Source organism: Caldibacillus debilis DSM 16016 (genome assembly GCF_000383875.1).
Taxonomy (GTDB): Bacteria; Bacillota; Bacilli; order Bacillales; family Caldibacillaceae; genus Caldibacillus; species Caldibacillus debilis.
Map to the genome: position 1 here is coordinate 115,089 of NZ_KB912913.1, position 57,671 is coordinate 172,759.

Annotated in this window: 51 protein-coding genes (2 of these 51 cut by a window edge); 37 read left to right on the forward strand and 14 right to left on the reverse strand. The window is 51.4% G+C overall.

What is annotated here, in order from left to right:
• The 4 genes from A3EQ_RS23245 to A3EQ_RS0115315 form a co-directional block, all read left to right on the forward strand.
• Positions 1-156: the 3' portion of a glycosyl hydrolase family 65 protein gene (locus A3EQ_RS23245; RefSeq protein WP_370741164.1), read on the forward strand. It extends 117 nt beyond the left edge of the window; only the last 156 of its 273 coding nucleotides appear in the window; the start codon falls outside the window, past its left edge; its stop codon occupies positions 154-156.
• Between the two features lie 188 nt (positions 157-344).
• Positions 345-1,310 (forward strand): LacI family DNA-binding transcriptional regulator, encoded by a 966-nt coding sequence (locus A3EQ_RS0115300; RefSeq protein ID WP_020156032.1) that lies wholly within the window; start codon positions 345-347, stop codon positions 1,308-1,310.
• A gap of 117 nt (positions 1,311-1,427) precedes the next feature.
• The gene (gene fosB / locus A3EQ_RS0115305) at positions 1,428-1,880 is read left to right on the forward strand and encodes a metallothiol transferase FosB (protein WP_407637035.1); all 453 of its coding nucleotides are present in this window, start codon (positions 1,428-1,430) and stop codon (positions 1,878-1,880) included.
• A gap of 174 nt (positions 1,881-2,054) precedes the next feature.
• Positions 2,055-2,564 carry a tetratricopeptide repeat protein gene (locus A3EQ_RS0115315; protein WP_020156035.1) on the forward strand — a complete coding sequence of 170 codons (510 nt, stop codon included), beginning with the start codon at positions 2,055-2,057 and terminating at the stop codon, positions 2,562-2,564.
• A 180-nt stretch (positions 2,565-2,744) separates the two neighbouring features.
• On the opposite strand, the gene A3EQ_RS0115325 is transcribed toward A3EQ_RS0115315, so the two are convergent.
• Positions 2,745-4,835: a DNA topoisomerase III gene (locus tag A3EQ_RS0115325; protein ID WP_020156037.1), complete on the reverse strand. Its 2,091-nt coding sequence runs from the start codon at positions 4,833-4,835 to the stop codon at positions 2,745-2,747.
• A 391-nt stretch (positions 4,836-5,226) separates the two neighbouring features.
• On the opposite strand from A3EQ_RS0115325, the gene A3EQ_RS0115330 reads away from it, so the two are divergent.
• A complete protein-coding gene (locus tag A3EQ_RS0115330; RefSeq protein ID WP_040369571.1) occupies positions 5,227-5,841 on the forward strand; it encodes a TlpA disulfide reductase family protein in 615 nt (204 codons plus the stop codon).
• Positions 5,842-6,015: 174 nt separating this feature from the next.
• Here A3EQ_RS0115330 and A3EQ_RS0115335 read toward each other — a convergent pair whose 3' ends face one another.
• A complete protein-coding gene (locus A3EQ_RS0115335; protein ID WP_020156039.1) occupies positions 6,016-6,561 on the reverse strand; it encodes a hypothetical protein in 546 nt (181 codons plus the stop codon).
• Positions 6,562-6,656: 95 nt separating this feature from the next.
• Here A3EQ_RS0115335 and A3EQ_RS0115340 point away from each other — a divergent pair, with 95 nt between their 5' ends.
• The 3 genes from A3EQ_RS0115340 (at position 6,657) to A3EQ_RS0115360 (ending at position 11,608) form a co-directional block, all read left to right on the forward strand.
• Positions 6,657-7,286 (forward strand): TetR/AcrR family transcriptional regulator, encoded by a 630-nt coding sequence (locus A3EQ_RS0115340; protein WP_020156040.1) that lies wholly within the window; start codon positions 6,657-6,659, stop codon positions 7,284-7,286.
• 559 nt (positions 7,287-7,845) lie between these two features.
• Positions 7,846-9,612, forward strand: coding sequence for an ABC transporter ATP-binding protein (locus A3EQ_RS0115355; protein ID WP_020156042.1), 1,767 nt, complete (start codon positions 7,846-7,848; stop codon positions 9,610-9,612).
• Positions 9,602-11,608 carry an ABC transporter ATP-binding protein gene (locus tag A3EQ_RS0115360; protein WP_040369536.1) on the forward strand — a complete coding sequence of 669 codons (2,007 nt, stop codon included), beginning with the start codon at positions 9,602-9,604 and terminating at the stop codon, positions 11,606-11,608. Before A3EQ_RS0115355 ends, A3EQ_RS0115360 begins: the two co-directional genes overlap by 11 nt.
• An 88-nt stretch (positions 11,609-11,696) precedes the next feature.
• Here the strand turns inward: A3EQ_RS0115360 and A3EQ_RS0115370 are convergent, their stop codons facing one another.
• Positions 11,697-12,350, reverse strand: a complete 654-nt coding sequence (locus A3EQ_RS0115370; RefSeq protein WP_020156045.1) for a class I SAM-dependent methyltransferase — start codon at positions 12,348-12,350, stop codon at positions 11,697-11,699.
• A gap of 150 nt (positions 12,351-12,500) precedes the next feature.
• Between A3EQ_RS0115370 and A3EQ_RS0115375 the strand changes: the two genes are divergently transcribed.
• The 3 genes from A3EQ_RS0115375 to A3EQ_RS0115385 are packed head-to-tail and all read left to right on the forward strand — an operon-like array spanning position 12,501 to position 15,040.
• The gene (locus A3EQ_RS0115375; protein WP_020156046.1) at positions 12,501-12,971 is read left to right on the forward strand and encodes an S-ribosylhomocysteine lyase; all 471 of its coding nucleotides are present in this window, start codon (positions 12,501-12,503) and stop codon (positions 12,969-12,971) included.
• Positions 12,972-12,986: 15 nt separating this feature from the next.
• A complete protein-coding gene (locus tag A3EQ_RS0115380) occupies positions 12,987-13,913 on the forward strand; it encodes a PLP-dependent cysteine synthase family protein (RefSeq protein ID WP_020156047.1) in 927 nt (308 codons plus the stop codon).
• Complete coding sequence (locus A3EQ_RS0115385; protein ID WP_020156048.1) at positions 13,910-15,040, forward strand: bifunctional cystathionine gamma-lyase/homocysteine desulfhydrase; 1,131 nt, start codon at positions 13,910-13,912, stop codon at positions 15,038-15,040. Before A3EQ_RS0115380 ends, A3EQ_RS0115385 begins: the two co-directional genes overlap by 4 nt.
• Positions 15,041-15,770: 730 nt before the next feature.
• On the opposite strand, the gene A3EQ_RS21310 is transcribed toward A3EQ_RS0115385, so the two are convergent.
• Positions 15,771-16,187 (reverse strand): GNAT family N-acetyltransferase, encoded by a 417-nt coding sequence (locus A3EQ_RS21310; protein WP_051091430.1) that lies wholly within the window; start codon positions 16,185-16,187, stop codon positions 15,771-15,773.
• A 343-nt stretch (positions 16,188-16,530) separates the two neighbouring features.
• Complete coding sequence (gene msrA / locus A3EQ_RS0115405; protein WP_026500007.1) at positions 16,531-17,061, reverse strand: peptide-methionine (S)-S-oxide reductase MsrA; 531 nt, start codon at positions 17,059-17,061, stop codon at positions 16,531-16,533.
• Between the two features lie 547 nt (positions 17,062-17,608).
• Between msrA and A3EQ_RS0115415 the strand changes: the two genes are divergently transcribed.
• From A3EQ_RS0115415 to A3EQ_RS0115470, 7 genes are all read left to right on the forward strand, one after another.
• Positions 17,609-19,015: a cytochrome ubiquinol oxidase subunit I gene (locus A3EQ_RS0115415; protein WP_020156054.1), complete on the forward strand. Its 1,407-nt coding sequence runs from the start codon at positions 17,609-17,611 to the stop codon at positions 19,013-19,015.
• A gap of 1 nt (position 19,016) precedes the next feature.
• Positions 19,017-20,030: a cytochrome d ubiquinol oxidase subunit II gene (gene cydB / locus A3EQ_RS0115420; RefSeq protein ID WP_020156055.1), complete on the forward strand. Its 1,014-nt coding sequence runs from the start codon at positions 19,017-19,019 to the stop codon at positions 20,028-20,030.
• Positions 20,030-21,745 carry a thiol reductant ABC exporter subunit CydD gene (gene cydD, locus A3EQ_RS0115425; RefSeq protein WP_020156056.1) on the forward strand — a complete coding sequence of 572 codons (1,716 nt, stop codon included), beginning with the start codon at positions 20,030-20,032 and terminating at the stop codon, positions 21,743-21,745. Before cydB ends, cydD begins: the two co-directional genes overlap by 1 nt.
• Positions 21,745-23,487 carry a thiol reductant ABC exporter subunit CydC gene (gene cydC / locus A3EQ_RS0115430; RefSeq protein WP_020156057.1) on the forward strand — a complete coding sequence of 581 codons (1,743 nt, stop codon included), beginning with the start codon at positions 21,745-21,747 and terminating at the stop codon, positions 23,485-23,487. Before cydD ends, cydC begins: the two co-directional genes overlap by 1 nt.
• Before the next feature lie 501 nt (positions 23,488-23,988).
• Positions 23,989-24,594: a lysophospholipid acyltransferase family protein gene (locus A3EQ_RS0115445; protein WP_020156060.1), complete on the forward strand. Its 606-nt coding sequence runs from the start codon at positions 23,989-23,991 to the stop codon at positions 24,592-24,594.
• A 613-nt stretch (positions 24,595-25,207) separates the two neighbouring features.
• A complete protein-coding gene (locus A3EQ_RS0115460; RefSeq protein ID WP_020156063.1) occupies positions 25,208-25,888 on the forward strand; it encodes a hypothetical protein in 681 nt (226 codons plus the stop codon).
• Between the two features lie 199 nt (positions 25,889-26,087).
• Entirely contained in the window at positions 26,088-26,855 is a 768-nt protein-coding gene (locus A3EQ_RS0115470) for a MerR family transcriptional regulator (RefSeq protein WP_020156065.1), read from the forward strand.
• 218 nt (positions 26,856-27,073) lie between these two features.
• Here A3EQ_RS0115470 and A3EQ_RS0115475 read toward each other — a convergent pair whose 3' ends face one another.
• Together A3EQ_RS0115475 and A3EQ_RS23250 are read right to left on the reverse strand one after the other, a co-directional pair.
• On the reverse strand, positions 27,074-28,480 hold the full coding sequence (locus A3EQ_RS0115475) for an alanine/glycine:cation symporter family protein (protein ID WP_020156066.1): 1,407 nt from the start codon (positions 28,478-28,480) through the stop codon (positions 27,074-27,076).
• Between the two features lie 617 nt (positions 28,481-29,097).
• Complete coding sequence (locus A3EQ_RS23250; RefSeq protein WP_020156067.1) at positions 29,098-29,304, reverse strand: nucleoside/nucleotide kinase family protein; 207 nt, start codon at positions 29,302-29,304, stop codon at positions 29,098-29,100.
• A gap of 242 nt (positions 29,305-29,546) precedes the next feature.
• Between A3EQ_RS23250 and A3EQ_RS0115485 the strand changes: the two genes are divergently transcribed.
• From A3EQ_RS0115485 to A3EQ_RS0115565, 11 genes are all read left to right on the forward strand, one after another.
• Complete coding sequence (locus A3EQ_RS0115485) at positions 29,547-30,329, forward strand: MerR family transcriptional regulator (protein WP_020156068.1); 783 nt, start codon at positions 29,547-29,549, stop codon at positions 30,327-30,329.
• Positions 30,330-30,819: 490 nt separating this feature from the next.
• Positions 30,820-31,917 (forward strand): threonine synthase, encoded by a 1,098-nt coding sequence (locus A3EQ_RS0115500; RefSeq protein ID WP_020156071.1) that lies wholly within the window; start codon positions 30,820-30,822, stop codon positions 31,915-31,917.
• 321 nt (positions 31,918-32,238) lie between these two features.
• Positions 32,239-32,793 carry a DJ-1/PfpI family protein gene (locus A3EQ_RS0115510; RefSeq protein ID WP_020156073.1) on the forward strand — a complete coding sequence of 185 codons (555 nt, stop codon included), beginning with the start codon at positions 32,239-32,241 and terminating at the stop codon, positions 32,791-32,793.
• 290 nt (positions 32,794-33,083) lie between these two features.
• On the forward strand, positions 33,084-33,698 hold the full coding sequence (locus A3EQ_RS0115520; RefSeq protein ID WP_020156075.1) for a YitT family protein: 615 nt from the start codon (positions 33,084-33,086) through the stop codon (positions 33,696-33,698).
• 546 nt (positions 33,699-34,244) lie between these two features.
• Positions 34,245-35,039 (forward strand): MurR/RpiR family transcriptional regulator, encoded by a 795-nt coding sequence (locus tag A3EQ_RS0115525; protein ID WP_020156076.1) that lies wholly within the window; start codon positions 34,245-34,247, stop codon positions 35,037-35,039.
• Between the two features lie 536 nt (positions 35,040-35,575).
• Positions 35,576-37,021 (forward strand): APC family permease, encoded by a 1,446-nt coding sequence (locus A3EQ_RS0115530; protein ID WP_020156077.1) that lies wholly within the window; start codon positions 35,576-35,578, stop codon positions 37,019-37,021.
• The gene (aguA, locus tag A3EQ_RS21315; protein WP_051091431.1) at positions 36,969-38,126 is read left to right on the forward strand and encodes an agmatine deiminase; all 1,158 of its coding nucleotides are present in this window, start codon (positions 36,969-36,971) and stop codon (positions 38,124-38,126) included. The genes A3EQ_RS0115530 and aguA overlap by 53 nt, the downstream gene beginning before the upstream one ends.
• A 57-nt stretch (positions 38,127-38,183) precedes the next feature.
• The gene (ptcA, locus tag A3EQ_RS0115540; RefSeq protein ID WP_020156079.1) at positions 38,184-39,194 is read left to right on the forward strand and encodes a putrescine carbamoyltransferase; all 1,011 of its coding nucleotides are present in this window, start codon (positions 38,184-38,186) and stop codon (positions 39,192-39,194) included.
• Between the two features lie 403 nt (positions 39,195-39,597).
• On the forward strand, positions 39,598-40,845 hold the full coding sequence (locus tag A3EQ_RS0115550; protein WP_020156081.1) for an MFS transporter: 1,248 nt from the start codon (positions 39,598-39,600) through the stop codon (positions 40,843-40,845).
• 20 nt (positions 40,846-40,865) lie between these two features.
• Positions 40,866-41,180, forward strand: a complete 315-nt coding sequence (locus A3EQ_RS0115555; RefSeq protein WP_235597179.1) for a hypothetical protein — start codon at positions 40,866-40,868, stop codon at positions 41,178-41,180.
• A 171-nt stretch (positions 41,181-41,351) separates the two neighbouring features.
• Positions 41,352-42,311 carry an alpha/beta hydrolase gene (locus A3EQ_RS0115565; RefSeq protein ID WP_020156084.1) on the forward strand — a complete coding sequence of 320 codons (960 nt, stop codon included), beginning with the start codon at positions 41,352-41,354 and terminating at the stop codon, positions 42,309-42,311.
• A 786-nt stretch (positions 42,312-43,097) separates the two neighbouring features.
• On the opposite strand, the gene A3EQ_RS0115575 is transcribed toward A3EQ_RS0115565, so the two are convergent.
• The 5 genes from A3EQ_RS0115575 to csaA all read right to left on the reverse strand — a co-directional run bounded on the left by A3EQ_RS0115575 (position 43,098) and on the right by csaA (position 46,183).
• Entirely contained in the window at positions 43,098-43,586 is a 489-nt protein-coding gene (locus tag A3EQ_RS0115575; RefSeq protein ID WP_020156086.1) for an SRPBCC family protein, read from the reverse strand.
• A gap of 59 nt (positions 43,587-43,645) precedes the next feature.
• Positions 43,646-44,002, reverse strand: coding sequence for a VOC family protein (locus tag A3EQ_RS21320; RefSeq protein WP_020156087.1), 357 nt, complete (start codon positions 44,000-44,002; stop codon positions 43,646-43,648).
• A gap of 219 nt (positions 44,003-44,221) precedes the next feature.
• On the reverse strand, positions 44,222-44,806 hold the full coding sequence (locus tag A3EQ_RS0115585; protein WP_020156088.1) for an HXXEE domain-containing protein: 585 nt from the start codon (positions 44,804-44,806) through the stop codon (positions 44,222-44,224).
• A gap of 13 nt (positions 44,807-44,819) precedes the next feature.
• Positions 44,820-45,398 carry a TetR/AcrR family transcriptional regulator gene (locus A3EQ_RS0115590; protein WP_020156089.1) on the reverse strand — a complete coding sequence of 193 codons (579 nt, stop codon included), beginning with the start codon at positions 45,396-45,398 and terminating at the stop codon, positions 44,820-44,822.
• Positions 45,399-45,853: 455 nt separating this feature from the next.
• Entirely contained in the window at positions 45,854-46,183 is a 330-nt protein-coding gene (csaA, locus tag A3EQ_RS0115600; RefSeq protein WP_020156091.1) for a chaperone CsaA, read from the reverse strand.
• Positions 46,184-46,413: 230 nt separating this feature from the next.
• Between csaA and A3EQ_RS0115610 the strand changes: the two genes are divergently transcribed.
• The 6 genes from A3EQ_RS0115610 (at position 46,414) to arcC (ending at position 54,010) form a co-directional block, all read left to right on the forward strand.
• Entirely contained in the window at positions 46,414-47,100 is a 687-nt protein-coding gene (locus tag A3EQ_RS0115610) for a Crp/Fnr family transcriptional regulator (RefSeq protein WP_040369541.1), read from the forward strand.
• 59 nt (positions 47,101-47,159) lie between these two features.
• On the forward strand, positions 47,160-48,827 hold the full coding sequence (gene argS, locus A3EQ_RS0115615; protein ID WP_020156094.1) for an arginine--tRNA ligase: 1,668 nt from the start codon (positions 47,160-47,162) through the stop codon (positions 48,825-48,827).
• 409 nt (positions 48,828-49,236) lie between these two features.
• Positions 49,237-50,469 carry an arginine deiminase gene (gene arcA, locus A3EQ_RS0115620; protein WP_020156095.1) on the forward strand — a complete coding sequence of 411 codons (1,233 nt, stop codon included), beginning with the start codon at positions 49,237-49,239 and terminating at the stop codon, positions 50,467-50,469.
• Between the two features lie 46 nt (positions 50,470-50,515).
• Positions 50,516-51,529 carry an ornithine carbamoyltransferase gene (gene argF / locus A3EQ_RS0115625; RefSeq protein WP_020156096.1) on the forward strand — a complete coding sequence of 338 codons (1,014 nt, stop codon included), beginning with the start codon at positions 50,516-50,518 and terminating at the stop codon, positions 51,527-51,529.
• Positions 51,530-51,587: 58 nt separating this feature from the next.
• A complete protein-coding gene (arcD, locus tag A3EQ_RS0115630; RefSeq protein ID WP_026500011.1) occupies positions 51,588-53,012 on the forward strand; it encodes an arginine-ornithine antiporter in 1,425 nt (474 codons plus the stop codon).
• A 53-nt stretch (positions 53,013-53,065) separates the two neighbouring features.
• Positions 53,066-54,010 (forward strand): carbamate kinase, encoded by a 945-nt coding sequence (gene arcC, locus A3EQ_RS0115635; RefSeq protein ID WP_020156098.1) that lies wholly within the window; start codon positions 53,066-53,068, stop codon positions 54,008-54,010.
• Positions 54,011-54,353: 343 nt separating this feature from the next.
• On the opposite strand, the gene A3EQ_RS0115645 is transcribed toward arcC, so the two are convergent.
• Positions 54,354-55,001, reverse strand: coding sequence for a glycoside hydrolase domain-containing protein (locus tag A3EQ_RS0115645; RefSeq protein WP_020156100.1), 648 nt, complete (start codon positions 54,999-55,001; stop codon positions 54,354-54,356).
• Positions 55,002-55,132: 131 nt separating this feature from the next.
• On the opposite strand from A3EQ_RS0115645, the gene A3EQ_RS0115650 reads away from it, so the two are divergent.
• Positions 55,133-57,106, forward strand: coding sequence for a HAMP domain-containing methyl-accepting chemotaxis protein (locus tag A3EQ_RS0115650; RefSeq protein WP_020156101.1), 1,974 nt, complete (start codon positions 55,133-55,135; stop codon positions 57,104-57,106).
• 103 nt (positions 57,107-57,209) lie between these two features.
• On the opposite strand, the gene A3EQ_RS22580 is transcribed toward A3EQ_RS0115650, so the two are convergent.
• Positions 57,210-57,383, reverse strand: a complete 174-nt coding sequence (locus tag A3EQ_RS22580) for a hypothetical protein (RefSeq protein ID WP_154652895.1) — start codon at positions 57,381-57,383, stop codon at positions 57,210-57,212.
• A 214-nt stretch (positions 57,384-57,597) separates the two neighbouring features.
• Here A3EQ_RS22580 and A3EQ_RS0115660 point away from each other — a divergent pair, with 214 nt between their 5' ends.
• A protein-coding gene (locus A3EQ_RS0115660) for a PTS sugar transporter subunit IIB (protein ID WP_026500012.1) crosses the window boundary here: on the forward strand, positions 57,598-57,671 show its 5' portion. 235 nt of this gene lie beyond the right edge of the window; 74 of the gene's 309 nt are visible here — the first part of the coding sequence; its start codon is at positions 57,598-57,600; the stop codon falls past the right edge of the window.

The window sequence follows — 57,671 nt, forward strand, 5'->3', positions numbered from 1 at the left end:
GAGGAAAAAACTTGGAAAAATCTTCGTCAACGGAAGGCAAGTGGAGGGGAAGAGACTGGCGAATCCTTACCGGGAGGCCGGCCTCCGCGTGCCGTTTGCCCAGCTGGAACCCCTTTTGCAGGAAGGGGGCATCACGATCGAGATATGGTTTGCTGAAACCGCCGGTCGTCCTTGCCGCGCCGGGTTTTCTCCGGCGCGCTTCGCTTGCCCTTTCCTGGCCGAAAGGGTTCTTTTTTCCCGGCCTGCCCGGGGGTTCCGCAAGACGGTTCCCGGGAGGTTTGCCGGATGCGGAAAGGGAGGACAGGTGCAGCCGGCAGAGAAATTGAGATGAAGGTGAGAAGGTTATGGTCAGCATTAAAGATATCGCGAAAAAAGCGGGCGTTTCCATTTCCACCGTATCTTACGCCTTGAACGGCAGCTCGAAGGTCACCGAAGAAACGGCGGAAAAAATTTTGGCCATCGCCAAGGAATTGAACTACGTCCCGAATGCGGCCGCCCGTTCGTTGAAAAAGCGGGAAACGAACATCATCGGGGCCTTTTTGACCGACTACAGCGGGGCATTTTACGGCCAGCTGCTGGAAGGCATGCTGCAGGCGCTGGGGGACAACGGCTACGAATTGATCGTCTGCAGCGGAAAACAATCCCACCGGTTTTTGCCCGAACGGATGATTGACGGAGCGATCATTTTGGATCAAACCTTTCCGAGCGAGGAACTGATCCGATATGCGGACCGGGGCCATAAGATCGTCGTCCTTGACCGGGAATTGAATCACCCCAACATCCGCCAGGTTTTGCTGGACAATCAGGCCGGAGCCACGTTGGCCGTCGATTATCTGATCGATAAGGGCCATAACCGGATTTATGTCGTAACCGGCCCCGAAGGATCCTACGATGCCAACCAGCGTTTGGAGGCGGCAAGGCAGACGGTGGGCCGCCATCCCCATCTCATCTACAAGGAAATCCGGGGCGATTTCCGAAAATCCTCCGGGGAGCGGGCGGCGGAACAAATTGTCAAGGAATACCAAGGGCCGGTTGGGGTTTTTTGCCTGAACGACGAAATGGCCATCGGGATGTACAATTATTTGTCGCAAACCGAATACCGGGTCGGGGAGCATGTGCACATCATCGGTTTCGACAATATCGAACTTGCCCGGTATATCCAGCCGCGGCTTGCGACGATCGATTTTTCCGAAAGAAAATGGGGCGCGGTCGCCTCGGAAAAACTGCTGCAGCTTTTGCACAACGAACCGGTCGAGAACGAGCGGATTTCTGTGACGTTGATCGAAGGGAATTCCGTGAGGAAAATCTGAAACCCGAAATTTTCCCTCCCCCTAATTTCCCGCGTTTCCGCCGGATCCCGCGGAATTCGCTCTTGAAAAAAGAGGCGTTGCCCTGTAAAATTTTTGCAGGCGAATCGGAGCATTTGAATGCCCCCCCGGGATCAGGAGGAGAAGCTAGTGAAAATTAACGGCTTGAATCATCTGTTGTTTTCCGTTTCCGATCTGGAACGATCCATTCGGTTTTATCAGAAGGTTTTCGGTGCGAAACTGCTGGTGAAGGGCCGCAAGAAAGCTTATTTCGACCTGAGCGGGATTTGGCTCGCCCTCAATGAGGAAAAGGATATTCCCAGGAACGAAATCCGCCATTCCTATACCCATATCGCTTTTTCCGTCGACGAGAAGGATTTCGACGGGATCGTGGAAAAATTAAAGGAATGGGGCGTGAACATCCTGCCCGGGAGGGAGCGGGACGAACGGGATAAACCCTCGGTCTACTTTACCGACCCGGACGGCCATAAATTCGAATTTCACACGGGGACATTGGCGGACCGGTTGGCCTATTACAGGGAAGAAAAGAAACATATGATTTTTTACGATTAAGGCGTTCCGCGAAAAAGCAGCTTTTCCCGGAGGGCGCGAAATGGAAGGAGCTTTCCCGGCCAAAAAGGACGGAAAGTTTTTCCGCCCGTCCGGCGGCTTTTCGCGGAAAACCTTTCCGCGTGCATTTTGCCGTTTGACGAGCCGGAACATTTTCATGGGGAGGGGGGATCGCCCGTGTCCAATCACGCAGGCACCAATACGGGCGCAAATACGGAAGAAAATGTGAAGGAAATGTTGGACAAAAAGGATTACGACCAGGCGAGAAGGATCCTTCTCGAACTGCTTGAGCGGAAACCGGATGATCCCGAGCTGAATTTTTTTTGCGGTTCCGTCCACGATACCCTCGGATTGGAGAGGGACGCCGTCCGTTTTTATGAGAAGGCCCTGAAAAACCGGATCAAAGGGGTGCTCCGGGAAAAGGCCTTTATCCAATTGGGGAGCAGCTACCGGTCGATCGGCCTTTATGAAATGGCCAAAAGGACGCTGATGCAAGGGTTGAAGGAATTTCCCGAGAACGGGGCCATGAAAGCCTTTTTGGCCATGACCCTCTACAACTTGAATGAAAACAGGGCCGCCGTCTCCCTGCTGCTCGACGCCTTGCTCAGCTCGGCCGGGGACAAGTGGATCAACGAATACCGCCGGGCGTTAAAGTTTTATTCGGAAAATTTGGACGAAACATGGTAAGGAATGGCCCATCGGTCGGCCGGACGGGCCACTTCCCGGATGAAATTTGTAAACGATTTCTATAAATTTAAGAGAATACGCCCTTTTCCGCCTTTGGCGGAAAAGGGCGCGCGCCGGGCGGACCGTGTGGCGTCGGGTTTCCGGGCCGGATCTTGACGCGGGAACGGCCGCCGGATGCCTTCACTCGTTTTTCTTCAAGGCCTCCTTCAACAAATCCCCCAATGAAATGCCGAAGGATTCCTCCTTTTTCGCGTATTTTGCCAATAATCTTCTTTCTTCCCGTTTGTCCAGAACCGGTTTTTGGTCCTCCGCCTTTTCCACGATGTTGCATAGGCGGCATTGGAAGTAGGGGCCCGCTTTGCCCTGATGGATTTCCATTCTTCGATGGCATTGGGGGCAGCGCCGGTTGGAAAGGACCGGATCCTTCCGTTTCCGGAAGGAACATTCCCGGTTGGAGCAGACGAGGATTTTCCCTTCTTTCGTGTTCCGCTCTTTCAGGAAAGACCCGCATTCCGGGCATTTGGAACCGGTCAAGTTATAGGCCCGGTACGTTTTGCTGCTGGTTTTGATTTCCTCCACCAATTTCCGGGTCTCTTTGCGGATGTTTTGCAGGAAGGTTTCCGGATCCGCCTCTCCCCGGGCGATTTTCTCCAGTTCCTTTTCCCATTTGGCCGTAAGGGCCGGTGACTTCAATTCCTCGTTCACCAGGCTGATGAGCTGCTTGCCCTTCGCCGTCGGATGGAACCTTCCGTTTTTCCTCTCCACCGTCTCCGTCTCGAGAAGGCGTTCAATGATTTCCGCCCGCGTCGCCGGCGTTCCGAGCCCGTATTTTTCCATCAGGGCGAGAAGATCCGCTTCCGTATAACGTTCCGGCGGTTCCGTCAGCTTTTCCGCGAGTTCGCTGTTTTTCACCGGGAACTTTGCCCCTTGGGAAATCCCGGAGAATTTCTCCCCGTCCGTTTCGGCATCTTTCCCGGTTATTTTTTTAAATCCCGGATCCAATACCACTTTTTCCGCCGCCGAAAACCGTTCGCCGTTCACGTCGAATTGGACGCGGACCGTTTCGTATCGGTACGGGGGATAGAAGAGGGCAAGAAACCGGCGGACGACGAGATCGTAAATCTTCCGCTCATCCGCGGACAATTCTTCGATGCGGACCCGCTCTTCCGTCGGAATGATTCCGTGATGGTCCGTTACCTTTTCGTTGTTGAAGACCCGCTTGGCCAACACCTTTCCGCGATTGGCGAGGGCGGGTTTCACTTCCTCCCGGTAAGCCGGTTCGACGGCCTGGAGGCGTTCCGCCAACGTCTTTTCCAAATCCGCCGTTAAATACCGGGAATCGGTGCGGGGATAGGTCACCAGTTTATGGACTTCGTACAGCCTTTGCAACACGTTCAGCGTTTTTTTGGCGGTAAAGCCGAAGATTTTGTTCGCGTCCCGCTGCAGTTCGTTCAAATCGTAAGGGAGGGGTTGCTGTTCGGTCTTTGCCTTTCTTTCGACGGACACGGCGGTCGCCGTCGCCCCCTTTGTTTTCGCCAAAATCTCCTTCGCCTTTTCCTCGGAAAAGATCCGACCGTCTCCCTTCCCTTCCCAGTAGGCGGAAAAGGGCCCGATATCCGCGCGGATTTTCCAATAGGGCTCCGGGACGAACCGCTGGATTTGGCTTTCCCTTTCGATGATCATGGCCAAGGTCGGGGTTTGCACCCTTCCCGCCGACAGCGGGTCGTTGTATTTGGTCGTGAGCGCCCGCGACACGTTGAGGCCGATGAGCCAATCGGCCTCGGCGCGGCATACGGCCGAGTGGTACAGATTTTCGAATTCCTTTCCCGGACGCAGGCGGGCAAACCCTTCCCGGATCGCCCGGTCGGTAACGGAGGAGATCCAGAGCCGTTTGACCGTTTTTTTGCAGCGGGCTTTTTCCAAGATCCACCGGGCGACGAGTTCCCCCTCCCTGCCGGCGTCGGTGGCGATGATGACTTCCTTTATGTCGTTCCGTTTGAGGAGGTTTTCGATGGCCTTGAACTGATGGCTCGTTTCCCGGATCACCTTCAATTCCATTTTTCTCGGGATGATCGGCAGATCTTCCAGCCGCCACGTTTTATATTTTGGATCGTAATGTTCCGGCATTTTCAATTCCACCAGATGGCCGAGGGCCCAGGTGACGACGTACCGGTTTCCTTCGATATAGCCTTTCTTTGCGTCCCGAACGTTCAGCACCCGGGCGATCTCCCGGGCCACGCTCGGTTTCTCGGCAAGAACTAGGGATTTCATACAGACTCCTTTCTTTTTGCGAAAAATTTTCCGGTCCGTAAAGTCCGCTCTTTTATCAGTATAACGGAAACGGGCGGTTCTGTAACCCGTCGCGCCTCATATTTTCCCGCCCGCAAGAATAGGATAATACGGGGCAAGCCGTTGGAAAGCCCCGATTCGGTTCGGCCGGATTTTCCGTAAACCGCCGGGCGGATCGGGGAGCCAAGCGGTTTGCTTTTCCCCCGGCGGCGTAGCTGAAGCCTCCATATTGCGGGATAAACGGGGGCGGACCCAGTCCGAAAAGGGAAGGCCGGCACATCCCGGTTCTTCCGAAATCGCCGGCCGAAATTTTTTATCATCGGACGACCGCTCAAAAAAGGCGGGGCCCGTCCGAAATATCCGGGTGATCGCTATGAAGATAAACCGTCCTTTTCCATTCCAGAAGGATTTCGTCCTTTTGCTTATTTTCGTATCCTCATTCCTTGTTGTTTTTTCATTCCACGGCTTTTTTTCGGGGAAAGAACCGGGACAAGACAGGGATGGGGGACAGGGGGAAGAATCCGTCCGGACGGCGGCCGTCGGGGAGGATGCGGAAGAAGGTCCGGAAGTGGGGAAGCGGGCCCCGGATTTCCAATTGCCGGCGCTGTCGGGCGGGCGGATCCGGCTTTCGGATTACCGCGGGAAAAGGGTGGTCTTAAATTTCTGGGCTTCATGGTGCGGCCCGTGCCGGGAGGAAATGCCGGCAATGGCGGAGTTTTACGGGAAAAGGCGGGGCGGCGGCGTGGAAATTTTGGCCGTCAACATGACCTTTTCCGAAAGGAACCGCCTAGCGGTGGAAGAATTTGCCCGGGAAGGGGGCTTCACCTTTCCGATCTTGCTCGATGAGAAGGAAGCGGCTGCCGATTTGTACCGTATCATCACGATCCCGACAACCTATTTTTTGAATGAGGAAGGGATCATCACCGGGATCCGGATCGGCCCGCTGGATAAAAAAATATTGGAAGACTTCGGCGAAGGCGGAAAATAAGCGGACCGGTTTTCCGGCGGATGGGGGACCCGGGCAAGGGGTCCATCCTTCTCGGGGCTGCGGTCCGCAAGGGAAGCCGTGGGGCGGGGAATCCCTCGAAGGGAACGGATCCTCTTTCTGTTTATGATTCGAAAGGCGGCGGAACCCGGCATCTCCGGGGCCGGTTTTTCGGCGTCATATCCGCCCCTTTTCCTTCTTCGGCCAAACGAAATAGGACAGGGTAATGATCAGGTCGATGGCCAACACGATGGTCCACACCCTCATGATCCCGACCAGTTCGGAAGTCCGTTCGAAATCGCCGACGAACAAAACCGTTGCGGCGATGAGGCTTCCCCCGATGCAGTAGGCGAGAAGGTGGCGCAGCCACCCTATCAAATTCGCCTTGGCGAATTCCAGTCCGAATAAATCCTTTTCTTTCTCTCCCGTTTTCAATACGCGGATGCGGAATTGGCGGTCCGCCCAGCGGATCATATTCTTTCCGAAACCTACGGAGACGCCGATATAAACCGCCGCCAATCCGTGTCCGATATTGGATTTGGCGCCATGATACAGGTCGATCGCGGATACGGCCAAAAGTAGCAGATCCACCAACGGGGTCAGCGCGAGCAGCACCAATCCGAGCTTTTTCCTATTCAAAAGATAACGGGCCGCCAGCCCGAGAATGATCAATACCCAGAAGCCGATTTCACAGGCGATGATGATCCAGATAATCCAGTTCATTTCTCTCCCCCTTTTGGTTTTGAAGTTACAAAAAGAATATATCACACGGTTTTATTTAGTACAACCGTATTAAAAAAATAGGTTATAATAAAACTATGCCGAAGATCGTGGATCATGAACAAAGGAAAGAACGGATCGCCGAGGCGTGCTGGCGGGTGATCTTGAAGAGGGGCATGAAGGGGGCGACGGTCCGAAACATCGCCAAGGAAGCCGGCCTTTCTCCGGGTTCGTTGCGCCATTACTTTTCTTCCCAGGGCGACTTGTATCTGTATGCGATGAACCTGGTGAAGGAAAGGGTCCGGAAACGGATGGAAAAAATCGCTTTCAGCCCCTTGCCGGCAAAGGAAAAAATGGTCCGGCTCCTTTCGGAACTGTTGCCGCTGAATACGGAAACCCACGCGGAAATGGAGGTGTGGCTGCATTTTATCTTTCATTTTTACGGCAGGGAGGGAGCCGTGGATGGCGGCGTCCGGTCGGCCATTCAAGCGATCATGGACGGCTTGGAAACCTATCGGCTGCTGAAGGAAGGCATTGATAAAGAGTTGGAGACGGAAAGGCTGTACGCCCTGATCGACGGTTTGGCCCTGCATAAATTGCTGGAGGGCGGGCGCTTATCCGATCAAAAGCTCATTGAAATCTTGAAATCCCACATCGATTCGATCGTAAAGGATGAGCGGGACGCGGGTGGAGCCGGCGGTGAAAGGATTCGGGAAGAGGACCGGTAAAAATCTCCGGTTCCGTCCGTGAACATTCCGCATCCGCCGGCAAGGGCGCACCGGGATCCGAGAATTTTTGCTTTCCATATTGACAACGGAAACGGACGGATGGTAAACTCATAAAAGCTATTGGAAAATTTTAATTAGTGGGAAAAACGTTAAGAAGGGAGGGCTGCACCATGCGAAATCGAATCTTTGCCATTTCAAAAAACGGATTATTTGCAGCTGCAGCCCGCCCTGTGCGCATTTGAAAGACGGGAAAGTTTCCCGTCCGAATAGGGGAACCGGTATCCCCCGACAGGATCCGATCCTGGTTCCGGGCGTGGCTGCAGGATAGTGCCGCGCCCTTTTTAGAGGCATAGTATGTCCTCGAAAAGAGGCGTACTATGCCTTTTTGCGTTTTCAGGGCGGAGTTTCCCGAAAAGGGGGTTTTTCGAATGGAACCATAATGCGGCAGCCGATGGAACGGGCACGGCTTTGCCCGAACGGCGCCGGGGGAGGGACCGTCCCTTGTTCCCGCGCCGGGGCGTCCCGCAAGCATTCGATTCGGTGTAAAGGGGAATCACGTATGTTTCAAGTGTTGAAAAAACTGAAATGGTTTTTTGTGGAAAACCGGAGCCGGTATATCGCCGCCATCTCTCTTTTGCTCATCGTCAATCTTTTGGAGATCGTCGCACCAGCGGTGATCGGAGAGGCGGTGGACGGCATCATCGATCATGCGATGACCTTCCGACTTCTGGCGTTTTATTTGGCATTGTTGATCATTTTAAACATCACGCTCTATATCTTGACCTATTTCTGGCAGTATTTGCTGTTCGGCGGGGCGACGATTTTGGAGAAAACCTTGAGAAGCCGATTGATGAAACATTTCTTGAAAATGTCCCCGGCCTTTTACGCGAGAAACTCGACCGGCGATTTGATGGCCAGGGCGACGAACGATTTGAAGGCCGTTTCGGAAACGGCGGGTTTCGGCATCTTGACGTTGGTCGATTCGACCATGTACATGGGAACGATTCTCCTCGCCATGGGGTTTCTTATCTCTTGGAAATTGACCCTTGCCGCCGTTCTCCCTCTGCCTTTATTGGCCTATTTCCTGAAACGGCTGGGCGACAAGATCCATGCCCATTATATGGCGGCCCAGGACGCCTTCGGGGAAATGAATGATTACGTGCTGGAGACGGTGGCCGGGGTAAGGGTCGTCCGCGCCTTTAACCGGGAGAAAAACGAAATCGGAAAATTCCGGGGAATGACGGAGGCCGTCTTCCGGAAAAACATGCTCGTCGAAAAGATCGACGCCTATTTTTTCCCGATCACGAACATCTTGAACGGCTTAAGCTTTTGCATCGGCCTTTCCTACGGGATCTACCTGGTCATGCGGCAGGAAATTTCCCTGGGCGACCTCGTTTCCTTCCATGTTTATTTGGGGATGCTGAATTGGCCGGTATACGCCGTCGGGGAATTGATCAACGTTATGCAGCGGGGGAACGCCTCCCTCGACCGGGTGCTGGAAACGTTGAATGAAAAAGAGGATGTCCGGGATCCCGACAACGCCAAAAGGCTGGACGGAATCGATTCTGTCCGATTCGATGATTTCTCCTTCCAATACCCGGGCACGGAGCGGAAGGCCTTGGACAATATCAACGTCCTCGTCCGGAAGGGGGCGACGATCGGAATCGTGGGGAAAACGGGCAGCGGAAAAACGACCCTGAACCGGCAGATTTTGCGCGAATATCCCGCCGGAAGGGGCGGGCTGACGATCGGGGAAGATCCGATCGAGGAAATCATGAAAAAAGAGATCCGGGAAAAAATCGGCTATGTTCCCCAGGATCATTTCCTCTTTTCCAAAACCGTCAGGGAAAATATCCTGTTCGGAAACGAAGGGGCGGGCGAAGAGGAGCTGGAGAAAGCCATCCGGCTCGCCGCTTTGGACAAGGACATCGAATTTTTGCCCAACGGCCTCGACACCCTGGTGGGCGAAAGGGGCGTCGCCTTGTCCGGCGGGCAGAAGCAAAGGATTTCCATCGCCCGGGCCTTGATCAAAAATCCGGAACTGCTCATATTGGATGACGCCCTGTCGGCGGTCGACGCGAAAACGGAGGCAAGGATCATCGAAAATTTAAGAAGGGAAAGGCAAGGGAAAACGACGATCATTTGTTCCCACCGCCTTTCCGCCGTCGAGCACGCCCATTGGATCATCGTTCTGGAGGACGGAAAAATCATCGAAGAAGGCACCCATGAAGATTTGCTGAAAAAGAACGGCTGGTATAAGGAACAGTACGAGCGCCAGCAGCTCTTGCGGCGCGACGAGGAGGAGGTGGCCGGAGTTGACCGGTAGACGTTTGTTCCGCTATGCGCTCCAATTGAAAAAAACGCTGCTTTCCGCCCTCTTGTTTCTCGCGATTGCCGTCGGCTGCGATGTGGCCGCCCCCTTCGTGGCCAAAACATTGATTGACCGCCATATCTTGGGGGTGGACGGTTATTGGGTGAAGACGGACGAAAGGAAGGGGGCCGCCTTTTTTGAAGGAGATTATTACCGGAAGGTCCGGGATCCCGAAGGAAAGGGAATGGAAGAGGGGGCGGCCACCCTTCTGCAGATCGGGAAAAGCTTTTATTTCGTTCCGGATTTGATTCCGCCGGAGGCAAAAAAACAGGTGAAAGACGGAAGGCTGGTCGTTCAAGCGGAAGGGACGGAAAAAACCTATCCCGCGGAAAAACTTACGGCAAAGGAAATGATGGGGTTTTACCGGCCGGAATTTCCGGCGATCGCCCTTTTCATCCTGGGCTATTTCGCTTTGTTCGCCCTTTCCGGGCTGTTTCATTTCGGCGAATATTACTTTTTGCAAAAAACGGCAAACCGGATTATTCAAAGAATGCGCAACGAGGCCTTTGAAAAGATCCAAACCTTGCCCATTTCCTATTTTGACAGCTCCCCCGCGGGGAAGATCGTGGCCCGGATCACCAACGATACGGAGGCGATCCGCACCCTTTATGTCACCGTTCTTTCCAATTTCGTCAACGGGTTCATTACCCTTTCCGGGATCTATGCCGCCATGTTTTTCCTGGACAAGAAACTCGCGGCCATGTTTTTGGCCGTGATCCCGGTCGTATTTTTGTGGATGATCCTTTACCGAAAATTCGCCTCCCGCTACAACCGGGCCATCCGTTCGAAAAACAGCGAGATCAACGCGATGCTGAACGAATCCATTCAAGGGATGGCGATCATCCAAGCATTCAACCGGGAAAAGCGGCAGGAGGAAGAGTTCGAAAAATTAAACGACGCCCATTTCCGCTACCGGAACAAATTGCTGTCGATCAATTCCCTGTCTTCCCACAACCTGACCGGGCTGATCCGGGGGATCGTCCTCTTCGCCTTCATTTGGTATTTCGGATTCCAATCCTTGCATCTGGACGCGGCCGTCACCGTCGGAACCCTGTATGCCTTCGTCGACTACATCAACCGTCTGTTTTATCCGATCGGCAACATCGTCAACCAGTTTGCCAACCTGGACCAGGCGATGGTGGCCGGGGAGCGCCTGTTCCGGCTTTTGGACGAGAAGGGCGAGCCCCTGTCCGATGAAAGGATTCCCCGCTATCGGGGGAATGTCCGCTTTGAACATGTCTATTTCGGTTACGAGGACGGGAAAGACATTTTGCAGGACATCGATTTTGAAGTCCGGCACGGGCAGACGGTGGCCCTCGTCGGCCATACCGGTTCGGGGAAAAGTTCGATCGTGAATTTGCTGTTCCGCTTCTACGATTGCAAAAGCGGCGCGATCTACGTGGACGGGAAGGATATCCGGACCATCCCCCGCCAGGCTTTGCGGGAACATATGGCGATCGTCCTTCAGGACCCGTATTTGTTTAAAGGGACGATCTACTCCAATATTTCCTTGAACGATCCCCGGATTACGAAGGAAGATGCCGCCAGGGCATTGAAAGCCGTCGGCGGAGAAGGCATTTTTAAACATTTGGCCAAGGGGCTCGATGAACCGGTCAATGAAAAGGGGAGCACCCTTTCCGCGGGCGAACGCCAGCTGATCTCCTTCGCCCGGGCGTTGGCTTTCAACCCGGCGATCCTGATCTTGGACGAAGCCACGTCGAACATCGATACGGAGACGGAAGCGATCATTCAAAGGGCGATGGATGTCGTGAAAGCGGGAAGAACGACCTTCATCATCGCCCACCGGCTTTCCACGGTGAAAAACGCCGATTTGATCCTCGTCTTGAAACGGGGAAGGATCGTGGAACGGGGGAACCATGAAGAGCTGATGGCGAAAAAGGGCATCTACTATCAGCTGTACAAGCTGCAGCATCATTCGCAAGGGGGTTGATGGGAGTGGAAAGGGGACGGATCGGCGGAACCGTTGAAGGAGCCGCGCGGCAAAAAGACCCGCCCCCGCGGGCGGGTCTTCCGATTTTTCATCCGTTTCCGCCGGCTTTTTCCCCTTCCAATATCCAAACGTAGGGGTTCATCCTCATAAAACGGACGCGGAACCCGTTCCCTTCGAAGACGGAGGTGAGGAACGGGATCGTGGTGTAATATTCCGTTTTCAAATCTTCCGCCAACCGGAAAAACCCGTTTTCTTCCGCCTCCCGGATGGCCTTTTGTTTGTCTTCTTCGCTCGGAAACATCGTGTCGGCGAAGACGATTTTCCCGCCCGGTTTCAGCAGGGCGGCGTATTTTTCCACGGCGAGCCGCTTTTCCCCGTCGGTCAAATGGTGGAAGGCGTAGGAGGAGACGATGGCGTCCACCTTTTCCGCCGGGACGGGGAAATCCAAAAAATCGCCGTCAAACAGGCGGAAATTCCCCTTCACTTTTTTCATGGCCAATTTCCGCATGTTTGTGGAAGGTTCGATGCCGATGACTTTCGCCCCCTTTTGCAGGAGGCGCATCGTCAGATTCCCGGTGCCGATCCCGAACTCCAGCACCGTGCCGCCGACCTTATCGGCGACGGCGCTTAAAATCTTCTCATATCCGGAAAAAACCTGTTGATACTCTTCGTCGCTGCCTCGCACCGTATCGTCGTAAACGGCTGCCCATTCATCAAACAGCCTGTCAAATTCCCTTCCCATCGCAAATCCCCTTCATTATGATTATTCTTATCAACATACTATGAAATATGGCGGGAAAAAGAGAGCGGAAACCATTTAAATTTTGACATGGCCCCGATAAAAGAATACTATACTTATAGGAATTATAACTTTTTCTGGGGTGAGATGACAATGAAAAAGGATCGGCTGAATGTGGAAAGCTTCCATTTGGACCATACGAAGGTGAAGGCCCCCTATGTCCGCCTCGCGGACGTAAAGACGGGGAAAAACGGGGATAAAATTTACAAATACGACGTTCGTTTTTGCCAGCCGAACAAGGAGCATATGGAAATGCCCGCCCTCCATTCCCTGGAGCATCTGATGGCCGAGCGTATCCGCGATCATCATCCGGACGTCTTCGACGTGAGCCCCATGGGCTGCCAAACGGGCTTCTACGTGTCCATCATCAATGACGGCGATTATGAAGGCTTCCTGCGGGTTTTGGAAAAAACGCTGACGGACGTACTAAACGCCGAGGAGGTTCCCGCCTGCAACGAGATCCAATGCGGAAACGCGGCGAGCCACAGCCTGGAAGGGGCGAAGAAACTGGCGAAAAAAATGCTCGATCATCGGGACGAATGGACGCAAGTTTTTGCGGAATGAAAACGAGGGGATTCGATGAAATACTATCATGATGTCCGTGAATTGGTCGGGAGAACGCCGCTGGTCAAAATCAACCGCCACCCTTTTGCCGGCAAAGTCCGGATCTTCGCCAAGCTGGAATATTTGAACCCCGGGGGAAGCGTGAAAGACCGGCTGGGCCGGTATCTATTGCAGAAGGCCTTGGAAAGCGGGAAGATCGATGAAAACGGGACGATCATCGAACCGACGGCGGGAAACACGGGGATCGGCCTGGCGCTGGCCGCCGCGGGGACGAATGTGAAAGTCATCTGCGTCGTCCCGGAAAAATTCAGCATCGAAAAACAGGAACTGATGCGCGCCCTCGGGGCGACGGTGATCAATACGCCCACCGAACTCGGCATGCAGGGGGCGATCGAAAAGGCGAAACAGCTGCTGAAAGAGATCCCCAACTCCTATTGCCCCAACCAGTTTGAAAATCCGTGGAACCCGGAAACCTATTACGAGACGATGGGCCCGGAAATCGTCGAAGAATTGGACGGGAAAATCGATGTATTCGTGGCCGGCGCCGGGAGCGGAGGCACATTCACGGGGACGGCGAAATATTTGAAGGAAAAAATCCCCGGGATCCGGACGGTCATCGTCGAACCGCAAGGGTCGATCCTGAACGGCGGGGAACCCGGGCCCCATAAAACGGAGGGGATCGGTGTGGAGAAGATCCCGCCGTTCCTGGACAAATCCCTGATGGATGCCATCTATACCATTCCCGACCGGTCGGCCTTTGCCAGGGTAAAGGAACTGGCCAAAAACGAAGGCCTCCTGGTCGGCAGTTCATCCGGCGCGGCCTTCGACGCCGCCCTCCAGGAGGCGGCGAAGGCGAAGGAAGATGCGGTCATCGTCACGGTTTTTCCCGATTCCAGCGAAAGGTATTTGTCGAAAGGCATTTATAAGGAGGAAGGCATTTGAAGAAAAAAACGTTGATGATCCATGGCGGGATCCCCCGGGATCCCCATACCGGCGCGGTATCGGTCCCCGTTACCCGGGCGAGCACCTTCAAGCAGAACGGGGTCGGAAATTTCCTTTATGAATATGCCCGGACGAAAAACCCGACGCGGGAAGCGCTGGAGGAACTGGTAAAGGATCTGGAAGGCGGGGTGGCCGGATTCGCGTTCGCCTCCGGCATGGCCGCCATTTCTTCCGTCATGCACTTGTTCAAGGCGGGAGACCATCTGATTTTTACCGATGATGTGTACGGCGGCACCTTCCGGTTGATGGCGAAGGTGCTGAACCGGTTTTCGCTCGATGTCTCTTTCGTGGATACGAGCGATCCGAACCAAATCGAGGCCGCCTTGAAGGAAAACACGAAGGCGATCTACATCGAAACTCCGACCAATCCTTTGCTGAAGATCACCGATATCCGGGCGGTCAGCGAAATCGCGAAAAGGCGCGGCCTGTTGTTGATCGTCGACAACACCTTCAGCACCCCCTATTGGCAAAATCCCCTTCAGCTCGGCGCGGACATCGTGCTCCACAGCGCGACGAAATATTTGGGCGGCCACAGCGACGTCGTCGCCGGGGTCGTGGCCGTCAACTCCGAGAAGCTGAAGGAAGAACTGCATTTCGTCCAAAATTCCGTAGGCGCCGTTTTAAGCCCGGACGACAGCTGGATGTTGATCCGGGGGATCAAGACGCTGGCGATCCGGATGGAGGCCGTGGAGGAAAACGCGAAACGGATCGCGGAATTTCTGGAAGGCCACGGGGCTGTCCGGAAGGTATATTATCCCGGACTCCCGTCCCATAAGGGGCATGAAATCCACAAGAAGCAGGCGAAGGGGTTTGGCGGCATGATCTCCTTCGATGTGGGCAGCGGGGAAAAGGCGGAGGAAGTGGTCAAAAAAGTCCGCTATTTCACCCTGGCGGAAAGCCTTGGGGCGGTCGAGAGCCTGATTTCCATCCCGGCAAAAATGACCCACGCGTCCATCCCCTATGAAAGAAGGCAGGAACTGGGCATCACCGACGGGCTCATCCGCCTCTCCGTCGGGATCGAGGACGCGGAAGACCTGTTGGAGGATTTGGCGCAGGCATTGGATTGAGCCCGTTTGCGAAAAGCGCTCCGGCAAAATCCTCGCGATAGGATTTTATGAAGGTTTTACTGCAAATCATTCGCCCGCTGAATCCAAGCGATCAGGAAAAGCTTTGTCAATTTGGTGGAAATATAGGGGATCGATTTGCATTCTTCATCCTAGGGGGGAAGCCTCATAATCGTACAGGCTTCCCTTTCGGTCATTTAGGCCGTTCCAATATGGACACGTACCTTTTTCGGCGTGACAATCAGCGTAAAAGCTGATATATCAATTTATTTTCAAAATTTTAATCGAGGATATTTTCGTGGACATAAAAAATCGAGTTGTTTAGATATCCAAAACAAGGAATTCTTCCCGAATATGTAAAAATGAAAAGAAAGATCAAAGTCGCCCATGTAACCGCGGCAAATAATCGGGGAAAATTTTCTCTTTGCAGATGAAGCTTTGTCGGCATACAAACAATGGAAAAAACGTAAGTTCTCATAGGCGGATCTTTATCTGCCGGAAAAGTATGCCTTTGATACGGACTGTTTTGATAAGGCTGCGAAAATGAAGAAATGCCATCATTGATCGATGAATGGGGGACAGAACAGCCCCACGCAAAAATAAGTTCCCCTTATATCGCCGGTCGAATAAACCATACGGGAAAGATACCCAAAATGAGCTTATCCGTGTCCCGGGGATTCATAGGAATTCGTGCGTGAAGACATACTCCTGCGCAACAACACTACTATCCGTATTAAAACAAGTCTTGAGATAGTCGAATCATATCCTTACACTGAATACCATTTTCAAAAATTTCGTCTGAGTAATGCCTTGTGAAAAAATCAATGTCAATACCAGTTATTCTAAAACCGCATTTTTGATAAAGTGCTAATTGCCCAACACTTGAATTTCCCGTGCCTACTTCAATGGTTTTAAATCCTTTTGATTTTGCGGTTTGAATGGCATGCATTACCAATTGTTTTCCAATTCCTCTTCCTTGATGACTTTTTGTAACTGCAATATTTACTAACTCTACCGTTTCAGGCCTTGTTGGAAGTAAAACATAAACCCCAATTATTCTATTGTTACTTTCTGCTACAAAGCATTCTCCTCTTTGAAGATATTCATGTACAAGCCGTGGAGAAGGGTCAGCTAATAACAATAAATCCATCGGAGGCTCTTCACCTCTGTTTTATTTGCGAATAACCATACCGTTCTCCCTCCCCCTATAGTACTCAAATGAATTTAACTAGGTACATAGAAAGACTTTATACAATAATAGGATGAAATCCTCAATCGTTAAGGATTCAGCCCTTTTTGTATGAAAATACGATAAATTAATCCGCCCCATCATGAGGAATTTCGTCACGATTTGAACGATACATATGCATGCGTGCAGATAAAAGAACCACCCGTTTTCAAAAATCCGGTGATCCTTTTTCCCGTCTTGTTCCACGGAAACGCCCCTTCCTCCCGGGAAGGGGCTTGCGCTTTTGTTGGGCCAGAAAATAGGATTAAAGATCTGCCTTTTTCCCCCAATATTTTTCAATGAAGGCGTCCCGGCCCGACAGTTCGCGGTCTTTTTTGTAGGCTTCCGGATTTTTCTTGTAAAAATCTTGATGATATTCTTCCGCTTCGTAAAATTCTTGGGCGGGGAGGATCTTGGTCACGATCGGTTTTTGGAACCTTCCGCTTTTTTCCAGGGCTTCCTTCGATTGTTCCGCTTTTATTTTTTGCTCTTCGTTATGGTAAAAGATCGCCGTCCGGTAGGAGGGACCCCGGTCATGGAACTGCCCGCCGTCATCGGTCGGATCGATTTGCTGCCAATAGATCTCCAGCAATTTCTCATAGGGGATGATTTCCGGGTCAAAGGTGATTTGCACCGCCTCATAATGCCCGGTCGTCCCGGATTTCACCTGTTCGTAGGTCGGATTTTTCACATGGCCGCCGGTATAGCCGGAAACGACTTTATGCACCCCTTCCCAGCGGTCGAAGGGTTTTACCATGCACCAAAAGCATCCGCCGGCAAATGTGGCTTTTTCCAAACCTTTTTCCATCTCTTGTCAACTCCGTTGCAAAGTTTTTGTACCAAACATCTTACCATAAATGATCGGAAAATTCATTTAAAAGATGTTCCCGTAAACATTGGGGAAGAAGATGAACAATGTTGAACCGGTCATGTCCATGTCCGAAATCCGGAGGCCGCGGCGGGGGAGAAGGGGAAGTTGCGCGGAACCGGCGGGTTTGTTGATCCGGCTTTTTCCCCTTGTTTGCAACTTCTGTTAATATTGGATATATCTGTTTTACGAATTTCGCCGCAAATTTGTAATAGATTTCTCAAACTGTCCGGGGATTTTTGGCCGTTTTTCTGTTATAGTAGTGGTTAACAGCATCGGTGTTGCCGGCCGTCGGGATTTTTTTTTGGAAGGTTTTTACGGTTGTCATAGTGATTATGTTATTTGCCTGGAACTTTAAAGTGGGCTATCATAATTATAAGGAGATATGTGAACATTTGAGCAATCATATATGTGAAAAATTGAACAAGATAGCTTCCGGCCGAAGTCTGGCGAAATACGGAAAGGAGGAACTCCCATGGATCCGGTCATGCTGGCAAGGATACAATTTGCGTTGACGACCATTTACCATTTCTTCTTCGTGCCCCTTACCATCGGATTGGCGTTTATCATCGCTTTGATGCAAACATTATATGTCGTGAAAAAGGAAGAGATTTACAAGAAAATGGCGAAATTCTGGGGGCACTTGTTTCTGATCAATTTTGCCGTAGGGGTTGTAACGGGGATCGTTCAGGAATTCCAATTCGGAATGAACTGGTCGGATTATTCCCGGTTCGTCGGTGACGTCTTCGGGGCGCCGCTCGCCATTGAAGCGCTGCTTGCCTTCTTTATGGAATCCACCTTTATCGGGCTTTGGATTTTCGGCTGGGACCGGCTGCCGAAAAAAGTGCACTTGGCGAGTATTTGGCTCGTATCGATCGGGACGATGATCTCCGGTTTTTGGATTTTAACGGCAAATGCCTTCATGCAAGTGCCCGTCGGTTATGCGATCCGAAACGGCAGGGCGGAAATGGTCGACTTTCTCGCGCTCATCACCAACGGACAATTATGGGTGGAATTTCCCCACGTCATCACGGGGGCATTGGCTACCGGGGCATTCTTCGTTGCCGGTATCAGCGCCTATAACCTGTTAAAAAAGAAATATACGGAATTTTACAGGAAGTCCATGAACATCGCCTTGGTCATCGCCTTGGTCGGCAGTTTGGGCGCCGCCTTCAGCGGTCACGCCCAAGCCCAATATCTTGTGAAGACCCAGCCGATGAAGATGGCGGCTGCAGAGGGGATTTGGGAAGATACGCCCGATCCCGCGCCCTGGTCGGCCGTTGCCTGGATCGACACGAAAAATCAAGAGAATAAGTTTGAGCTGAATATTCCCTATCTGTTAAGCTTTTTATCCTATTCGAAATTTGAAGGCGGCCTGAAGGGGATGAAGACCCTTCAGGAGGAATATGCGGAAAAATACGATCCGGTCGTCGGCGAAGGCACGAATTATATTCCGCCGGTGAAGACGACGTACTGGAGCTTCCGTTTCATGATCGGCTTCGGCACGGCGATGATCTTATTGTCGATGATCGGCCTGTATTTGTGGAAAAAGGGACGGCTGGAGCAAAGCCGCCGGTTTTTGAAACTCCTCGTTCCCGCCATCTCGTTTCCGTTTTTGGCCAACACCTTCGGATGGATCATGACCGAGGTGGGACGCCAGCCGTGGACGGTTTTCGGTTTGATGACGACGGCTGACGCCGTATCACCGAATGTTTCACCGGGAACCATCCTGTTTTCGATCATCATGTACACGCTGATCTTCACCGTCCTTTCGTGCGTGACCGTGTATTTGATGGTCCGGGAAATCAAACGGGGACCGTACGGACATCATGACGGGAATGCCGCGGTATCCGTCGATCCGTTCCATAAGGCAGGTGTTTGAGATGGAATTGAGTGAACTTTGGTTTATCCTGATCGCTGTACTCTTTATCGGATTCTTCTTCCTCGAAGGGTTTGATTTTGGCGTGGGAATGGCGACACGTTTCCTGGCCCGGAATCAAAATGAGCGGACGGTCATGGCGAATACCATCGGCCCGTTCTGGGACGCGAATGAAGTGTGGCTGATCACCGCGGCAGGCGCCATTTTTGCCGCGTTCCCCCACTGGTATGCGACGATGTTCAGCGGCTATTACCTGCTGATGCTGGCCGTCCTGCTCTGCCTGATCGGACGCGGCGTTTCCTTTGAATTCCGCCGCAAGGTGGAAGATCCGCGGTGGACGGAGCTGTGGGACTGGGTGATCTTTTTCGGCAGTTTGTTGCCGCCGTTTTTGCTCGGGATTCTGTTCACCAGCATGCTGAAGGGCATGCCGATCCAAAAAGATATGAATATGGACGCCGGGTTCTCGGATGTGATCAACATTTATTCCCTCTGGGGCGGCTTGACGGTCGCATTGCTCTGTTTCCTGCACGGTTTGACCTTCCTGTCCCTCAAAACCGAAGGAGAGATCAGGGGGCGTTCGGCAGCGCTGGCGAAAAAACTGGTGTGGGCCGCAATGGCAGCCCTTGCCGTCTTTGCGGGCCTGTCTTGGCAGATGACCGATATTTTCGAGGTGCGCCCCGTCCTTGAGCCGATCCTTGTCGTTTTGCTGCTGTTTGCTTTGGGACTTTCCCGCTATTTTATTTCCGCGAAACGGGAGGGCATGGCGTTCGCCATGACCGGGCTCGGCATCGTATTGACGGTGGCGTCGGTTTTCGCCGGGCTGTTCCCGCGGGTGATGGTCAGCTCCTTGGACAAAGCCTATCATTTAACGGTCTACAACGCATCCAGCGGGGCATACTCCCTTAAAATCATGACGATTGCGGCCTTAACGATTTTGCCGTTCGTGTTAGGGTACACTATTTACAGCTATTATGTTTTCCGGAAACGGGTAACGGATAAGGAGCATCTCACGTACTGATGGATCGAACGCTGTTCTCTTTCAAAGGACTGAAGACGGTTCTCGCCGGGCTGGCGGCATTGACGGCGATTCAAGCCGCGGCCATCATCGTTCAGGCTTATTTTTTGGCGGACGCGATCTCTTCCCTTTTCGGGGGAGATCCGTTCGCCCACGTCTTTCATCAATGGATGATTTTCCTGTTTGCCCTGGTCCTCCGCCAGCTGCTTGCCGTCTGGAAGCGAACGATCGCCTACCGGTTTGCGGCCAGGACGGGCAAAGAGCTCCGGGAGGCCTTGCTGCAAAAGTTGTTCCAGCTCGGCCCCCGTTTTGTAAGGGCGGAAGGCTCCGGACAGACGGTCACCCTGGTTATGGAAGGAATAGCGAAATTCCGCCGTTATTTGGAGCTTCTTCTTCCGAAGATGATGAATTCGGTCATTATCCCTTCGGCCATTTTCCTGTTTATCCTTTTTGTCAATATCCGCTCCGCCGTCATTTTGGGCCTCGCCGTTCCGATCCTGATCGTCTTTATGATTTTGCTCGGGCTGGCGGCAAAAATAAAGGCCGACCGCCAATACAAATCCTATCAAATGCTGTCCAACCATTTCGTCGATTCTTTGCGGGGACTGGAGACGCTCAAATATTTGGGATTGAGCCGGCGGCACATCAACAGCATCCTTTTCGTAAGCGAAAGGTACCGCCGGGCCACGATGGGGACGCTGCGCATCGCCTTTTTATCTTCCTTTGCCATGGATTTTTTCACCATGCTGTCCATCGCGACCGTCGCCGTTTTTCTCGGGATGGATCTGATAAACGGGAAGATGGGGCTGCATCCGGCGTTGACGATTCTGATCCTGGCCCCGGAGTACTTCCTGCCGATCAGGGAGCTGGGGGCCGATTACCATGCGACCCTGGACGGAAAGGAAGCGGGCAAAAAGATCCGGGAAATCCTCGATAAAGAAACTCCGCAGCAAGGGCAGGACCCGATTCCCCCTTGGAACGCCGCTTCCGTTTTTTCCGTGAAAGGCCTCAGCGTGCGTTTTGCGGACAGCCGCCGGCCGGCTTTGCAGGATATCCGATTTTCCGTATCGGGCTTTCAAAAGGTCGGAATCATCGGGGCCAGCGGCGCGGGAAAGTCCACGCTGATCGATGTTTTAGGCGGATTTCTGACGCCTTCCGCCGGCGAATTTGAAGTAAACGGCAGGAAGGTAACGACCCTTTCCCAGCGGCATTGGCAATGCCAGATCACCTATATTCCCCAGCACCCTTACCTGTTTCACGATACCGTTTTCAACAATATCCGATTTTACCGCCCGGAGGCGGCGAGGGAAGAAGTGGAGGAGGCCGCGGAGCGGTCGGGCCTCACCGGATTGATTCGGTCGCTGCCGGAAGGGTTTGAGACCATCATCGGGGAAGGCGGGCGGGCCTTAAGCGGCGGGCAGGAACAACGAATCGCCCTCGCCCGGGCATTTTTAAGCGACCGTCCGATCATCATGCTCGATGAGCCGACCGCCCATCTGGATGTGGAAACGGAATACGAATTGAAAGAAACGATGCGGCAATTGTTCAAGGGCAAGCTCGTGTTTTTTGCCACCCACCGCCTGCATTGGATGCCGGATATGGATTTCATCATCGTGCTGGATCAAGGAAAAATTGTGGAAACCGGAACGCACGAACAGTTGATTCGGAAAAAAGCGGCATATTATCGGCTTGTGAAAAGACAAATGGAGGGCCTCTGATGGGCAAGGAGCATTGGATCTTCCCGTATTTGCGCCAATACCGCGGGCTGCTGGCGCTGGCGGTTCTTCTTGGCTCCCTGACCGTTTTCTTCGGCGGGGCGTTGATGTTTACTTCGGGTTATCTGATTTCTAAAGCGGCGGCGCGGCCCGAATCCATTTTGATGGTTTATGTGCCGATTGTCGGTGTCCGCGCATTCGGCATCGGCCGCGCCGTGCTTCGCTACGCGGAGAGGCTGGCGGGGCACCAGTTCGCTTTGAAAATCCTTTCGGCCATGCGCGTCCGCTTATATAAAATCGTCGAGCCGCAAGCCTTGTTTCTCCGTTCCCGCTTCCGCACGGGGGACGTCCTGGGGGCGCTTGCCGATGATATTGAACATCTGCAGGATTTTTATTTAAAAACATTGATTCCTTCGATCGTTTCACTGGCCGTTTACACGGCGGTCCTGATTGCCGCGGGACTCTTTTCTGCGCCCTTCGCCATTCTCCTCGGCGTATTCTTGGGGCTGTTGATTTTTGTCGGCCCGATCATCTCATACGTTTATATGAAAATAAAAAATGAACAGTTGAAAAGGGGAAGGCACCGGCTCTACCGGCAGTTTACCGATGCGGTTTTCGGCATCAGCGATTGGATATTCAGCGGGAAGTACGCGGACTATATCCGCCGGTACGAATCACAGGAACAGGAGCTTTTTGAACTGGAAACGAAGAAATTTTCCTTTGTGAACGGGCGGGACGTGCTGAATCAAATGGTGCTCGGTGCCGTCGTCATCCTCGCCGTCTATTGGGCAAACGGGGAAACGATCAGCGGGACATTCCCGCCTACGCTGATCGCCGCCTGCGCCCTCGCGGCCCTGTCCTTGACGGAATCCTTTTTGCCGGTCGCCGAGGCCATCGCTGAAACGTCAACGTACCAGGATTCCATCAGACGCCTGGAGGCCATTCGGGCGGCATCTCCGAAAGCTTCATCCGAAGGGGAGAAACGGCATGCTGCGCCGGACTTCCGTCAGGTGACAATTGAAATCAACCGATTATCCTTCGGATATGATCCAAAAACCCCCCTTCTGTCCGATATTCGGTTAAAAATCGATCAAGGGGAGAAAATTGCCATCATCGGGCGCAGCGGTTCGGGAAAATCGACGCTGTTGAAACTGATTCAAGGCGCCCTTGTCCCGTCGGGCGGCGAAGTCCGGATCAACGGGATCCCTGCCCACGAGCTGGCTCCGGCCATTCCGAAAATGATGGCGGTCCTTAACCAAAAGCCGTATTTATTCCATACGTCCGTCATGAACAACATCCGCCTCGGCAACCCGGAAGCGTCCGATGAGAAAGTGTTCGAGGCGGCCAAGAAGGTTCAATTGCACGAGATGATTAGGCAATTGCCGGAAGGATATGAGACGAATATGCACGAAACGGGCCAGCGCTTTTCCGGAGGAGAACGGCAAAGAATCGCACTGGCACGGATCTTGTTGCAAAACACGCCGGTCGTCATCATGGATGAACCGACCGTCGGTCTCGACCCCATAACGGAAGCGGACCTGTTGGCGGACATCTTCGATCTATTGGAGGGAAAAACGATCATTTGGGTCACCCATCATTTGCTGGGCGCGGAAAAAATGGACCGCATCCTTTTCCTTGAAAAGGGAAAGATCACGATGGCGGGCAGCCATCAACAACTTCTGGCGCGCGAAGAAAGATACCGCCGGCTGTATGCGCTGGATCGCCCGCTGTCCGGTAAATCGTGACGGGGGAATGGGCGGTCATCCGCTGCCGGATGGAAAGGGGCCGCCGGCCGCATGAAGGATTTGCCGTATCCGGGTCGGAAGGGAGGATGAATCCGGGAAGCCAGGCTTAGGGCGTGCGCATCCGTCGGGATTTTGCCGCCCCCATCGACGTTTTGGCAGGAATTCCCAACAACCTTTGGGATCATTCCGCGGCGCATCCCTTCTTGTCAGAGGATTGCCCGGCGCGATGCCTCGGAAGCATTTTCGTTTTTCCTACCGCCAAAGGCGGCATCGGCAGCGGTTCATCGGCCTCCGCCGGGATGTTGTTCCCGAGGCTTCGTTCATCCGTGCAAAGCGTCTTTCCCGGCAGGATGGCATGGAACTGGCCCCATGCCGCCTATTCTTTCTTCGAGCGCGAAAATTCCGGGAAGAAATGCGGGAAAAGATATTGAAAAACAGGACGGAGCCAGTTTATGATGAAAACAAAGGCAGCAGTTACAGAGAGAGGAAAGGAGATTCCGATTGTACAGATTTCTGGGATATATCGCCATTTTCCTGTTTAAAGTTTTCGCCCGGTTCCAAGTGATCGGCAAAGAAAATATCCCGAAGGGCGCGGGATTCGTATATGCCTGCACCCATGCCGGCTGGCTGGACGTGGTGGCCCTCGCCCTGTCCATTTTTCCGGTCCGGGTCCATTACATGGCGAAAAAGGAATTGTTCCAAAATCCCATCGCCGCGAAATTCATCACTTCGTTAAACGCCTTTCCGGTCGATCGGGAGAATCCGGCGCCCAGCAGCATCAAAATTCCCGTGCAGCTGGTGAAGGAAGGCAAGGTGGTGGGGATCTTTCCGAGCGGCACGCGGAAATCGGAAGACGTTCCGCTGAAACGGGGGGCAATCACCATCGCCAGCCTGGCGAAAGCCCCGATCGTTCCCGCTTACTATGAGGGACCGAAAACGTTAAAGGAACTTTTTAAGGGGAAAAAAGCGTATATCGTGATCGGGAAGCCGATCCGATTGGAAAGGGAAGGGGCAAAAAGGGTGGATGCCGAGCATTATACCCGTTTGCTTTCGGAAACCTTCCTGCAATTGAAGGAGGAGCTAAAAAATTACCGGACCACCAAGTGAACGGAGGTTCCTTGAACGGGATTCCCGCTTCAGGCGCGTTTCCTTTCGATAGGGGATGCGCCAGATTTTTTTTTTGGAAACCTGCGAATTCCGCCTGGGAACCGTTAGCCCGCCCCCGTTGGGATGGTCGGTTTTTTGGGACAGGAATATTTCTCACCCGGCGGGACCGGACCGTGGCTGAAGAATGGAAGGGCCTTTGGCAAGTTTTATCTCCCGGAATGGGGGCGTTCCCTTTTTCGTTCAAGGAATATGGAACGGTTTCCCGTTTTTTGTGATGCACGGTTACGGCCTGAGGAATCATCGGCATGCGGCGATCCCGCCGCGAGGCCGCCCGATTGGGCGCATCAGGCACCCGCCTGCTTAAAGAACTTCGGGGCAAAGTTCCGAAGCGTGACCCCTTCGCTATTCCGGATAAAATAAGAGGAAAGCCGAAAAAGCGAAGACGCCGTTTCTTAGCGCCGTTTTCGGCCGGCCCGAACGGCCGGAAAAAGTATGCGCGGGAACGAAAAGAAGCTTTTTCCGCCTTTCCTCCCGCCTCTTTGTCCTCCTTTCGCATGGAAAAATGAGAACGGGGAAGAATAAAAAAACCGAACGACCGAAGGAGGAATCGGAAATGAGCTTGGAATGGTATTTTCGCATGGAGAAGGATCTTCGCAATCAATTGCCCGCTTTAACGGAACCATTTGGCGATGAGGAAATCCTCTTTGACACGAACACAACCGAACATCATCCCTCCTTTCTGTTTTCCGTGGAAACGGAAGACGGGCTGGAGAATTTTTGCGTTATCAACTATGATCCGGTGAACCAGGAATTTTACTCCTTTCATTACCATGAGGACGCGGATTTGGAAGCGAAAGTGCTCTTCCATGACATGGAGGAAATGGTTCAGTTCATCCAGGACTCTCTCTACGAACATCTGTGGGATCGGGATGATGATGAACAGGAAGATGAGGATTTCGACGGTGCGGCGGATCGGGAGGACGCAAACGGCGAATTCGCCGGCTTTGAAGGAGATCCGGAAGAGGAAGCGATCGAATGGATTTCCAACGACAAGCACCTTCATATTGAAGAGCGGTCGGCGGACGGGCGGCAAAAATACGCGATCCATTTGAAGATGGGCATCGACAAGGAAACGGGAGACGGGGTTTTGTACAGAAATACGTATATTGAAGATGAGGACGAACCGGAAGAAAAACTCCTGTTTTATTTCAAAGAAGAGGAAGCGGAATATTTGCGGGATCTGTTCAGCGATTATTTATCCCATATGGAAGGACCGGAAGAACAGCCCCGATGACATGTTCGGAATACGGAAAGACATTTAAAGGAACGGGCGGTCTTGGGAGCGGGGCCCACCCTTCGGGATGCGGGAGCCAAAAGGCCTCCCGTTTTTTCCTTTGGAAAAGGGAACGGATCGGATCCAAAAAATTTTTTGTTTTCCTGTTGACCTTGACGTTCCGTCATCTTTTAAAGTAAAAAGCGAAAGGAGAGGTGATATGCGGATCAAGGAAGTGGCTGATCTTGCCGGCATCAGCGTGCGCACGCTCCGATATTACGACCAGATCGGCTTATTGAAGCCGGACCGGGTGACGGAGTCCGGCTACCGGATATACAGCGAGGAGAACCTGGAGACGCTGCAGCAAATCCTTTTTTTCCGGGAACTGGGATTTCCGTTGAAAAAAATCAAGGAGATCATTCAAAATCCTTCCTTCGACCGGCTGGAGGCCCTCGAGCTCCACAGGAAATATTTGCTTGAAAAAAAGAGGAGAATCGACCAAATGCTCCGGACGGTTGACAAAACCATCAAATATATGAAAGGGGAGACGACCATGACCCGTGAAGAAAAATTTTCGGGATTCGATTTTTCCGAAAACCCGTATGAAAAAGAAGCGAGGGAAAGATGGGGAGACGCGGCGGTGGATGAAGCGAATCGAAGGATCGGGGAATTAAACGAGGAACAAAAACAGGTTTTGCAGGAAGAAATGGGCGAAATTTACCGCAATCTGGCCGCCTGCCGCCACCTTCCCCCCGATTCCGAAGAAGCGCAAGAGGCGATCGGGAAATGGTATGAATTGTTGAATCGCCATTTCGGAAACTATTCGCCGGAGATGTTTAAAAATTTGGGGCAAATGTATGTGGAGGACAGCCGGTTCAAGAAGAACATCGACCGGTTCGGCGACGGACTGGCGGCCTTTATGCGCGATGCGATGGCGGTTTTCGCCGACCGGCAAAATCCGTCCGCCGAAAAGCACTCGACGGCCTGAAATGATTTGCGCCGTTAAACCGTTGATAACCCGGCGCGGGGAAGGCGGATATTTCTCCTGCGCTAATGCTCCGCACTTTCGCCATTTTTAAAAGATGTCCTTCTTATTTGCCGCCTCGATTGCTCGGATCGCGGTTTAAAGGGTGTCCGTTTTTACGGCGGACACCCTCAGCTTTTTCTTTGAAAAAGGCAGCTCAAAGCCCGGAAACCTTCCCCCGTTTACCGGACCGGCACCTCTTTCGGCGGTTCCATGCCGGTTTCCCGCCGGCGGATTTCCTTGAATTTTTTTGTCTCCTCGGCGATGACCCCCGACAGCAACAACAGGGCGATCAAGTTCGGTATGGCCATCAGCGCGTTGAAAATATCGGCGATTCCCCAGATCAATTCGAGGCTCAAGCCCGATCCGATGAAAGTGAACAGGACGAAGATGATGCGATAAATATAGATGGATCGGTCGGTAAACAAATAGGCGAAGCATTTTTCCCCGTAATAGGACCAACCCAAAATGGTGGAATAAGCGAACAGAATCAGTCCGGTCGTAACTACCGTGTTGCCGAATACGGGGAGAAACCCGTCGAACGCTTTTACGGTCAAGGAAGCGCTGTCGACACCCGCATCGGCGCCGGCATACACGCCGCTCATGACGAGGGTAATGCCGGTGATCGAACAAACGATCATCGTATCGATGAAGGTGCCCGTCATGGACACGAGACCTTGCCGGGAAGGATGGTCCGTTTTGGCCGCGGCGGCGGCAATCGGCGCGGAACCCAAGCCGGATTCGTTGGAAAAGAGCCCGCGGGCGATTCCGAACCGGACCGCGGTGCCCAGCACCCCGCCTCCGACCGATTCGGCGGTAAAAGCTTCCTTAAAGATCAGGGCGATTGCCTTCGGAAGAAGATCGATATTTAAAAGGATGATGACCAAACCGCCGAAAACATAGAAAAGGCACATGAACGGAACGAGAAAGGCAGTGACCCTGCCGATGCTTTTGATGCCGCCGATGATCACCAGCGCCGTTAATACGGCCAATACGAATCCCGTAATCCAGGGATTGATCCCGAAGGTTTTGTGCAGGGCTTCGGCGACGGAATTGGATTGGGTCATGTTGCCGATCCCGAAAATGGCGGCGATCGTTCCGAAGAGGGCGAAGAGAACGGCCAGCCATTTCCAACCGAGCCCCCGTTCGATATAATACATCGGCCCGCCGGATTTTTGCCCGAACTCGTTGGTTACCCGGTATTTCACCGCGAGAACGGCTTCGCCGTATTTCGTCGCCATCCCGAAAAAGGCGGCAAACCACATCCAGAATACGGCCCCGGGGCCCCCCGAAACGACCGCCGTGGCGACTCCCGCGATATTCCCGATGCCGACGGTCGCGGACAGGGCGGTCATTAAGGCCTGGAAATGGGAAATGTCCCCGTCGGATTTCTGGTCTTGACGTTTGGAAAAGGCAAGTTTCAAAGCATAGGGCAATTGGGATACTTGCAGAAACTTCAACCGAAAGGATAAGAAGATTCCCGTTCCCACCAGCAAAATCAACAGGAGCGGGCCCCACACGATGCTGTTCAGTTCGCTGACGACCGGTTCGATTTCTTCGCCTATCGCGTTGAAAAACGCCAAATCCATCCCTCCTCATCACTTCAAAAATATAAAAATTCAAAAAAGATAGATAATATTATTATATATCATCTTTTCGAAAAATTACATAATTGATTTGCAGAAAGATTTTCCTCGGGCAGGACCTCGCCGTGAAAGATCCGGCATGCGGACCGGGGAAATTCGACGTCCGCTGTTCCGTTTTCCTTAAGATGCGGCTCAGGGCATTCATAATAAGGGACGGATTCCCGTGCGCGAAGTGGCGAAATCAACGGCACAGGTTCTTTCCAACCTATTCAAAAAATGGCATTTCTTTAAGGGATTCCGTTTAGAAAAAAGAATTTTTTCAGAGAGCGAGGTAAGATATCTTGGGCAAATTGGGAGATGAGGCGTGTCAGATTTGAAAAAGGATTGCAAACGGAAAAAATGGGCCGTTTCAATCCTCCCAAGCCGGAAAGAAAATGTTGGCCCACGGAGTCAGCCTTGGAGCAAACAATGGAAATGCACGGGAATAAAACCCGGACGTGGAAGACGGCCGAGGCCCGGCGGAAAAAAGGCCGATTGAAAACAACTGCAGCAATACTTACCCTTTCTCGGGCAGAAAATGAATTGCAAGGACAAAATAGCGAAAAAAGTTCGGGTGCCTTTCATGAAACCTGTTCGATGGTTTTGATTCGTTCTTTTTCGGTCATTTCTTCGTTTAAAAGGACGTCCCGAATGATTTCCGCTTCGGGGGTTCCGCCGGGTTCCCGTGTGAAAACGGCATCGGGGAAATGGTTTTTGAGAAGCTGGAAAATGGTGTTTTTTCCGGAACCATCCATTCCGGTGAGCGTGACATATTTTTTATCCGGCATTCTCCTATTTTCAATATCGTAACACGGGCTGTTGAAAAAGACGGGAAATTTTTTGATTTTATTTTCCGCTGTCGCCGAATAGACGTTTGACTTCGTCGTCCCGGAGGAAGCGGCCGGGACATGGAGACAGAGGCGCCATTTCTCCGAAAAATGTCCGGGCGCGGCGAAGATTTTCAGAAACCCGTTGCATCTTACGTTACGTAAGGTATTATGATGAGAAAAAAAGAAGGGGAAGGACAGGAATGAATCGGGAAAAACGATATTCCATCGGAGAATTTTCGGAAAAAGCGGGATTATCGAAACGGACTTTGCATTATTATGAAGAAATCGGGCTCCTGAAGCCGGCAAGGGACGAAAAGACGGGCCGCCGGTTTTATTCGGACCGGGATATCGCCACGCTGCAAAAGATCACCGCCTTAAAATTTTTAGGCTTCAGCCTCAAGGAAATCAGGCAATGGTTCCGCGTTCCCAAATTCGACTTTACCCTGTTGACCTCGTTGAAAATCCAGCTGAAAATTTTTGAAGAAAAGAACGAACAGATCGAAACGGTCATCCGTTCCCTCCGGCGCATCATCCGGATCCTGGAGGAAGAGGGGGAAATCGACAGCCTTACCTTGATGAGCCTGATCCACAGCATGCAAACGGAAAAAGATCTGAAGGAACAAATGGGAAAGCTTTTGCCGGAGGAATTCGTGAAAGAACTGTTTGACAGGGATGAAAGGGAAATATCGGAATTGGATAAGTCCTTTGTACAATTGACCAAGGAAGCCAAGCGGCTGATGGGAAGACCTGCGGAAGATCCGGAAGTCCAGGCCATGTTGGACAAATATTTTCGGGCTACCCTGGATTATGTCGGGGAAAAGGTATTGCAGGAACTGGGGAAACTGAAGGAAATCGAATTGCAGGCAATCGACCAGCAGCTCCCGTCCCCTTTCACGAAAGAGGAAGAAGAATGGCTGGCGAAGGCGATGGAGCATTACATGCGAAGCAACCCTTCGGTTTTTCACGAACGGACCGAAGGATGATCCCGCATCGGAGGGACTGGACGCCGGCAACCGTTCGGCTGCCCGACTTCCTCCCCGATGCGGGTCGTCTCCGGCTTGGACAAACTGCGCGGGCGGGGACCGCCGGAAAAACCCGCGCTTCATCCGGCGTCCGGCATGGGTGTGGGGGGATTTCTCAAGCCTTTTTCCGCTTCGGAAGAAAAATTTTCCCGCATCGTTTACGGAAGGCCGCCGTTCCGGCCGGTTCGTCCGGGTCCGGGATGGGAATATTTTTTTCCGGCCGCGGCTGCCTTGTCCTGCTTTTTGTTTCTCCCCTAGGGTTTTATGTTTCTCCCCGCGGCGGCAGCCTTTCCGATCAGCGCGATCCCTAAAATTTCGATCGCATCTTTCCGCGGCCTGGTATACAATTTTGTTATGCGCCTTCATGTTGCGGAATACTTGCCAAAATGGCTTCATGATCCCCGCTTCCCATGATGCGTGCGAAAAATTTGCATAAGAAGGAGGAATCAGGTTGGCGCTCCCGATCAAACCGAATGGAAAAATCAAATATCTCCAATGCATCCGCTGCGGTGAAACCTATCCGGTCGACGATTATTTCGAAGGGTGTCCGAAGTGCAGGGATGAAGGAAACCCGGCCAATTTGACGTTCGTTTACGCCGAATACGGCAAGGAGTGTCCCCTTCCTTACGATTCCTATTTTTCCCTCGGCGAAGGGAATACGCCTCTTCTGCCGGTTTTTGATGAGTTTCCGTCCTTTTATTTGAAATACGAAGGCAGAAACCCGAGCGGTTCCCACAAAGACCGGATGAGCGCCATGATCGTGACGAGGGCCGCGGAAAAGGGGTATGAAGGCGTCGCCGTGGCCACGAGCGGGAATGCCGGGCTGTCCCTCGCTTCCTATTGCGCTTACTTTGGTTTGAAATGCGCCGTCATTGCCACGAAAGACTTGAATCCCCAGGTGAGACGATTCCTGGAAGCCTTCGGCGCGGAAATCCATTTGACGGACACGCCGATGGAACGATGGGAAATTTTGAAAAGGAAAAAGGAAGAAGGATTTTATCCCGGGAGCAATTATAGCAATCCCCCGGTGGGAACGGTCCATTTTGGCGTCCAAGGCTATAAGGCCGTCGCCTATGAAATCGTCGGGCAGCTGAAGGGAACGGTTCCCGACAAGGTTCTCGTCCCCGCATCAAGGGGAGATTTGCTCTGGGGGGTCTGGCTCGGCTTTAAAGAAATGAAACAGGCGGATCCGTCCCTCGCCCTGCCGGCCATGATCGCCTGCGAGCCTTTTGCCCGGCTGTCCAGGGTGCTGGACGGGGAAGACTACACCCGGTCTTTCCCGGGGGAGACCGCCTTAAAATCGATCGACGGCACGACGGTGACCTATCAGGCGGTAAAAGCCTTGCGGGAATCGAACGGGTTTGCCGTCGAGATATCCAACGAAGAAGCCGAAGCCGCCCGGAAGGAACTGGCCAAAAGGGGAATCTTGCTGGAACTTTCTTCGGCGGCGAGTTACGGCGCGTACAAAAAGCTGAGGAAGAACGGCGCGATCGGGGAGAAGGAAGTGGTCGTCGCCATCGGCACTTCATCCGGCTTTGTCGAAATTTAATGACCATAATCATATTATGTAAACTATATTCCCGCCGGTTGGGGTACCCTTGACCTTAAAAAGAGGAAAAGGCCTTCCCCGGCCGGAAAAGAACGAAAAAACCACTACCCGTTTGCCGAAGGCGGGACTTCCGGGAAAAGCGGCCGCACGAAAATTTGGCGGCGGCCGCTCGTTTTTTAGATCCGGAGGAAAGCTGCGAAACGGCGGCGGCTGATTTCCCGGTTTTCAGGCGGGAAGCGCAGGTTTCGCCAATCTTCTCGCTTTTGTCCGCGCCTTCCTTTTGGTATGATTAGAGATGAAAAAAGAACGGGAGGGATGTTCATGGGCAAGAAGGTTTTGATTCTCGCCGGAGATGCGGTGGAAGCGCTGGAGGTCTATTATCCGTACTATCGGCTGCTGGAGGAAGGGCATGAGGCCGTCATCGCCGCGCCGAAAAAGAAGAAGCTGCAGACCGTTGTCCACGATTTTACCGGCTGGGACACCTACGAAGAAAAACAGGCGTATCTGATTGAGGCGCACGCCGCTTTCAACGAGGTGGATCCCGCCAAATTCGACGCCCTCGTCATCCCGGGCGGGCGGGCGCCGGAATATATCCGCCTCGATGAAAACGTGCAAAAGATCGTAAGGCATTTCTTCGAGGAAAACAAACCGATCGCTGCCATTTGTCATGCATCCCTGATCTTTGAAACGATGCCCGAATTGCTGAAGGGAAGAAGCTTGACCGCCTACATCGCCTGCAAGCCGGGCGTCGAGGCGCTTGGCGCCACATATGTTTCGGACAAAACGATCCATGTGGACGGCAATCTCGTCTCCGCCCATGCCTGGCCGGATTTGCCGGGCTTCATGCGGGAGTTTTTGCGGCTGTTGGAAAAGTAATTCCCGTTGCTCAAGGAAGGAAACGGGAAAGGGGCGTCCGAAGGCCAAATTTGGCCATGCGGACGCCTTTTTAATTTTAAAAAAATCAGTTCCTCCTTTATCCCTGGATTTCTACTCAAGGAACGGATCTTTTCCGAGGGGGATTTTTCGACGGCGTTTTCCTCTGGCGGCGTCTCTTCCGGAAGCGTCACATATTTTTTTTGCGTTTTTCATAGAATGGACAAGAAGATTCCATGGGGAAGGGGAAACGAAATGATCGGGAAAAAAACGTTCCGGAAGGCTCCTCCGGATTGATCAAGGCATCCGTCTCCTTCTTTTGCCTCCTTCTCGGGGCTGTCCTGCAAGGCGCCGCCATGGCCCTGTTTTTGTTTCCCCATTCCGTTCCTTCCGGCGGGGCCGCCGGCCTGGCAATCCTGATCCATCACTGGTTCCGCCTCAACCACGGCATTTCCCTGTGGCTCGTCAACGCCTTCTTTTTCCTGTTCGCCTTGCGGCATTTCGGATACATGTGGACCTTTCGGACGATTTTTTCCGTGGCCCTGGCATCCTTTACAATCAGCACCTTATCCGGTCAAATGCGGCTTCCGCATGGCCCGCTCCCTTTCGACCTTTTCGCCGGAAGCGTCATTTTTGGCGCCGGTGTCGGTTTATTGATCCGTGCCGGGGCGTCGAGCGGGGGGATGGTCATCCCGGCCCTGTTGATCGCGGAAAGGAAAAACTGGAGCCCGGGAAAAGTGCTGTTCGGCATCAATCTTTTCATCTATTTGCTGACTTCCTTTGTCATCGATTATAAAATCGTCCTTTATGCGATCCTGTGCCAGTTTTTGTCCAGCCGGATCATCGACTTCGTCTTCCGATGGGATTGGGCCGGTCTGTTGCCGGCTTTCCGAAGGCGGAGAAGATGATGGTTTTCCGAATCATTAAGAGAGATTTCAGAACACAGCTTTAGATGAGGAACGTCCTCGGATACAGGCAAATTTACTTTTTACGTTGTTTGAATATGGCTGTTCTTCCTCTTTATTTTGCATTAGCAGTACAAATCTCCAGCCATGGATCTTGTATATTACAACATTTAGGCGGATTATTGTATCAATATTGTTAAATTTATTCAGAGTCAAGTCTTTATACAATATGGGTGATACTTGCTATGAATTGAAGAAGTCATTAAACGAAGAAGTCATTAAACATTGAATCTCAATACTGTTGAAAGAAAAAGTGACAAATTGGAAAATTTTCACTCTTAAAGAAAGCAAAATATCCCATTCCTTTGCTATACTTAATGCAAAAACAATATAGCCCCAAAGTCACTAATCAGAAACGAATTCATTTGTTATCAACGGGCAAAGCGAATTCCTTTTACTTCAATTCAATTCTTGAATTTGAAATGTCCTGAACAATGGCAAAGAATATAGGGATATATTAATTCGTTTGTGGGACAAGGAGGTAATAGGATGGATTTTTTTGAGATTTCATCGAAACACATTAAAACGCTTAATGAAGCGGAAAAAGAAATATACAATTTTATCGTTCACAATATGGAAGAAATAAAAAAAATGACGATCAGAGAATTGGCATCAAAAACCTTCACCTCACCTGCGACGATTATCCGATTTTTAAGAAAGATTGGATTTTCCGGGTACAGTGAGTTTATTTCCATTCTTAAATATACGGACAAAGACTTGCTGGAAATTTACAATCCATTTGTTATCTCTCAGGAAAAGTACAGAATCGAGTATTTAAAAAATATTTACGAGTCTGTTCGTGTCCTTGATTGGGTGAAAGGAGACGAAATTGTCAAGCGATTAATAGAAAATCCCCGATTGATCGTAATGGCAAGGGGATTTAATAAAAGCGTAGGACATTATTTTGAGTATATTTTTTCCGGACTAGGATTTGAAGTTGTTTTTCCGGAAGATCATTATTACCGAAAAATGTTATTGAACAGAATCCGGGATGAAGACCTGGTTTTTATTTTTTCTTATAGCGGAGAAGATAAAGAATTAATAGAGAATATTGAACGGATAAAAGCAAAATCAAAAGCGACCATTATTTCAATTACTTCTGCCAATAATAACTCCGTACAAAACTTAAGCCATATCAATTTGTATGTTTTTGCTGATTACATTTTGTACAACGGTGTGGAATTCACTTCGCGGGTTTCGATGATTTGTATTATTGAATTGCTTGCGTACAGATATATTGAAACGAGTAAAAAGTTTGCTCCCAATGAAGAACGGAAATTTTAAAGATGGACGCTTCCAGTTTTAGGAGAAAGATGAACCCTTGGTTATCCCAATTTCGGGTTTCCAGGGGTTTATTTATGCCTTCTTAAGCCAGAAAATGATGGGAAACTGGGCTCTGAACCTTCTGCGTCAAAGAAGGAAGAAATAGGATGATTTCTCTCGCCAAACATCAAAGAATGCACCATGTATCCTTCGACTGCAAAAAATCCTCCCGAAAGTAAACCACATGCAAAAAACATTCCAAAAAAACTATAACAATATAAAAACGAAACATGTTTTGTAATTTAAAACATTTTTTAAATTGATTGATATGAAACAATAGATTGAAAATATATATTCGTCTAATATAAGGAACAGTATAATCAAATTGAAAGCATTACCGCGGTAATGGAAGAGCTTTACTAGCAATGGTAAAGCTAAAGAATTTTTACGATCTTCGAAGTTTGACAACCAATTCAAGTTTCAACCAAATTTCCTTTTTACGAAGTACATTCATTTGTTGTTACATGTGAAATAATTCACATAAACGGGGTGATGAAATGGAAAATAAAAAGGCGCTTCGACTCTTTGATTCTGTGCTTCTATCAGTAACCGTCATATTAGTGGCCGAATCCGTTGCACCAACGGCTGCTGTAGGTCCTTCCCAGTTCTTTTGGTGGACGCTCTTACTTGTTGCTTTTTTCATACCCTACGGATTAATTTCTGCCGAACTCGGAACCACGTACAAAGAGGAGGGAGGAATATTCGACTGGGTAAAACGTGCATATGGGCCGAGAAATGGAGGGAGGGTGGCCTGGTATTATTGGGTAAATTATCCGCTTTGGATGGGTTCGTTAGCCGTGCTTTTTCCGATCATAATCATCCAAATATCCGGACATGAATTTGGAACGTTCAGTTCAATCTTGATTTCATTAGCTTTTATTTGGCTTGTCTGCTTAGTCAGTTGCTTCCCCATTTCCGAGAGCAAATGGATATTAAATTTGGCTGCGTTGTTCAAAGTATTTATCATGCTAAGCCTTGGTGTGCTGGGTATATACACTGCTTTGAAACACGGTGTTGCAAATACGTATACCGTTAAAACTATGCTGCCAACCTTCGATATCGTCAGTCTTTCATTCGTATCAGTGATAATCTTCAATTTTCTCGGATTCGAAGTTGTAACCGCCATGTCGGGCGAAATGAAAGATCCCCAAAGGGAAATCCCGAAAGCGCTTATTATAGGGGGGATCTTGATAGCTGTGTTTTATTTATTGGCAGCTTTTGGTGTCGGCGTTGCCATCCCATATGATGAACTCAGCACGGACAGCGGATTGTTGGACAGTTTGGCGATTTTGCTCGGTTCCAAAGGGAAATGGCTTGTTACCCTTGTTGGATTGTTGTTTTTGTTTACATTATTTGCAAACCTGATCTCTTGGGCATATGGCATAAATTATGTGGCTTTGTACGCAAGCCAAAATCATTGTCTTCCTAATGTTTTTAAATGGAAGAGCAAAAAAAATGACATGCCAGTAGGAAGTTCTATTCTAAACGGCATTTTCGCCTCAACTCTCGTCTTGATTGCTCCGGTTATGAACCATCTAGGCTTGGAAGAAGTGTTCTGGAGTTTCTTCGGGTTAAATTTGGTGACTTTACTTTTGTCATACAGTTTCATGTTTCCTTCCTTCTTGAGACTTCGGAAGATTGATCCCGAAAGCGAACGTCCGTTTAAAGTGAAGGGAAATCGATGGTTGTTGTACTTCATAACATATGTACCTTTGGCACTGCTTATTGCATCCATTCTCTTCACAATCCTTCCGTTAAACCTGGACAGAGAAGAATTGCTTTTTAAACTTCCGTTGCTGACTGGGACAATTTTGGCAATCTTTATCGGCGAGTTCGTTGTTGACCGGAGTTTAAAACAGGAGAAATCAGCGGAAAGGAGAGACTTTGACGATGAGAACTTTAACAAGCACACCGAAAAAAGACGGATTTCGAATGCCCGGTGAATTTGAACCGCACGACGGATGTTGGATGATATGGCCGGAAAGACCGGACAACTGGAGAAACGGGGGAAAGCCAGCACAAAAGGTTTTTGTCGAAGTGGCAAAAGCCATCGCCGAATTTGAGCCGGTAACAATGGTTGTTAGCTATGGCCAATATCAGAATGCACGAACTATGCTCCCGGACTGCATTCGTGTGGTGGAAATGTCAAGCAACGACTCATGGATGCGAGATTGCGGTCCAACTTTTGTAGTCAATGATGAAACCGGTGAAGTCAGGGGTGTCGATTGGTCATTTAACGCTTGGGGCGGTCTTGTGGACGGGCTGTATTTTCCCTGGGACGCCGATGATCAAATCGCACAAAAAGTTTGCGAAATGGAAGGAATTGACCGCTACCGATTGGATAGTTTCGTCCTTGAGGGAGGGTCCATCCATGTTGACGGAGAAGGCACATTAATTACCACAGAGGAATGCCTGTTGAGTAAAGGACGCAATCCGCATTTGACAAAGGAAGAAATCGAAGGGATTTTGAAAGAATACCTGAACGTAGAAAAAATAATTTGGTTAAAACGGGGCATATATCTCGATGAAACGAACGGCCATGTCGACAATATATGCAATTTCGTCCGCCCTGGGGAAGTAGTTCTGGCCTGGACGGATGATAAAGATGATCCTCAATATGAAATATCCCAAGAATGCTATGAGATTTTAACCAATGAAACCGACGCAAAAGGCCGAAAATTTAAGGTCCATAAATTATATCTTCCGTCGCCGGTATTGATCACCAAAGAAGAAAGCGAAGGCGTCGATTCCATAAAGGGAACTCTTCCTCGGAAGGAAGGCGACCGATTGGCAGCTTCCTACGTTAACTATTACACTGCCAACGGCGGGGTGATCGTACCTCTTTTTGACGATGAAAATGACGAAAAGGCAATTAATTTGTTGAAAAAATTGTATCCTGATCGAAAAGTGGTCGGAATTTACGCGCGGGAAATTTTGCTCGGAGGCGGTAATATTCATTGCATAACACAACAGCAACCCGCGAGGAGAAAGGGGAAAAAGGGTACCGTTCCTGAGAAGCGGAAGCCGTCCCATGTCAAGCCCTGCTAATACAGAACGTATCGTTTTTGCGAATCACTTTTAATCTGGGAAAAAGGGGAGTCAACGATGAAAATAAAGGATTTTATCGATACCAACGATTTTACCAAAGCGCAATTGATGGATATTGTCAATTTGTCTTTAGCGTTGAAAAAATGCGTGAAGGCCGGTTATTACCCGCCTTTGTTAAAAAACAGAACATTGGGAATGATATTCGAACAAACATCGACAAGGACGAGGGTCTCCTTCGAAACTGCAATGGAACAACTCGGAGGGCACGCCCAATATCTGGCGCCGGGACAAATTCAGCTCGGCGTTCATGAAACCATAGAAGATACGGGAAAAGTTCTTTCTAGATTGGTCGATATTTTAATGGCGCGGGTGAATCGGCATAAAACCATAGTGGACTTGGCAAAAAATGCAACAATCCCGGTCATTAACGGAATGTCCGATTATAACCATCCAACCCAAGAAATGGGGGACATCATCACCATGATCGAACATCTCCCTCAGGGAAAGAAGCTGGAGGATTGTAAAGTGGTTTTTGTTGGGGATGTCACCCAGGTCTGTGCGTCCCTTGGATTTATTGCGACGAAAATGGGGATGAAGTTTGTCCACTTCGGTCCAAAGGGCCATCAATTAAAGGATCATCATAGAAAAATTTTGGAAGAAAATTGCAAGGTTTCTAGAGGGAGCTTCTTCATCACGGATGATCCTGATGAAGCGTTGGAAGGAGCGGATTTCGTCTATACTGACGTGTGGTACGGGTTGTATGATGCGGAATTGTCAAGGGAAGAACGGATGGCCATCTTTTTCCCCAAATATCAGGTAACGATGGATCTTATGAAAAAGGCAGGTCCGGGCGCGAAATTTATGCATTGTCTGCCTGCTACTCGGGGAGAAGAAGTAACGGATGAGGTGATCGATTCCGAGGTATCAATCGTATTCGATCAAGCGGAAAACCGGCTTACTGCGATGCGGGGAATTCTCGTCTATTTGCTTGGCATCGAAAAACAGGATCGGGAAAAAGTAAACATGGTAAAAGAAGAGCTGGATGAAGTTGTAAAAAAAATATTTTAATGTGATTCGGGAGATACGGTGGCCTCAATGAGGCCATTTCTTTTGTAGAAAGCGTTCGATCCTTTTTGCTTAGGTTCATTATTTACAAAAAAGGGAATCCAAACATCCCATTTAACATCAGATTCGCTATCTAAATTTATGAGAACAATGGACCTTAACAGAAACTTTCTCAGAAAAATCTCCCTTCTTTTCGCCCCCTTGTTCCCGCTCCTTTGCCGGAGGATGCCGGTTCTCCGCCGCCGGTTCATCAAAGCAAAGCCCGTCAGTTTCAGCCGCAGGGAACCGGAAAGGCCGCGCCGCCGCCGGATCGCTTAACCCCGAATCTTTCCCTTTGCATAAACCCGGCCTTCCGGTCAAACAATAGGGAGAGAGGGAATACTTTGTTTGGTCAGGGGGAAAATCTGTGCCGAAAAAAATCGCAAAAGGCTGGACGATTTTGGCGGTGGGTTCCGTCCCGACGATCCTCGTCTTGGGGAATTCCATGCTCATCCCCGTTTTGCCGCAAATGAAAGCGGAAACGGGTGTAACCTCATTTCAAACCAGTTTGGTCATCACGTTGTTTTCGGTGAGCGCCGCCCTATTCATCCCAATTTCGGGCTATTTGTCCGACCGGTTTACCCGGAAGGCGGTCATCGTTCCTTCCCTCATCGCCTATGGTTTGGGGGGGCTCCTTGCGGGTTTTGCGGCCGCATGGTTTTCCGCCCCTTACTTTTGGATTCTTGCCGGAAGGATCTTGCAAGGGATCGGCGCCGCGGGCACATCGCCGGTGGCCATGGCTTTGGCCGGGGATCTGTTCAAAGGCGGGGAACAAAGCAAGGTGCTCGGCCTGATGGAAGCGGCCAACGGCTTCGGAAAAGTGATCAGTCCGATCCTCGGCTCCCTGTTCGCCCTCTTCGTGTGGTATGCCTCCTTCTTCGCTTTCCCGATTTTTTGCCTCGTTTCCCTCCTTTTGTTTCTGGTTTTTGTCAAGGAGCGGAAAAGGGGCAAGAATGCGCCGTCCTTCGGCCGTTATGCCAAGGGACTGTTGTCTTCCTTCAAAACGGAAGGGCGCTGGCTGTTTGCCGCTTTTTTGGCCGGTTCGGTCTGTTTGTTTACTTTGTTCGGCATCCTGTTTTACATATCCGAAGTATTGGAAAAGGATTATCAAATCGAGGGAATCCGAAAAGGACTGATCCTTGCTATCCCGCTATTGTTCATGACCTCCACGTCCTATATTACCGGAAGCAAAATCGGCAAAAAGCGGACGCGGATGAAGGCATCGATCGTCTTCGGCCTGTTCCTGATGGCTGCCTCTTTTACCGCATTAATATTCTTTCAGCGGTTGGTGCCCTTCTTTTCCGTGCTGGCCGTCTCCAGCATCGGGACCGGCCTTGTCCTTCCTTGCATTAACAGTTTAATTACCGGATCGGTTCCCTCCGCGAGAAGGGGGATCGTCACCGCCCTGTATGGTTCCGTGCGCTTTTTGGGCGCCGCCTTCGGCCCTCCGGTCTATTCCTCGTTAATGGAATGGTCGCGGTCCGGCATGTTTTTGGTGACCGGCGGATTGTCCCTGTTTGCGGCGCTTCTTTCCCTCCTCTTGATACACGGAAAAAGGCGTGCCCGCTCCGGGCGGGAGAAGGCGACCCTCTTTGAGAAGTGGCAGCTGTCCTGATGAGGAATTCCGCCGATATTGTGAAATTGAAGAATAGCGAAAGGAGGCGATCCAAACTGGGCCTCTTTTTTTCTCCGGAAATGTTCACCTCTTCCTTCCACTTGCTTAACGTGGTAAACGCCCAGGACCAGGCAGTGGGACTGGTGGCGGCGCTGTTTGCGGAAAAGAAGGTTTATGTTTACGGAATATTGGAAAAGGAAGGGGTGGAGGAAGATTTTAAGGAGCTGGCGCTCCATTATATCAAAGGATTGGCGAAAACGGCCCCGGATGCGGAGGTCTATTCCTGCGTCTATTCGGGCTGCCGGAAAATCGATTTTCAAGACGAAGCGGAATGATCGCGCATGTCCGAAACCCGGCGGTTCCCCGGGTTTTTTCGCGAGGGCGTGTTCCTGCGGGCACCCTTCCCCGGACAAAAATCTCCTTTCCGGGCGCCGATTTCCCCTTGCGCATCCTTTGCCGCTGTATTACGTTAAAGCTGAAAGGAAAATCGGTTGGGGGGCCGGGAGATGATCAAATCCTTTGAATGGCTGAAAATGGATGACGGAACGGAAGTTTATCTGAGGAAATGGGAGACGGACGGGACGAAACCGGAGGCGGTTTTGCACATTGCCCACGGGATGGCCGAACACGGGGAAAGATATGAACAATTCGCTCGTTTTCTTGTCTCCAAAGGGATCGCTGTCTTCGCCAATGACCACCGGGGCCACGGAAAAACGGGGGAAAAGGCCGGTTTGATGGGTTTTTTCGCGGAAGAAAACGGCTTCGACCGCGTGGTGGCGGATCTGTACGCGGTCAACTGCAGGATCCGCTCCCTTTACCCGGGAGTTCCGGTGTTTTTGCTCGGACACAGCATGGGCTCCTTTTTGGCCTTGCGTTATTGCCAAATCTACGGAGAATCGATCCGGGGGCTCATCCTTTCGGGGACGGGGGGAAAGGGGGGACGGGCGGTGAAGCTGGGGAAAATGCTTGCCCGCCTGGAAATGCTGCGAAAAGGGAAAAGGGCACCGAGTCCTTTCCTGGCCGGTCTCGTTTTCGCGGGGTACAACCGGAAAATCCGGAATCCGAAGACGCTGTTCGACTGGCTTTCGCGGGACGAACAGACGGTCCGGGCATACATCGATGATCCCCTTTGCGGCTTTGTTTGCACCGCATCCTTTTACTATGACCTGTTTACCGGGCTGGAGCTCATCCGGGATCCCCGTCTCATCCGGCAAATCCCGAAAAAATTGCCGGTCTTTTTCTTCAGCGGTACGGAAGATCCGGTCGGCGGATACGCAAAGGAAGTCAAGAAAATGATCCGCAGCCTGAAGGAAAGCGGGATGGAAAACGTGGAATCCCGTTTTTTCCCGGGAGGACGGCATGAGATGCTCAACGAAATAAATCGGGATGAGGTGTTTGAGACCGTTTACGGATGGCTGGAAAAGCAATTGACCACGCCTGCGGGAAAGGAGAACCGTCCTTCTTAAATCAAAGAACAAACTGTTCGAATGAGTTTCCTGACTTGTGCTTTGCTGATCTTTGTCCATCTTAAATCAAAGGACAAATCTTTTAAAGTGAGCCGGAAATGTGAATAATGCGCCTTGCCATCCATGATAAATTCCTGAACTGCTGATGGCTGCGTACATCTGCAGCCTCCTGGGTTATTAGCGGCATCCAAAGGTAGGCAATATTCCGCGGGATTGCCGAAGTTGAAAATATACAGACAGATTTGCCTGTTCCGCCGTTCCGTTAGCCCATGAGATCGTTCACGGTTTTGCTGGTGTCAGTTACAATATGAACGACACATACTGCGTTTCTTCGAAACGTCTTTTGTCATGCCGAGTTATTTCGGATATTGGGCGGAAAAATCCCCGAAGTCCAATTACCGCGGCCTTCCGGGCAGTTTTTAAAAGTTCCATAGCTTGAAAAAACGGTACAATCGTAAATAAGGCGAGCAAAAGAACCGCGATGCCGACGGAGACGGCCGCCGCGGAAGGAGTCCGCATTTTGCCCGCTGCGGCTTTTCTCGGTACAGCCTGCCCTCCTCATGTTTTGGCCGGACGCGGCAGGGAGATGGAGCGAAGAGGGAGCGTCGGAGCGGATTTGCGACGGTGTCTTCCGATGGACAGTGGACAATATTTACAACAACAACGGATCAGGGCAAAATTAAAAGGCATGAGCTCGGTGCAATATCGAGCTCATGCCCAACGGGTTGCCTGATGAAATAACTTGGTTTGATTTTTTGGGATCACTTCAAAACCGCCGAATGTCCCTCATTGCGCTCCCAGGCGCTTCACCGCCGCGCTGTATTGTTCATGGCGTTTTTCCCATTCGTCCATGGAAAATTCCGTGAAGCGCCCATCCAGCAACGCGGATAAACGGTCGAGGCAGATATGCCAGCCTGCCAAATCGACGGGGACATGATCCGTTAATGCGCCGATGAACACTTTCAGCAAAAGCCGCGACCCATACTCCTGAGCGGATACTTCAAAACGGACCAGCTCCTTTCCCCACTCGAATTCCAGCACCGAATGCGGTTCATAATCGGTAATCCGTAAATCGAAGGATTCATCCGCTCCGTCCCTCATCGCGAATTTCATGTTTCCGCCTTTGCGCAAGTCCTCCGCTTGCAGGTTCGGCATCCATAGGGAAAGCTTGCCGTTTTCCGTCAATGCCGCCCATACTTCATCCGGCGGATGGTTGAAGGGACGTTCAAACTCGGCGACATAACCATGATAAACTTTTTCAATGACCGCCAGCATCTGCTAGCCCTCCATCCTCGGATTGCCTTGGAAAATTCAATTCCCAAGTTATCCCAAATTTAACTATCTCCATGCCATAGAGGCATCCAGAATGTATTTTGCAGCTCCATTTTCACTTCCCCGTCTTCGGCAAGGGCATTGTATCGTTTTTTGATTTCATCCTCGGATTCCAGTTCCAAGACGATGCAAACCCGGCTGCTTTTACGGACCGAGCCGGAGAAGACAACGGCCAAATAAAAAACGATCCGTTCATTAATAGGAAGCTCGGTATGAAGGTATTTGCCTCCCTGTCCCCGGAATCCTTCTATTCCGTCGGCGGGCTGGACATTTTTGATTGTCCCGCCGAAAATCCTTCGGTAAAATTCCCCCGCTTCCCGGCAATTCGGGATATAAAGATGGGGGATCGCCCATTTCATTTTCGTTCCTCCGCTCAAGCAAGACGGATTTGAGAAATCCGGAAAACTCCGGTCATGTCCGGTATTATATCGGAATCCGCCATCGATGACAAATATCCGCCTTCCGAAAAGACGGGGCGCCCCGGGATCGGAAAGGGAACGGCGGTGCCCGCCCGGCGGAAACCGACAGGATTCTTTCGGCGGAACCCCGTCCGGCCTGATGACCGGCAGCGGGTCATTTTATTTATCCAAACGGACCGGCTGGGGAGATCGTCCGTCGTCCATCCTTTTCGCGGCCCGGTCCCTTCCGCGGATCAAAAAAAGAATCAGGGCGGGAGCGGCGGCGGTCATGCCGATGAAGCTCCAGAACAGGTCTTCCCATTGAACCGCCCGTTCATGCAGCAGGCGATAATAGGCATACAGGGAATAAGGCAAAACGAGGAAAAGGGAAGTCCATACGCCGGGCGCATACCCTTTGAAAAGGACCGACTGGCCGATATGGGTAAATACATGGGAAAAAAAGATGGCCAGAAAAATTAAAAAGAAGCCGTACCATTGGAATAGGACGGCGATCAGCGCCGCGGCGGTAATCGCAAGGAAAATCCAAAACACGTCTTTGGCAAATTCCAACGTATTGATGTGGAAACTGCTCCAGAAAAACCGGTGGAGTTTTTTCGGCAGCAGGGCAAACACCTTTTCTTTATTTTGCTTCGTCCATTTTTCCACGGTCAAGATCTCTTCGAAATCGTGAATCATAAAAACGACGGGAAACAACAATAAAACGGCAGGAAGTGGCTGTTTGTCGTTCAGCCATTCGAAAAACATCCGCTCCGCCCCCCTATGATTCGTTCAAAATCCCGTGAAGGAAAATTTGCGCCGCCTGGGCTCCCAGTTCTTCCTTCGTCTTTTCCCCGTTCCACAAATAGCGGTCGATGAGTCTCTCCGTTACGGCGACGATAGCTTCTGATGCGATTTGCGGGTCGATTTCCTTCTTCACGATGCCTTTATTCTGGTTTTCTTTCATGTTGCCCGCGATTTGTGCGACGATTTTTTCCCGGATCCGGTCGCCGTGTTTGCCGTGATGCAGGGCGATCTTTGTCAGGCTCGGGTTTTTCCCTAAAAAGGAAAAGAGCTGTACGAATTGGTCCTTTACATATGGCTGCACACGGCCCGGATAAAAATCGCCCGCTTTTTTCCCGGCGTCGCCGAAATTACCGAGCTGTTGCTCAAATTCGGAAAGCAGATGTTGTAAAATTTCTTCTTTGCTTGCAAAATAAAGATAGAAGGCCGCTTGGGTCAACCCGGCATGGGCGACGATCTCGCTCACTTTCGTGCTTTGAAATCCCTTTTCCGCGAAGAGTTTTTCCGCCGCTTTCAGCAATTTTTTCTTGCTTTCTTCTCCTTTCGCAGCCGCCATGGGAACCCCTCCTTTATATAACTAACTAATTAGTTAGTTATATTATATGCCAGTTGACCGGTCTTGTAAATCCGCCGGCAGAACATTTTCTCTGCCGGCGGGGAAAGGCTCCGGACGAATCGGCCCGGAGGTTTTGCCTCCCAAAATGGTTCAGCGGTCTGAGGAAATCCATCCGGGCAAGACGGAGGGCCGGGACATTTTCGGACGGTGGAAGCGGCCGGAAAAATCCATGGGTTTTTTATACGGGAAACAATCGGCCAAAAAACAGCGAAGAAAAATGGGGAGGGGGGCTTTCAAAAGGCGGGCCGGGAGGGAAGGGCATTTTCGCTTGAACGTTTGTTGCCATTTGAAGACCGGAGCCGTCCTGCCGGTGACGGCTGCTGCAACGTTTTTATCGGGGGGAAGCCATCGCCTTCACCGGCACCCCGGACGGGGGCGGCCATCTTTGGCCCGGTTTATGCGACGGGGGTACCGTTCGGAACCCTTTCGTCGGGGTTCAGAAGGACCACGTCGCCTTCCTCCGGGATCCCTCCCAACACGAGGACTTCCGATTCAAAACCGGCGATCCTCCGGGGCGGGAAATTGACGACGGCGACGACCTGGCGCCCGACCAGCCGTTCCGGGGTGTACCTGCGGGTGATTTGCGCCGATGAACGTTTGATTCCGAGGTCGCCGAAATCAATTTCCATTTTGATGGCGGGTTTTCGCGCTTCCGGGAACGGTTCGGCCTTGATGACCGTTCCGATGCGGATGTCCAATTTTAAGAAATCATCAATCGTAGCCATTTGCGCACCTCCATCCGATTCGCGTTTCCGTTTGGCTAGCTTCGCAGGAAACGAAGATCGCACCTCCCGGAACCGGTACGGGGATGCCGGTTGCGGTTCCGGCGGAATCATTGTCAATATTTTAACATATGGAACAAAGGGATTAAAACCTTCGCCGCATTTGATAAAATGATTTGTGGGGCGAAGGAAAAAATGGACGGTTCGATAGAAGAACAATAGGGGGATGCCATTTGCGGGCTACATCCACAGACGAATTGAAAAATTTTGAGATTTTTTCCTCACTCAGTCATGATGAATTAAAAAAGTTCCAACAACATATGTTCCGGCGCACGTACAAAAAGAACCAGCTGCTGTTTACGGAAGGGGATCCGCGGGAACGCATTTATTTTCTGCTCGACGGATATGTGAAGCTGGAAAGGACCAACAAGGAAGCGACGATGCTTTATTTGGACTATGTGAAACCCAACGACATGTTTCCTTACGGCGGTCTGTTCCATGACGATTTTTATCATTATTCCGCCTTCGCTTTAACGGATATTGTCGTCTATTACATTCCCGTCAGGATCTTCGAAGAGGCCGTCAAAGCCCATAAAGAGCAATTATTATACGTCATCAAACGGCTGTCCAAGATATTGGAGCACCACGAAATCCGTCTGCAGACGATCACGACGAACAATGTGAAGGAACGGGTGGAACTGGCCGTCACTTATCTAATCAAGCATTACGGATTCCGGGAAGGGAACCATGTGATCATCGACATCCCGATGACGCTGACGGAGATCGCCAAACTGTCCGGCGCTTCCCGGGAAACGGTTTCCCACGTTTTTAAAGATTTGAAAAACGACCAGCTTCTTTCCACCGAATTCAAGCATATCGTCGTCTACGACCCCGAGTACTTTTTACAAAAGTTGCAATGAATCTTATAATGTAAGGAAAAACCTTCTTTCATCAAAAATATCATTAGGAGGAAGCAGCGATGTCCATCTTGCAGGAGATCGAACAAACGATCATCGGGGAACTGAAAAAGGCCGTAACGGCCTCGGGGCTGGCCGGCGAAGGGGAAATGCCGGAAATCATCCTCGAAAAGCCGAAGATCAAAGCCCATGGCGATTATGCGTCCAACATCGCGATGCAATTGGCGAAAATCGCAAAAAAACCGCCGCGGACCATCGCCGAAACGATCGTTCCCCATATCGACAAAGCGAAGGCGAATATCCAAAAGATCGAAATCGCCGGCCCGGGGTTCATCAATCTTTTTCTCGATCCGAAAAGTTTTACCCGCTTGCCGGAAATCATTTTGAAAGCGGGCGACGCTTACGGCCGTTCCAATATCGGCAACGGGCACAAGATTCAAGTGGAGTTCGTTTCCGCCAACCCGACGGGGGATCTTCATTTGGGCCACGCCCGCGGCGCCGCTTACGGCGACGCCCTCTGCAACGTGCTTGAGGCGGCGGGCTACGACGTACAGCGGGAATATTACATAAACGATGCCGGCAACCAAATCCGCAACCTCGCCTTATCCGTCGAAGCCCGGTATATGCAGGCCCTCGGCAAGGAATGGGACATGCCGGAGGACGGCTATTACGGGAAAGACATCATTGAAATCGGGCAAAAAATCGCCGAAACGGACGGCGATAAATGGGTCGACAAACCGCGGGAAGAAAGGCTCGCTTACTTCCGGGAATTCGGCCTGAAATATGAGCTGGAAAAGATCCGGAAAGATTTGGAGGACTTCGGCGTCCGCTTTGACAACTGGTTTTCCGAAAGCTCCCTCTATGAAGACAACCGGATCGAAAAAGTATTGGACCTATTATGGGAGAAAAACATGTTATACAAAAAGGACGGGGCGACCTGGCTCCGTTCGACCGCCTTCGGCGACGACAAGGACCGGGTCGTGGTGAAATCGGACGGCACCTACACCTATTTCACCCCGGATATCGCCTACCATAAAAACAAGCTCGAACGGGGATTCCAAACCTTGATCAACATTTGGGGCGCCGACCACCACGGCTACATCCCGAGAATGAAGGCCGCCATCCAGGCTTTGGGCTATCCGGAAGACACCCTGGAAGTGTTGATCATCCAGATGGTCAGCCTGTATGAAGGCGGGGAAAAGGTGAAGATGAGCAAGAGGACCGGAAAGGCCCTCACCCTCCGCCAGCTGATGGAAGAAGTCGGCGTCGATGCGATGCGGTACTATTTCAACACCCGCTCCAGCGATTCCCATTTGGACTTTGATTTGGATTTGGCCCGTTCCCAATCCAATGAAAATCCGGTGTATTATGTCCAATACGCCCACGCGCGGATCAGCACCATGCTGAACCAGGCGAAGGAGCGGGGATTCGATTATGAAGGATTCGATCCTTCCCTTTTGACCCATGAAAAGGAAGTCGACCTTTTGAAGCAGTTAGGGGAGTTCCCCCAAGTCGTCGCGGAAGCGGCGGAAAAACGGATGCCCCATAAAGTCACCCAATATGTTCATGAGCTGGCTTCTTTGCTGCACAGCTACTACAACGCGGAAAAGGTGATCGATGAATCGGCTCCGGAACTGACGAAAGCGCGCCTCGCCCTTATGGCCGCGGTAAAAATCACGATCGCCAACGCCCTGCGGCTGATCGGGGTCAGCGCTCCGGAGAAAATGTGATCCGCCGGACAGTTTCGCTGTTTCGGACCGGGGCAGGGCAGCGCGCCGGAGAAATTGATCCCGCACCCGCGGAAAGGGGAGGGTCGAACCCAAACGCCCGCCCCGTACCGGAAAACAAATGAAACAGGATTTTTTCTTCGTGGCACCATCGACAAAAACCAGGCTTTGATTGGCCTGGTTTTTTTTATTTGAACGCGTGATTTGATGTTCAAAAACCTGCAAAGAATTTGTGGAAATGCTCACACATATTTCGCAAAATTTGTGGCATCTTAGATGTAAGGGATTACAGCGGAAACAGTCCAAAATTTTATGATCACATTGTGAAATACTTCACTTAAATTCGTATCCGTTTTCTTTAGAATAAAAACGGAAAGAGAAAGAAAAATATGTAAAAAAGGAGGACAAGGCAATGAAGCACCCGCTGCACGTCACCTCGGAAATCGGCGAGCTGCAAACGGTCTTGCTTCACCGGCCCGGCCACGAAGTGGAAAATCTGACGCCGGACTATCTGGGCAGACTCCTGTTCGACGACATTCCTTATTTGCCCATCATCCAAAAGGAACACGATTATTTTGCCCAAACGCTGAGAAACAGGGGTGTGGAAGTCCTTTATTTGACCACCCTTGTCACCGAAGCGCTCCATACGGAAGAAATCCGGGAAAAATTTGTCGACGACATTTTGTCCGAATCCAAAATCACCGGCGAAGGGGTGTACCGCAACCTCAAGGAATATTTGCTGTCCTTCCCGACCAAGGAAATGGTCGAAAAGATTATGGCCGGTGTCCGGAAATCGGAAATCCCGGTATCGAAGAAACAGCATCTGTATGAAATGCTGGAAGACCATTATCCCTTCTACCTCGATCCGATGCCTAACCTTTACTTTACGAGGGACCCGGCGGCGACAATCGGCAACGGCCTGACCATCAACCGGATGAGGGAAGAAGCGAGACGGCGGGAATCCCTGTTTATGACTTATGTCATCAAATACCATCCCCGCTTCGCCAATCACGACATCCCGATCTGGTTTAACCGGGATTATGAATTCCCGATGGAAGGCGGCGACGAATTGGTGCTGTCGAAGGACACGATTGCCATCGGAATCAGCGCCCGTACCGCCGCAAAGGCGATTGAACGGTTCGCCCTGAACCTATTCAAACGCCAGCAAGAAATCAAACGGGTCGTTGCGGTGGAAATTCCCAAGAGCCGTGCATTCATGCATCTGGACACGGTTTTCACGATGGTGGACTACGACAAATTTACCATCCATCCCGCCATCCAAGGCCCGGAAGGGAATATGAACATCTTCATCCTCGAAAAGGGCAAAGATGAAGAAACGTTGAAAATCACCCGCAAAACCAATCTTCTGGAAACGTTGAAGGAAGTTCTCGGACTGAAGGAAATCGCCCTCATTCCCTGCGGCGGCGGCGACGACATCGCGGGCCCGAGGGAACAATGGAACGACGGTTCCAACACGTTGGCGATTGCCCCGGGCGTTGTCGTTACTTACGACCGCAACTACGTATCCAACCAGCTGTTGAGGGAAAACGGGGTTGAAGTCATCGAAGTCTTGAGCTCGGAACTGGCAAGAGGGCGCGGGGGTCCCCGTTGCATGAGCATGCCGCTCGTAAGAAAAGACATCTGAGAACATACGCAAACAAGAAAAACGAAAAAGACATGGAGGTTCAGGTATGGAAACGGTATTGTCGGATCGCTTGCTTGGCAGAAGCTTTTTAACGCTGAAAGAATTTACGGAAGAGGAAATCCTTTATCTCATCGATTTGGCTGCGGAACTGAAGGAGAAAAAGAAGAAAGGCATTCCGCACCGCTATTTGGAAGGCCAAAACATCGCCCTGCTCTTTGAAAAACCATCCACCAGAACCCGCTGTGCCTTCACCGTGGCCTGCGTTGATTTGGGCGCCCATCCCGAATACTTGGGCAAAAACGACATCCAATTCGGCAAAAAGGAATCCACGCGGGATACGGCGATCGTCCTCGGCCGGATGTTTGACGGCATCGAATTCCGCGGATTCAAACATTCCACGGTGGAAGAATTGGCCAAATACGCCGGGGTTCCGGTATGGAACGGGTTAACCGACGAATTCCACCCGACCCAAGTGCTCGCCGACTTTTTGACGGTGAAAGAAAATATCGGCCACTTAAAAGGCGTAACCTTCGTTTACGTCGGCGACGGCCGCAACAACATGGCCAACAGCCTGCTGATCGGCGGGGCGAAAGTGGGTATGGACATCCGGATCTGCTCGCCGAAGGAACTGTTCCCGAGTGAAGAGCTCGTCAACTATGCGAAGGAAGTGGCGAAAGAAAGCAACGGCAAAGTGATGATCACCAGCGACGTTGACGAAGCCGTTTCCGGTGCGGATGTCATCTACACCGACGTTTGGATTTCCATGGGTGAAGAAGACAAGATCAAAGAACGGATCGATCTCCTGCTTCCGTACCAAGTCAACCGGGAAATGCTTGAAAAAACAGGAAACGAAAATGTCATGTTCCTCCATTGCCTCCCGAGCTTCCATGACCTGGAAACGGAAGTCGGCCGTCAGGTTTATGAAAAATTCGGCCTGAAAGAAATGGAAGTCACCGATGAAGTTTTCCAAAGCAAAAACTCCTACGTCTTTGACGAAGCGGAAAACCGCCTCCACACCATCAAGGCGGTAATGGCGGCAACCAACGCCCGGTTGGGTTAATAAACCTTGAGGGGGAGGGAAAACCCCCTCCCTCCATTTGAAAGGAAAGGTGATTCAAATGGCTGAAAAGAAGCTGGGCCTCATCCCGCTGATCGCCCTTGTCATCGGATCCATGGTCGGCGGCGGGGCTTTTAACCTGGCGGGAGACATGGCGCTCGGGGCCAATGCGGGTGCGGTCATCATCGGTTGGGTAATTACCGGTATCGGGATCATTGCCTTGGCCTTCGTCTTTCAAAATTTGACGATGCGAAAGCCGGAATTGGACAGCGGCATCTACAGTTACGCGAAGGAAGGTTTCGGATCCTTCCTCGGGTTCAACAGCGCATGGGGCTATTGGCTGTCCGCCTGGCTCGGAAACGTCGCTTATGCCACCCTGGTCTTTTCCTCCATCGGCTATTTCCTGCCGGTCTTCGAAGGAGGCCAGAACGTCGCCTCCATCATCGGCGCATCCGTCGTTTTGTGGCTGGTCCATTTCCTCGTCCTGCGGGGCGTGCACTCGGCCGCCTTCATCAACACGGTTGCGACGATCGCAAAGATCGTCCCGATTTTCCTGTTCATCGTCTGTGCCATCTTTGCCTTCCATTGGGACACGTTTACCCATGACTTTTGGGGAAGCGAAGGATTTTCCTGGTCTTCCGTGGCCGAACAGGTAAAGAGCACCATGCTCGTCACCCTCTGGGTATTCATCGGCGTGGAAGGCGCCGTCGTCATGTCTGAACGGGCAAAAGACAAATCCGACGTCGGAAAAGCGACGGTCATCGGCTTAATCAGCGTCTTGATCATATATGTCCTCATCTCCCTTCTGTCGCTCGGCGTCTTGTCCCGGGAAGAACTGGCGGATTTGCCGAATCCCGCCATGGCCTACGTCCTGGAAAGCATCGTCGGGAAATGGGGAGCGGTCATCATCAACCTCGGCCTGATCATTTCCGTGTTCGGCGCCTGGTTGAGCTGGACCCTTTTCGCCGCGGAACTTCCCTATGTAACGGCGAAGGACAAAATCTTCCCGAAATGGCTGGCGAAAGAAAACGAAAATAAAGCGCCCGTCAATTCCCTTTGGCTGACGAACGGATTGGTCCAACTGTTCTTGATTACCCTGCTGTTTTCGGAAAAGGCCTATAACTTCATGTTCTCTTTGGCTTCGTCAGCGATCCTGATTCCGTATATGCTGTCCGCTTTTTACCAAGTCAAATTGACCATCACGAAAGAAACTTACGACAAGAACGCCAACGGCTGGATGAAAGACGTGATTGTCGGCCTCGTCGCCAGCGTCTATGCGGTTTGGCTCGTCTATGCCGCAGGATTGGATTACCTCGTATTGACCATGCTGTTATACGCGCCGGGCATCATCTTGTACAAATGGACGAAAAAAGAAAACAAGGTCACCACGCCGGATACCGGGCTGGATAAAGGGCTGATGGTTCTCTTCGTCGTCCTGGCCGTATACGCCGTGTTCGGGCTGGCCACCGGCAGGATCACCATCTGACGTTTCAGGAATTACATCAGGCATGAAGCACCAGGTATGAAAGGAGAGCGCTTATGGAGAGAGAAAAAGTCGTTATCGCTTTAGGGGGAAATGCCATTCAGGCGGGGGACGGCACCGCGGAATCCCAGCAAAAAGCGATCGCCGAAACCGCCGTCCAGCTTGCGGAAATCATTAAACTCGGCTATCAAGTCGTCATCACCCACGGAAACGGGCCGCAAGTCGGGAACATTTTGCTCCAGCAAATCAAAGCGGATTCCAAACAAACGCCGGCCATGCCGCTCGATACTTGCGGCGCGATGAGCCAAGGGATGATCGGCTATTGGCTGGAAAAGGAAATGGACGCCCGGCTGCGCGCGGAAGGGATCGACAAAGAAGTGGCGGCCATCGTCACCCGGGTGGAAGTGGACCCGAAGGATCCGGCCTTTGAAAATCCGACAAAGCCGATCGGCCCCTTTTATTCCGAAGAAGAGGCCAAAAAAATCATGGAAGAAACCGGTGCGGTATTCCGGGAAGATGCCGGAAGGGGATGGCGGAGGGTCGTTCCTTCACCGAAACCGGTCAAAATCATGGAATACAAAATCATCGAAACCCTGATTGAAAATGGGTATATCGTCATCGCGGCCGGCGGCGGCGGGGTTCCCGTCTACAGGGAAGAAGGGAAAATCGTCGGCGTGGAAGGCGTCATCGACAAGGATTTTGCCTCCCAAAAGCTGGCCGAACTGATCGATGCGGATATCCTGCTGATCTTGACGGAAGTGGAAACCGCGTATATCAACTTTAAAAAACCCGGTCAGGAAGCATTGCGGGAAATCACGGCGAAAAAAGCGAGAGAATATGTGGAACAAGGGCAATTCGCCCAAGGCAGCATGCTCCCGAAAGTGGAAGCGGCCATCGCTTTCGCCGAATCCAAACCGGGAAGAAAAGGCATCATCACTTCCCTTGACAAAGGCTTGGACGCCTTGCTTGGGAAAACCGGAACGGTCATCACCGCGGAATGAACTTGGAAAGGGTGTCCCGGAAGGAAGGCGGGACTCCCTTTTCCTTTTCCTGCGGAAAATGCCCATTCTCCCTGCTGTCGGGACGAAGGGATGCCTGTTTTATGAAGAAGATCGTTGCTTTTTTGGAACGATCAAACTTTTCCATACAATGAGCGCTTCCCGCTTTTTTTCGCAGAATGATCGTTTTTTGAACAAGATGGATCCTTTTTCGGAAGAAGAGGCACCCCCCTTTCTTTTTTCTTGCCAGGAAGTCCGGGTTCTCCTTCGGATGGGATTCCCTTCCTTTCCCTGGACCGGAGAAACGCTGATGCGCCTCGCCCCGCTGTCTTTTGACCAAACCGAATCACCAGAGAAGTCCGTATAGACGTTTATCGATCAAATTCGTATCGACGGGACAAGCCTCCGCTTCCCGCCCGTATTGCCATCCCCAGCTGTTGGCCCGGCAAGGGACTTTTTTCGGGCTGAAAGGCGGCGCGTCGTTCCGTCCGGATGCGCCCGGATGGGGTTCGGCGCTCCAGAGGATGGTCTGGTCGGAAACCTTCGGATTTTCCGCCGCCGCCCGGCAGAAGGCTTCGGAAAAACCGCCGGTAACCGGGTCGTGGTAGATGCCGGGTTTGTAACCGCTCGGATTAAAGGCATCGACGAAGCCGCTGATCCAGCCGGCGTCCACGGGAAAAAAACGCTCCACATTGGCGAATAGCACTTTGCCGTCCGGGATTCCCAGACGCCTGGCGTGAAAGATCATATTGGCGGCGGTTACCCTCCCGTTCCTGTACCCTTTGGCCTGGCGAAACTGATTGTAAATCGGCAAAATTCTCGTTCCGCTGTCGTGCAAAAGCGCGATTTCCTTTTCCGTGACTCCCTCCGACTGCCCGGGGACCGTCGTCAAATACCGGCCCCAAAATTCCGGCTTTCCGTAATTGTACAAGACGCAATCATAGCTTTCTTTCGTTACCGAAAGGGCGGAATCCACACCCCAGACATACGGCATCGGTCATCCCTCCGCTTCTGTAAACGAATTTTCCATTCCCATCATATGTTCCGGTTAAAGATCAGCCACAAAGTCCGCCCGTTCCGCGGCCGCGGATCCCGGCAGGCGGCACAAAAAGGAGGATTTCGTCCATGTTGAAAGGAAAAAACAAACGAAGTTTGCGCAAAAAATTGTATGTATCCTTTTTATTCATTTTGCTTGTCCCGGGCTTATGCATATCCTTTTTTTCCTACCAGCAGGCGAAAAAGGGAATCGAATCAAAAATGCGGATGGCGGCGAAAGAAAACATTCAAATATTGGAATCCTATCTCGGCTCGTCCCTCGGTTCCAGGATAGAAGATGTCAACTATTATGCGGAGACGGTTTCCGCCGCCCGGCTGACGGAGGAAAGACAAGAGGACCTGTACCGCCGTTTCCGGGATTATTTGCAGCCGGATGATGAGGTTTTGGACCTCTATATCGGTACCGTTTCCGGAAAGATGATTTCATCGGATCCCGAGGCGGCCGATCCGGATTATGACCCGCGGGAGCGCCCCTGGTACAAAGAGGCCATGGCCGCCCGAGGGGAAATCGCCATCACGGCCCCTTATGTGGACAGTTTTACGGGGGACATGGTCGTTACCCTTTCCAAACGGCTCAAGGACGGTTCGGGGGTAATCGGCTTGGACCTGATCATCAATAAAATCCGGGATCTTGCCGACCATGCCCAAATCGGCAAGGAAGGCTACGTCTTTTTGCTGGATGATCAAAGGAAGTTCATCACCCATCCGGATGAAAAGCCCGGTACGAAGGCGAAACACGAATTTTTTGCCAAACTTTATGAGAAAAAGAGCGGGGAATTCGAATATGCCTTTCATGGCCAAAAATATATTACGATATTCACAACCGACGATTTGACCGGCTGGAAGATCGCCGGGACGATGAACGCTTCCGAAGTGGCCAAGGAGGCGCGGCCCATATTGAAGTCGACGCTCGTGATCATATTTACCGCCCTTTTGATCGGCATAGCCGCCGTCATGCTGATCATCCGTTCCATCCTTCAACCGGTCCGGGCCTTGAAGGACGCGGCCGATCATATCCGGAAGGGGGAAATCGGCGGGGAAATCCCGGTGCAGACGAGGGATGAGATCGGCGAATTGGCCGATACGTTCAACCATATGAGCAGGAGCCTGAAAGCCGTCGCCCGGAAAAACCGGGACAGCGCGGAACAAATGGCCGCATCCGCAGAAGAGCTGACTGCAGCCATCGATCAAGCGACCCAAGCGGCGGACCAGGTGGCCAGAGCCGTCGAAGAAATCGCCTCGGGTGCGGAAAAACAGATGGAAGGCGTGCAGCAATCCATCAAATCGTTGGAAGAGGTCAACCGGGGAATGGAGGAAATTTCGGACCTGACCGCCGAGGTGGCCGGGATGACGAAAGAGGCAAATCAACTGGCGGAGGAAGGAAGAAATTTTGTTGAAGAGACGGCCGCCCAAATGAATTCGATCAAGCGTTCCGTCGCCCATTCGGACGAGGAAATCCGCCACTTGTACGAAAGGTCCAAGGAAATCGGCTTAATCTTGAACGTGATCGCCGACATTTCCGATCAAACGAATCTGCTTGCCTTGAACGCCGCCATCGAAGCGGCCAGGGCCGGCGAACAGGGGAAAGGGTTCGCCGTCGTCGCCGAGGAAGTCAAAAAACTTGCGGAACAAACCCGGATGGCCTCCAAACAAATTGAAGATCTGATCCGGCAAACCCAGGAAAACGTCACAAACACCGTGACGGAAATGGAATCGGTAAGAAAAGAAGTGGATAAGGGGCTGGCCATCTCCCTGGAAACGAAGGAGAAATTTGTGAAGATTTTATCCATGATGGAGTCGATCTCCCCCCAATCGGAAAGAATCTCGGGAATCATTCAGCAATTGACGGCGGAAGTCCAGGAGGTTTTATCCGCCACATCGAAACTTTCAGGCATCGCCGAGGAAAACGCGGCAACGAGCCAGGAAGTGGCCGCATCCGCCCAGGAACAAATGGCATCCATGGAAGAGATCAAAGGGTTGTCGAAGAACCTGGCGCAAACGGCGGAAGAATTGCAATCGGCGGTGCAGTCGTTCAAAATATGATTCTTGTAAAAATGGAAAAGGACAGAGACGGAGGCAAACCGGCCCCCGTTTCCCGTTTGCTTCCGCACGTTGCAGGCTGCCCTGGGCTTCCGGGCAGCTTTTTTTATGGAATTTTTTGCGTTGCCCCGTTGCCATACCCGCTTGGTAAGCCCAGAATGGTTTGCCGCTGGCGTTTTCCTTGGTTGCAGCGGCGAAACGGGGCAAAGGCAGCGGCAAGGCCAAGACGTATTTTCTCGCCGAAGCGGGTTTCGCCGGCAGGCATCAGATACCGGTTCAACAAACGCCTGCCATTTTCCTTTCATCAGCCGTGAACCGGGGCGACGCGCACAAAAACCCGCTCGGAAAGGAGAATCCGATTTTTTTCGCCAAAATGATTCATTTCCTCCATATGGCGGAAAAACAATGCATCCAAATGAAAACGCTTATAAACTATGATGGAGTTGGGAAGATCGTACCGGTTTTAGCATTGCTCAAAAGGAGGAATCGCAGAAGTGAAAAGAATTTTATTGGCCTGTTCATCGGGGATGTCCACCAGTCTGCTCGTTTCAAAGATGAGGGAGGTGGC

Bases quoted from the DNA above. Each gene is read 5' to 3' on its own strand.
- A3EQ_RS0115300 (WP_020156032.1), top strand. From the start codon at position 345: ATGGTCAGCATTAAAGATATCGCGAAAAAAGCGGGCGTTTCCATTTCC.
- fosB (WP_407637035.1), top strand. From the start codon at position 1,428: ATGCCCCCCCGGGATCAGGAGGAGAAGCTAGTGAAAATTAACGGCTTG.
- A3EQ_RS0115325 (WP_020156037.1), bottom strand. From the start codon at position 4,835: ATGAAATCCCTAGTTCTTGCCGAGAAACCGAGCGTGGCCCGGGAGATC.
- A3EQ_RS0115330 (WP_040369571.1), top strand. From the start codon at position 5,227: ATGAAGATAAACCGTCCTTTTCCATTCCAGAAGGATTTCGTCCTTTTG.
- A3EQ_RS0115335 (WP_020156039.1), bottom strand. From the start codon at position 6,561: ATGAACTGGATTATCTGGATCATCATCGCCTGTGAAATCGGCTTCTGG.
- A3EQ_RS0115340 (WP_020156040.1), top strand. From the start codon at position 6,657: ATGCCGAAGATCGTGGATCATGAACAAAGGAAAGAACGGATCGCCGAG.
- A3EQ_RS0115355 (WP_020156042.1), top strand. From the start codon at position 7,846: ATGTTTCAAGTGTTGAAAAAACTGAAATGGTTTTTTGTGGAAAACCGG.
- A3EQ_RS0115370 (WP_020156045.1), bottom strand. From the start codon at position 12,350: ATGGGAAGGGAATTTGACAGGCTGTTTGATGAATGGGCAGCCGTTTAC.
- A3EQ_RS0115375 (WP_020156046.1), top strand. From the start codon at position 12,501: ATGAAAAAGGATCGGCTGAATGTGGAAAGCTTCCATTTGGACCATACG.
- A3EQ_RS0115380 (WP_020156047.1), top strand. From the start codon at position 12,987: ATGAAATACTATCATGATGTCCGTGAATTGGTCGGGAGAACGCCGCTG.
- A3EQ_RS21310 (WP_051091430.1), bottom strand. From the start codon at position 16,187: ATGGATTTATTGTTATTAGCTGACCCTTCTCCACGGCTTGTACATGAA.
- A3EQ_RS0115415 (WP_020156054.1), top strand. From the start codon at position 17,609: ATGGATCCGGTCATGCTGGCAAGGATACAATTTGCGTTGACGACCATT.
- cydB (WP_020156055.1), top strand. From the start codon at position 19,017: ATGGAATTGAGTGAACTTTGGTTTATCCTGATCGCTGTACTCTTTATC.
- cydD (WP_020156056.1), top strand. From the start codon at position 20,030: ATGGATCGAACGCTGTTCTCTTTCAAAGGACTGAAGACGGTTCTCGCC.
- cydC (WP_020156057.1), top strand. From the start codon at position 21,745: ATGGGCAAGGAGCATTGGATCTTCCCGTATTTGCGCCAATACCGCGGG.
- A3EQ_RS0115460 (WP_020156063.1), top strand. From the start codon at position 25,208: ATGAGCTTGGAATGGTATTTTCGCATGGAGAAGGATCTTCGCAATCAA.
- A3EQ_RS0115470 (WP_020156065.1), top strand. From the start codon at position 26,088: ATGCGGATCAAGGAAGTGGCTGATCTTGCCGGCATCAGCGTGCGCACG.
- A3EQ_RS0115475 (WP_020156066.1), bottom strand. From the start codon at position 28,480: ATGGATTTGGCGTTTTTCAACGCGATAGGCGAAGAAATCGAACCGGTC.
- A3EQ_RS23250 (WP_020156067.1), bottom strand. From the start codon at position 29,304: ATGCCGGATAAAAAATATGTCACGCTCACCGGAATGGATGGTTCCGGA.
- A3EQ_RS0115485 (WP_020156068.1), top strand. From the start codon at position 29,547: ATGAATCGGGAAAAACGATATTCCATCGGAGAATTTTCGGAAAAAGCG.
- A3EQ_RS0115510 (WP_020156073.1), top strand. From the start codon at position 32,239: ATGGGCAAGAAGGTTTTGATTCTCGCCGGAGATGCGGTGGAAGCGCTG.
- A3EQ_RS0115525 (WP_020156076.1), top strand. From the start codon at position 34,245: ATGGATTTTTTTGAGATTTCATCGAAACACATTAAAACGCTTAATGAA.
- A3EQ_RS0115530 (WP_020156077.1), top strand. From the start codon at position 35,576: ATGGAAAATAAAAAGGCGCTTCGACTCTTTGATTCTGTGCTTCTATCA.
- aguA (WP_051091431.1), top strand. From the start codon at position 36,969: ATGAGAACTTTAACAAGCACACCGAAAAAAGACGGATTTCGAATGCCC.
- ptcA (WP_020156079.1), top strand. From the start codon at position 38,184: ATGAAAATAAAGGATTTTATCGATACCAACGATTTTACCAAAGCGCAA.
- A3EQ_RS0115565 (WP_020156084.1), top strand. From the start codon at position 41,352: ATGATCAAATCCTTTGAATGGCTGAAAATGGATGACGGAACGGAAGTT.
- A3EQ_RS0115575 (WP_020156086.1), bottom strand. From the start codon at position 43,586: ATGCTGGCGGTCATTGAAAAAGTTTATCATGGTTATGTCGCCGAGTTT.
- A3EQ_RS21320 (WP_020156087.1), bottom strand. From the start codon at position 44,002: ATGAAATGGGCGATCCCCCATCTTTATATCCCGAATTGCCGGGAAGCG.
- A3EQ_RS0115585 (WP_020156088.1), bottom strand. From the start codon at position 44,806: ATGTTTTTCGAATGGCTGAACGACAAACAGCCACTTCCTGCCGTTTTA.
- A3EQ_RS0115590 (WP_020156089.1), bottom strand. From the start codon at position 45,398: ATGGCGGCTGCGAAAGGAGAAGAAAGCAAGAAAAAATTGCTGAAAGCG.
- csaA (WP_020156091.1), bottom strand. From the start codon at position 46,183: ATGGCTACGATTGATGATTTCTTAAAATTGGACATCCGCATCGGAACG.
- argS (WP_020156094.1), top strand. From the start codon at position 47,160: ATGTCCATCTTGCAGGAGATCGAACAAACGATCATCGGGGAACTGAAA.
- arcA (WP_020156095.1), top strand. From the start codon at position 49,237: ATGAAGCACCCGCTGCACGTCACCTCGGAAATCGGCGAGCTGCAAACG.
- argF (WP_020156096.1), top strand. From the start codon at position 50,516: ATGGAAACGGTATTGTCGGATCGCTTGCTTGGCAGAAGCTTTTTAACG.
- arcD (WP_026500011.1), top strand. From the start codon at position 51,588: ATGGCTGAAAAGAAGCTGGGCCTCATCCCGCTGATCGCCCTTGTCATC.
- arcC (WP_020156098.1), top strand. From the start codon at position 53,066: ATGGAGAGAGAAAAAGTCGTTATCGCTTTAGGGGGAAATGCCATTCAG.
- A3EQ_RS0115645 (WP_020156100.1), bottom strand. From the start codon at position 55,001: ATGCCGTATGTCTGGGGTGTGGATTCCGCCCTTTCGGTAACGAAAGAA.
- A3EQ_RS0115650 (WP_020156101.1), top strand. From the start codon at position 55,133: ATGTTGAAAGGAAAAAACAAACGAAGTTTGCGCAAAAAATTGTATGTA.